Genomic DNA, 50,506 nt, shown 5'->3' on the forward strand with positions numbered 1-50,506 from the left:
GACCCCACGCCGCATGCGGGCATCCGGTATCGCCTGCAGGAAACTGATCAGATCCAGATCAGTTGCGGCAGCGGCGGTTTCGGGCACAGGAAGGAGGCGATACCACCGAGCGAACCCCATGCCGGCAACTCAGGCCAGTGCGCCTGTGACACACTTTGAATCAGCCCTGGGCGAGAATGCGCTTGATGGTGGTGTGAGGAAATCGGTGACTGCCGAAATGGGCTCCAGCAAAACCTGCCGCGACAGCGACAATCGCCAGAGGGATCGCGAAAGTCGGGAAGTTTTTCGTGCTGCTGACATTGCCCAATAAACCAGCCACAGAATTCAGCAAGATGAACAATGCCGACACGGCTGCAGCAGATTTGACTGTTGACCACCGCATCATCAGCAGCAAAGGGGTGAGGAAAATCCCGCCACCCGTGCCCGTAAGCCCTGATAACAATCCGAGCCCAGCACCGATTGGAATTGCGCAGGCAATTGCCGGTGGCGAGCATGCCGTATCAGCACTTTGCCCAACAATGAATCTCACAGCCGACAGAACAAGCACGACTCCGACAATGAGCCTGAATGCGGTTACTGGAAGATTGAGGTAGCCACCAACAAACGCCATGGGCACTGCCAACACAGCAAATGGCCAAAATAGTGACCATGAAAAGTGGCCGCGTCGTGCAAACTGCCATGTGGCAATCGTCGCCACAAGAATATTGAGCATCAGCGCGGTTGGCTTGATGGCACTGGGTGACAACTCGACCAGCGACAAGACGGCGATATAGCCGGAAGCGCCTGCATGACCAACAGATGAGTACAAAAAACGCCACCCCACCGATGGCGATGCACAACAGCAGGACGTGATCAGCATTCATGGGCAGAGGACGCTGCAGATAGCAAACATGGTCCACGACTCACCGCAGGTCACTTTTGCAAGAGGTCAACGCAAACTTGTCAGGCAGCAGATCGCTCTCGCTTAAGCAGCAGGCAAGCGATAACGGCACCAATCATAGCCAGAACTGCCATCGGATAAAAGACAAGATCATAACTTCCGAACAGATCTCGAATATGACCAGCCAATAGAGTTCCAATCAAGGCACCAACTCCATAGGCAGTAAAAACAATTCCATAATTCTGGGCATACTTGTCGGGATTGAAAAAGCGGAGAGTAATGGTTGGAGCCATGGCCAACCACCCGCCAAGACAGAACCAGAACAGGCAAAAGGCAGCCAGATATGTGGCAACCTGGCCAGCTTCAGCATTGATCATCAGCACGCAGGCAATAAGGATCAGCGCATAGGACAATATGGCAACATAGTGGGGCTTGAACCGATCGCTTAACCAGCCAAACAGCGGACGACTGACGCCATTAAACAAAGCGAATAAAGACACGCTCCAGGCTGCCACAGTAGGATTGATATCAATGATTTCCTCCCCGACTGAACTGGAAATACCAATCGCGGTCAAGCCGACCAGGGTTCCGATCGCGTAACAGAGCCATAACCCATAAAACGATCGATTATGGAATAGGTTTCGGGTATTGACCAGGGCTGAGCCAGCAACAGCAACAGCATTGTGCCGAGGCTGCCAGCCCTTAGGTGGCAACTTCATCACCAGAGAAATAGCCAGGATGATGAACGTAAAAGCAATACCAAGTAAGCGCAAGGCGGGGCGAACTGTATAGGCTTCAATCAATTGATTGGCAAGAGGAGCCGTAATCAAGGGCGAAAGCCCAAAACCAATAATCGTCAAGCCCACGGCGAGGCCTTTCTTATCAGGAAACCAGCGAGAAACGACCACTATGGGAACACCATAGACAATACCCACACCTGTTCCAGCGATCATTCCATAGGTGACAACGAGAGCTCCAACGTGAGTGGCAAAACTTGCAAGTATATAGCCCAAGCCTACCACAATACCTCCGATAGCTGTCGTGATACGAGTACCAAAACGAGGAATATAAAAACCTGCAATTGGCATCATGCCAGCATAAAAGACCAAGCCAAATGTAAATGGAAGCAGGCTTTGTGTGGCACTGATTCCAAGCTCACCTTCCAAGGGAGTCCTGAAAATACTCCAGGAATACACACTTCCCAAGCAAAGCAGAATAATGATTCCAAAAGGAATCAGAAGCCATCGACTTTGCTCCGCAGGTTGCCCCAAAAACTTGAGTTGAGGCTGATGGTGAGTTGTATGAAGAGTCACAGGGACCAGCGTGCCAGGCGCACTAACAAAAGCTACATTCGCAATGGCAGACTATCGACTCCGATCACCTTCCTGCCAGAAGATGGCAGCCGTGTCAGCAAGCCAGAGCAGGCGGAACAGGCACATCGACTTGGGGAGCCCGTTCTTCTCATCATGACAGCCCTGCATCAACCAAGCAAGCATCAGGCAGAACTCTGGCAAAGAGACCTCTGGAAACCTGAAAAAGGCTGGCAAATGTCCTCCGTCCTGCCGAGATCAGCCACAAGATCGGCAATGGCGTTCTGGTAACGGAGACGCAGAAACGGGGTGAGCTTGCTCTGAACAAGTTCCTGATCCAGAAAGAACTGCTGCTTGCTGATGAACCTGGAGTGGATGCAAATGCGGGCATGCTCTGCTCGGGAAACTGGGTTGAGGTACGGGCGCAACTCAGCGCCCGGGATGGCGGTTTTAATCTCAGCCGCGATCTAGCCCAGCAGGGCCTGAGTCGCCACGTTGCTGGACTCATCGGAGCAACGGGACATCGATTCAGATTTTGACGGTTCGGCTGAAAAAAACAGGCTCGAGTTGACCTCAAGATGCAATTTCCAGACCTGATGATGCAATTTCTGCACCTGGTGGGGTCACAGGACAATGGCCTACGCAGACTGGCTCTCCCACCGAAATAACTCCATGCGGAAGCAGCCGATTAAGAAAGCTCATATCCGAGCATGCATCATGTCTACACGAAGACAATATCTGCGAAAAGATCATATCCAGATAATGATCCTTTCCGAGCGATAAATACACCCCAAAACCTGATTTGCCGAGCAGGCAGGCAGCACCCTCATCAGCTCGCGGGGGAAAGTCCTGGATGGCTGTGCCCACGGCAAGGTGCGAGCCCTAAGGGATATGACGCAGTGGTTCCGCAGGGCGGTCGTCTGCCTAGGTTCCGAACAGGTGAACTCCTTCCAATACCAACAGGAGACGGACGATGACGGCCATCAGCCAGTGCCCTTTCGCAGGCCGCTCCGGGGCCCCCACCACCGCCGGGGATCAATCCAACCGGCACTGGTGGCCCCACCAGCTCAACCTTTCGATCCTTCACCAGCACGCGCCGGCCTCCAATCCACTCGGGGCTGAGTTCGACTACGCCCAGGCGTTCAACGAACTGGATTTCGCTGCCGTGAAGCGGGATCTGCTCGCGCTGATGACCGACTCCCAGGACTGGTGGCCTGCCGACTGGGGCCACTACGGCGGCCTGTTCATCCGCATGGCCTGGCACAGCGCCGGCACCTACCGCACCGGCGATGGCCGCGGCGGCGGCGGCACCGGCAACCAGCGCTTCGCGCCGATCAACAGCTGGCCCGACAACGGCAACCTCGACAAGGCCCGGCGGCTGCTCTGGCCGATCAAGCAGACCTACGGCAACCGGCTCTCCTGGGCCGATCTGATCATTCTGGCCGGCAACTGCGCCCTCGAATCAATGGGCTTTGCCACCTTCGGCTTCGGCGGCGGCCGCGTCGACATCTGGCAGCCTGAGGAAGACATCTACTGGGGCCAGGAAACAACCTGGCTCGGCGATGAGCGCTACAGCGGCGATCGGGAGCTGGAGAACCCCCTCGCCGCCGTGCAGATGGGCTTGATCTACGTGAATCCGGAAGGCCCGGGCGGCGTTCCCGACCCGGTGGCATCCGGGCGGGACGTGCGCGAAACCTTCGCGCGCATGGCCATGAACGATGAGGAAACGGTGGCTCTGGTGGCCGGCGGCCACACCTTTGGCAAGGCCCACGGGGCCGGCAGTGCGGAGCTGGTGGGAGCCGCACCGGAAGGGGCCAGCCTCGAGCAGCAGGGGCTGGGCTGGCACAACCGTTTCGGCAGCGGCAAGGGCGGCGATGCCACCACCAGCGGCATCGAGGGCGCCTGGAAACCCAACCCCACCACCTGGGACCGGGGCTACTTCGAGATGCTCTTCGGCTACGAGTGGGAACTGGAGAAGAGCCCGGCCGGCGCCTGGCAGTGGCGGGCGAAGGATGTGCGCGAGGAGCACCTGATCCCCGATGCCCACGACCCCACGAGGCGGCACAGGCCGATGATGACCACCGCGGATCTGTCGCTGCGCTTCGATCCGATCTATGAACCGATCGCTCGCCGCTTCCACCAGGATCAGCAGGCCTTCGCCGATGCCTTTGCCCGCGCCTGGTTCAAGCTCACCCACCGCGACATGGGCCCGAAGGTGCTCTACCTCGGCCCCGAAGTACCGGATGAGGATCTGATCTGGCAGGACCCGATCCCCGCCACGGGCCATCCCCTGATCGGCGCCGCTGCCATCGCCGAGCTCAAGGTCCGAGTGCTGGCTTCGGGGTTGACGGTGCCGGAGCTGGTGGCGACGGCCTGGGCATCGGCCTCCACCTATCGCGGCTCCGACAAGCGCGGCGGGGCCAATGGCGCCCGCCTGCGCCTGGCGCCCCAGAAAGACTGGGAAGTGAACCAGCCCGAGCAGCTGGCGCGGGTGCTGGCTGTGCTGGAAGGGATTCAACAGAGCTTCAACGCGGCCCAGGGTGATGGCACCCGGGTGTCGCTGGCGGATCTGATCGTGCTGGCCGGTGGCGCGGCAGTGGAAGCCGCCGCTGCCGCCGCTGGCCACGCCGTGGAGGTGCCCTTCAGCCCAGGCCGCACCGATGCCTCACAGCAGCAGACCGATGCCGCCTCCTTCGCGGTGCTGGAGCCCCAGGCAGACGGCTTCCGCAACTACCAGAAGCGGGCCTTCAAGGTGCGGGCGGAAGAGCTGCTGATCGACCGGGCCCAGCTGCTGGGGCTGAGCGCGCCGGAGCTGACGGTGCTGGTCGGCGGCCTGAGGGTGTTGGGTGCAAACACCGGTGGCTCGGCCCATGGCGTGTTCACCCATCGCGTCGGCACCCTCAGCACCGACTTCTTCGTGAACCTGCTCGACATGGACACGGTGTGGACGCCCAGCACATATGCCGGCGACAGTTTCGAAGGACGCGACCGCCACACGGGAGAGCTGCGCTGGAGCGGCACCCGGGTTGATCTGGTGTTCGGCTCCAACTCCCAGCTGCGGGCCCTCTCGGAGGTGTACGCCCAGAACGACGGACCCGCCAAGTTCGTGGCCGATTTCGTTTCGGCCTGGAACAAGGTGATGACGCTCGATCGCTTCTCCTGAAGCTCCCGCGATTCAATCCGGAACCGGCGGCGAGGAGCGAACGATCGCATCCACCATCCGGGCGGTCTGCGCAATCGGCGCCACATCGTGCACCCGCAGCACATCGGCACCCTGCGTGATCGCCTGGGCGCAGACAGCCGCCGTGCCCCACAGCCGCGCGCGGGGTCTGGGTTCGTTGAGCACCGCGCCGATGAAGCGTTTGCGCGAAGGCCCCACCAGCAGGGGGAAACCTTCGCGGCGCAGGTCCGCCAGCCCCCGCAGCAGCGCCAGGTTGTGCTCGGTGGTTTTGGCGAAGCCCAGGCCCGGGTCCCAGATCAGCTGATCAGTCCGGACCCCCGCCGCCAGAGCCGCCTCGCTGGCGCGCAGCAACTCCTCACGCACCTCGGCCACCACATCGGCGTAGGCGGCCAGCCCATCCATGCTGCGGCTGTCGCCGCGGCTGTGCATCAGCACGTAGGGACAGCCGAACTCCGCCACCACCGAGAGGATCTCGGGGTCGCGGCGACCGCCGCTGACATCGTTGATCCAGTGGGCGCCGGCCGCCAGAGCAGCCGCGGCCACCGGGGCCCGGAAGGTGTCGATCGAGAGCAGAGGACCTCCTGCCTCGGCGCAGGCTGAGCGGATCAGCTCCAGGGCCGGCAGGACCCGCCCAAGTTCCTGCTCGGCGCTGACCTCCACCGCCCCCGGCCGGGTGCTCTGCCCCCCCAGATCGAGCAGTTCCGCCCCCTGGCGCACCATCACCCGGGCCTGACGCAGGGCGGCAGCGGGCCGATCGAAGCGGCCACCATCACTGAAGGAATCGGGGGTGAGATTGATCACCCCCATCACGTAGGTGCGCAAACCCCAGGGGAGAGCGCCCCCCCGCTGACCTGGATCAGACGATGTTCTGCTGGAGGCCATGGTCGGCACTGCCGTCGGCGCGCCCTATCCTGATCCCCCTCCGCCACGTCCCGGGTTCCATGGGAAACTGACCGGGTCATCGGTCCATGGACCGATGGCAGCCCCCTGGAGGGGTGGTCGAGTGGTTGATGGCTCCGGTCTTGAAAACCGGCGAAGGGAAACCTTCCGCGGGTTCGAATCCCGCCCCCTCCGTTGCCTGCACACGCTCTCCTGCCGCGATCGCTGGAGAGCTGCGGAAACTGCCGCTAACGTCGGCCGGCTTGTGATCAGAACGGCGCCATGAGACGAACGCGATGGCTGCTGCCGGTGTTGATGCTCTGCGGACTGCTGCTGGCGATGGTGCCGGCCCTGCCCGCAACCAGTGCCGCCCAGGCCAGCCGCAGCGAGATCCGCGGCGTGTGGATGACCACCAACGACATGAGCACCATGCGCGATCGCACCAAGTTGCGGGCCGCGATGGACCAGCTGAAGGAGATGCATTTCAACACCGTTTATCCGGTGGTCTGGAACTCCGGCTACGCGATTCACACCAGTGAGGTGACCAGGGCGCGAAAGATTCAGTCGTTTTCCTACAAGGGCCTTGAAGGGCAGGACATCCTGGCGGATGTGATCAGTGAGGGCCACGCCAAAGGGATGCTCGTGATCCCCTGGTTCGAATTCGGCTTCATGGCTCCACCATTTTCGGAGCTGGCCCAGCAACACCCCAGCTGGCTCACCCAGCGGCAGGACGGCAGCCGCACATCGATCAGCGCTGCCGGGGAAGTGGTGTGGCTCAACCCCTTCAGGCCGGAGGTACAGCAGTTCATCACCGAGCTGGTGCTGGAAGTGGTGGGCAACTACGACGGCGATGGCATCCAGTTCGATGACCACATGAGCCTGCCCAATGAATTCGGCTACGACAGTTACACCAAAGCGCTCTACACCAAGGAGACCAAGCGTCCGGTACCCAGCAACCCCATGGATCAGGCCTGGATCAAGTGGCGAGCCGACAAGATCACGGCCTTCATAGTCCAGCTGGACAAGGCCGTGAATGCCAAAAAGCCCAAGTCGATCGTCTCCGTTTCCCCCAACTACTACGACTTCGCCTACAAGCTGCAACTGCAGGACTGGCTGGGCTGGGTGCGGCGCAATATCGTCGATGAAGTGATCGTGCAGCTTTACCGCCCCGACGTCGCCAGCTTTGCGGCCGAGGTGGCGCGCCCCGAGCTCGCGGAAACCCGGAAGAAAATCCCCACCGCGATCGGCGTGATGACAGGGCTGCGCACCAAGCCCGCTCCGATGCAGCTGATTAAGGATCAGGTGCAGACGGTCCGCCAGAACGGCATGGGGGTGGCTTTCTTCTATTTCGAATCGCTCTGGACTGCCACCCCCGAAGCGGAAGACCTGCGCCGCGAGGGCTTCCTGTCCCTGTTCCCCAGCCCTGCGCCCCGGACGCCCATCTGAGGCCCCAGGGGAAGCAACGTCTCAGGAGACAAGGCGCCGATCAAAGCCACCGATCAGCTCAGCTGGCTGCGGAAGCGCGAGACACTGATGGCCATCAACAGCGGCGCCATCACCAGCAGGGCCAGGGCATGGGGCCAGAGTGCCTCAAGACCGACACCCTTGAGCAACAGTCCCCGCAGGATGGCGATGTAATGGCGCAGGGGATTTAGCAGGGAGAGGGCCTGAAAGAAGGCCGGCATGCTCTCGATCGGCGCGATCGCGCCGGAGGTCTGCACCATCGGCAAGGTGATGAAGAAGGCCGTGAGCATCACCTGCTGCTGGGAGCGGCAGACCGTGGCCAGCATGATCCCCACGCCGATCCCCACGAACAGATACAGCCCCGAGAGGGCCAGCAGCAATAACGGATCGCCCCGGATGGGCACACCGAACACCAGCCGGCCGAGCAACAGGGCCAGCAGCACATCCCCCATCAGCAACACGACCAGGGGCAGGATCTTGGCCAGCAGGATCTCCCAGGCGCCAGCTGGGGTCATCAGCAGCTGCTCGAGCGTGCCACTGTCCTTCTCGCGCACCAGCGTCACCGCCGACACCAGGGTGGCGATCAGGGTGAGCACCAGACCGATCACCCCGGGCACGAAGAACCAGCTGCTGGTCAGCCCGGGGTTGTAGAGAAAGCGCACCTGGGTGCGCACCGGCGGAGTGGGCGGCAAAACCCCCGCCTCCGGCCGGAACCGGCGCAGGATCTGCTGGATGTAACCGCTGGCGATGCCGGCGCTGTTGGCGTCGACCCCATCGATGAACACCTGCACCCGGGCGGTGTCACCGGTGGCCAGCCGCTTGCTGAAGTTCGGTGGGATCACCAGGCCGGCCGTCAGCTCTCCGCGCTCCACCTGCCGGGCCAGCTCCTGTTCGCTGCGGGGATAGGAGGAGGCCAGGAAGATCCGGTTGGCGGTGAGGGCCGACACCAGCTCCCGACTCGCCGCAACCTGGGCGTAATCGACCACCCCCAGCTTGAGGTTGTGCACCTCTGGGTTGAGGGCGAAGCCGTAGATCAGCAGCTGCAGGGTGGGGGGAATGATCAGCAACTTGATCAGTTGCCGGTCGCGCAGGATCTGCTGGACCTCCTTGCGCAGCAGGGCCCAGAGGCGACTGGCCATCAGCACTCGCCAGCCGTGCCGCAGGATCCTCACGGCCCGCCACCGCCGCCATCGGCCAGCTGCAGGGAGCCCAGGGAGCGCAGCGTGAGCAGATAGAGCAGCGCCGCAAGGGCCAGGATCATCAGCACATCCAGCCAGACACCGGCCCAGCCCGTTCCTCTGACGAAAGCGTCACGGCTGATCACGATGAAGTAACGGGCCGGAATCAGGGCCGACACCAGCGAGAGCGGTGGGGGAATGTTGCTGAGCGGATAGATGAAGCCCGAGAGCAGCAGGGCGGAAAGGAACCCCACCAGCGACACTCCCTGCACAGCCGCATTCTGGTTGGCGCTGCGCACCCCCAGCAGCAGCCCGAAGAGCACGGCGGCGGCCAGATAGAGCGTGGTGCCCACCAGCAGGGGCGTCGGGTCGCCGGCGAAGCCGAGCTGGAAGATCAGCCCCCCCAGCCCCATCACCACAACGGCCATGCTCACCCCCACCAGCAGGTATGCCAGGGCCTTGCCCAGCAGCAGCTCCGGCGCACGGATCCCCGAGGCATAGACCTGCAGGATCGTGCCCTTGTCCTTTTCCTTCACCATCGCGATCGCGGCCAGCAGGGAGGGAAAGATCCAGAGCACCACGGCATAGACCCCCGGCACGATGTACAGCGATTCCTTGCGACCGGGGTTGAACCACAACCGCGTCAGCGCCTGCACCGGCGGCGGGTTCTTGAGCAGCTCCTTCTCGGAGAGAAAGAACGCCGTGGTGCCCTGGATGCTGTTGCGAATCACCCGGGCATTGTTGGTGTCGGTGCCATCCACCAGCACCTGCACCTCCACCGGCTGGCCGGCCTTGAGGCGGCGGCTGAACTCCGGCGGGATGATCACCGCCGCCTTGGCCAGGCCCCGATCGATCGCATCGGCCACCGGGTCGTCGCCCCGCCAGCGGGCGGGCCGGAACTGATCGGTGGCGAAGAGGCGGTCGGTGTAAGCGGCGCTGAGGGGACTGCGGTCGAAGTCCTGCACCACGATCGGAATCACCTTGGTTTCAAGGCGGATGGCGAAACCGAAGATGAGCAGGGTGAGCAGGGGCAGCAGAAAGGCCAGACCCAGCGTCAGCCGGTCGCGGCGGAACTGCAGCAGCTCCTTGCGGCACTGGGCCAGGATTCGCCTCATCTGGGCCCCCCTTCTCGCGCCTGGGCCCGCTGCACGGTGCCGATGAAGGCATCTTCAAGGGAATGGGGCACCCGGCGCAGCCCCTCCAGGCTGAGCTGGGCCTGGCTCAGCAGCAGCTGCAGACCCTCGACCTCCCGCTCGGGATCATCCAGCACCAGATGGAGGCGGTCGCCGAAGCGACTGACCCGCCAGGGCTGCCAGTGCCGCCGCAGCAGAAGGGTGGCGCTCTGGAGCTGATCCTGCGGCAGCACCAGTTCAAGCACCTGGCCCGGCTGGGCAGCCTTGATCGCGCCTGGGCTGCCCTCGATCACTTTTTCGCCGGCCACCATGAAGCAGAGCCGGTTGCACTGCTCCGCTTCCTCCAGGTAGTGGGTGGTCACGAGGATGGCTGTGCCCCGGCGGGCAAAGGCGTTGATCAGGCTCCAGAACTGCCGCCGCGCCAGGGGATCCACCCCTGAGGTGGGCTCATCCAGGAAGAGCACTTCTGGATCGTGCAGCACGGCGGCGCCGAAGGCCACCCGCTGCTTCCAGCCCCCGGGCAACTTCGCGGTGAGCAGCTGCTCCTGCCCCTTCAGCCCACAGCTGGCGATCACCCAGTCGATGCGGGGCTGACGCAGGGGACCCGGGATGCCGTAGACGCCGGCGTAGAACTCCAGGTTTTCCCGGATCGAGAGGTCGTCGTAGAGGGTGAACTTCTGGCTCATGTAGCCGATCCGGCGCAGCAGATCGGGGCCACGCAGCAACTTCGACTCCCCCGCCAGCACGATCTCGCCGGAGCTGGGGGCCAGCAGGCCGCAGAGCATCTTGATCGTGGTGGTCTTGCCGGCACCGTTGGCCCCCAGCAGACCGAAGATCTCGCCGTAGCGGATCTCCAGCGTCAGCTGGCGCACGGCCTCGAAAGCCCCGAAGCGGCGGCTGAGGCCCCGTGCGGCGATGGCGGGATCGGCGCGGCGCCGGCTGCTGCCCTGCACCCCCGGGAAAGGCAGCAGTGGCAGCTCCCCGGAGCGGCGGCGCTGGCTGATCACGACCACGTTCTCCAGGGTGGGGGCGGTGACCAGCAGCTCCTGCAGCGGCAACCCCTGACGGCGGAACAGCTCCCGCACCTGGGCTTCTCCCGTGGCCGCATCGTTCACGAGCAGATCGAGCCGGTCGCCGAAGGTCTGCACATCGACGATCGCTCCACCACTGAGCAGCGGTTCGGCCGCAGCCGACGCGGCCCCCCTCAGTTCCAGCCGGCTCAGCCCCAGCCCCTGCTTCACGGCGGCCGGCGTGTCCAGGCTCTCGATCCTCCCCTGCTGCAGCAGGGCGATGCGGTGGCAGCGCTCGGCTTCCACCAGATCGGGGGTGGCGATCACGATCGTGACCCCCTCCTCCGCCAGGGTGGCGAGCACGTCCCAGAAATCGCGGCGCGAGATCGGGTCCACCCCGGTGGTGGGTTCGTCGAGCAACAGCAGGCGTGGCCTGTCGATCAGGGCGCAGCAGAGGGCCAGCTTCTGCTTCATGCCACCGGAGAGCTGGCTGGCCAGGCGATCGGCGAAGGGCTCCAGACCCAGGCGCCTGAGCAGGGGAGTGCGCCGCTCCCGCCAGAGAGCTGGGGACACCAGCCGCAGGCCGGCCACGTAGCGCAGGTTTTCCTCAACGCTGAGGTCGGGGTACTGGGAGAACTGCTGAGTGAGATAGCCGACCCGCTCGCGGGCCTCGCGGGGAGGGAGGCCAAGCACACGCACCTGGCCGCCGCTGGGCTCGATCACCCCGGCGAGGATGTGGAAGGTGGTTGTCTTGCCGGCGCCATCGGGGCCGATCAGGCCGAAGATCTCGCCTTCGCTCACCCTGAAGTCCAGGCCGGCCACGGCCGGGCGGTTGCCGTAGCACTTGTGCAGATCCTCCACGCTCACCACAACGCCGGCCGCGCTCCGGCTGGCGTTGTGGTGAGCGGGATCAGGGGGTGAGGATCTCGGCATCGGCAGGCATTCCTGGTTTGGCGTATCCGGCCGGATCCTCGATGGCCAGCTTCAGGCCGAACACCTGCCTGACGCGGTCGCGCTGGAAATAGATGGTCTCGGGGGTGAAGGAGGCCTGGGCATCGACTTCCGCCACCCGCGCCGCCAATGGCCGGCGGGGGTCCGAATCCAGGTAGATCCGGGCCTGCTGTCCCAGGCGCACCCGCCCGATCTCCCCCTGGGGAATGAAGCCGCGCAGGTACACCGTGGCGGGATCCAACAGGGTGAGCAGGGTGCGGCCGCTGGCCACCACGGCGCCGGGCTCGACACTGCGGGAGATCACAACGGCAGCCAGGGGCGAGTGAATCCTCAGGTAGGCGGCTTCCGCCTTCACCTGCTGCTCAGCCGCCTGGGCGCTGCGCACATCGCTCTGGGCAGCCCGCACCCCGGCCAGGGCGCGCTGGCGCTGCTCGCTCAGGGCCCGGAGCTGGGCCGAGCGGATCGATGGATTGAGACCCGTCGAAGCCGCCAGGGCCAAGGCGCCGCGGGTCGCCTCCACCTGGCGCTGCTGGGCGGTCACCGCGGCCTCGGATGTTTCGAGGGCAGTGCGGTCCTGATCGAGCGACTGGGGTGAAGCGGCGCCCTGCCGCACCAGCGACTCGGTGCGCCCCAGGGTGACCTTCGCCAGGCGTTGCTGGGCCTGGGTCTGGGCCAGCTGGGCTTCGGCACTCGCCAGGTTGGCCCTGGCCTGATCCACACGTCCCAAGTTGTCCTGCTCGGCCTGAGCCACGGTCAGGCGGGATTCGCGGATCTGGCTGTCGACCACATCGATCTGGAAGCGGCTCTGGTTCAGCTGCTGACGAGCGGAGGCCAGCCTTGCCTGGGCACCACGCAGGCGGGCGAGCACCTCCTCGTCGTCGAGGCGAACCAGCAACTGCCCAGCCTTCACGCGCTCCCCTTCCCGGACCGTGACCTCAGCCACACGGCCGCCGATCCGGGCGCCGAGATCGGTTTCGTAGCCCTCGATCCGCCCGCTCAGCTTCAGGGGGCCGTCGCTGGATCGTCCCAGCCACAGCCAGCCCGCCAGGCCGGCGGCCGCAAGGGCGAGGCCGGCGCCGATCAGCAGCTGCTGCCGCCTGGACAAGGCGAGGGGCTGCAACGTCAGGCGCACCCCGAGTCGCCGGCGGGCAGGCGGCTGCCCTCCAGGCAGGCGCCGCTGAGATCGCTGCCGACCAGCTGGCAGTCGCGCAGATCACAGCCGCTGAGATCGGCACCGGTCAGATCGGCCTCGCGCAGGTTGGTGCCGTAGAGGCAGGCCCCGCGCAGGCTGGCGCCGCGCAGCTGGGCACCCTGGAACTGGGCGTAGCTGAGATCAGCACCCTCGAAGTCGGCGCCGCCCAGATCGGTGTGCTGGTCGAGCCCGGAGCGGAAATCGGCCTCCACCAGCCGAGCCTCGCGCCAGCGGCTGTTGGCGGCCACCACCCCGCGCAGGCAGCAGCGGTGGAGCAGGGCACGGCTGAAATCGGCCCGCTGCAGGCGGGATCCCGAGAGGTCGGCCTCCTGCCAGCTGGAACCAGCTGCCTGCAGACCGGAGAGATCGGCGCCCCAGATCAGGGCCTGCTGAAAGCTGGCGCCCTCCACATGGGCCTCGCGCAGGCAGGCATGGCCGAAGCGCGCCTCGCGGAAGCAGCCCAGGCTCAGATCGCAGCCGGAAAGATCGAGGTGGAGGCCGTCGACATCGGGCAGGCGCAGACCGATGAAACTGCGGCGGCCACTGGCAAGGGCCTGGCGCAGCTCCTCGATTGAAGTGGGCAGCGGCGGCGGGGGGGTGGCTGTTGTGGTCATCAGAAAATCGCCGCCAGATCATCGAGTTGCTGGCGGCGGGCCGCCAGCAGCAGCTTTTCGGCCTGGGCCATCAGCCGGAACACCCCCTTGTCGATCACGTCGTAGAACACGAGGCTGCCTTCGGGCCGGCGACGCACCACACCGGCGATCATCAGCAACTTGAGGTGCTTCGAGACCAGCGCCTGACTGAGGCCGGTCTTCTCCACCACTGCCGTGACATTGAGGGCTCCGGAGCGCAGAGCCTCCAGAACCGTGAGGCGGTTGGGCTCGGAGAACACCTTGAAGTATTCGGCAAGGGCTTCCATGGCGGCGTCACGCGGGAGCACAGGCTGAAACAAACTTTAGCGCGCTGCCGCAGCAACGCTGGAATGCAAAGACGGCTTTTCGTAGTATCATGCTGTCGTTATGCATTTCGCGTCAGAGCGCACCCCCGCCGATGACCACCGCCACTGCAGCCCCGGCCACCACCCCGCACCTGCGCGAGGACCTGCTCACGCCGCGCTTCTACACCACCGAGATCGAGAAGGCGGCCCGCACCGACCTCAATGGCCAGCGGCCGGCCTTCGAGGCGATGCTCAACGAAATGGAGGCCGACTACAACCGCGACCACTTCGATCGCAAGGCACCGCTGGACCGTCTCAAGGACCTCAGCCCCGAGGAGAAGGAGGCCTATGAGAGCTACCTGGTCCGCTCCTGCGTGTCGGAGTTCTCGGGATTCCTGCTGTTCAAGGAACTCTCCAGGCGCCTCTTCCAGGCGGAGCGCCCCGAGCTCGGACGCCTGTTCCAGCTGATGGCGCGGGATGAGGCCCGCCATGCCGGCTTCCTCAACCGGGCGCTGGTCGCCGAGGGCATCACGCTCGATCTGCCCAAGCTCAGCACCAGGCGGCCGATCACCTGGTTCCCGCTCAGCTGGGTGCTCTACAGCGTGTTTCTTTCCGAGAAAATAGGCTACTGGCGTTACATCCTGATCGATCGCCATCTCAAGGCGAGTCCAGATAATAATTTTACGCCGCTGTTTGATTTCTTCGAACCCTGGTGCCAGGACGAGAACCGCCACGGCGACATCTTCAACATGCTGATCCGTTGCTGGCCCGGCCTGCGCCATGGCCTGCGCGGACGGCTGCTCAGCCGCTTCTTCCTCTGGAGTGTGTTCCTCACCCACAGCCTGACGGTGTGCGAGCGGGGCGACTTCTACCGTCTGCTGGGCATGGATCCCGCCGCCTTCGATGCCGAGGTGATGCGCCAGACCAACCGCACCGCCCGCCGCGCCTTTCCCTGGGTGTTCGACCTGGAGGGCAGCCGCTACCTGGAACTGCGCGACCGGATGGTGGCCTGCCACCGCGAGCTGCAGGCCGGCAAGGTCGAGGGCGCCGGCCCCCTGAGCCAACTGGGTCGGCGGCTGCGCTTCGGGCAGCTGCTGCTCCAGCAATTCCTGCAGCCGATGGTTCCGGCTTCAGCGGCATGACCCACGACCTCGAGCGCGCCCCAGTGGCGCGGGTCTTCATCGGCTACGACCGCCGCGAAGAGGTGGCCGTGAACGTGCTCACCGCCTCGTTCCAGGCCCACGCCAGCATCCCGATGCAGATCGGCCAGGTGCGGCTCGATCAGCTCAGGGGCGTGTACACCCGGGAGCGTGACCCGAAGCAGAGCACCGATTTCTCCTTCAGCCGCTTCCTGGTGCCCTGGCTGGCCGGCTACCAGGGCTGGGCCCTGTTCATCGACGCCGACATGCTCTGCCTGGGCGACATCGCCGAACTCTGGGCGCTGCGCGACGAGAGCATGGCGGTTCAGGTGGTGAAGCACCAGCACGAGTGTGAGGAGGGGCTGAAGTTCCAGGGCATGCCGCAGACGCCCTATGGCCGCAAGAACTGGTCGTCGGTGGTGCTGTTCAACTGCGAGCGCTGCAAGGCGCTGACACCGGAGTTCGTGAACACGGCCACGGGGCTGGAGCTGCACCAGTTCCGCTGGCTGGCGGACGGGGAGATCGGCGAACTGCCGCCGGAGTGGAACGTGCTGGTGGGGGTGCAACCGATTCCGGCCGCAGCGAAGGTGCTGCACTACACACTGGGCGGCCCCTGGTTCGATGACTGCCTGGACATGCCCGAATCCCAGCGCTGGCTTGAGGCCCGCGAGGCCATGAACAGTCCCCTGGCGGCACCCCCTTCACCATTCACGTCTCACGCTTCAGCGCCTGATCCCCTTGTCAGCAACAGGAACGGGTGATCTGCCTCAGCCCAGCAGGCCCTTGACGTGGCTGATGATCCCGTCGGGATCGAGGTCCTGGTGGGGGAACTGTTCCCAGAGGCCGCCGCAACCTTCCTTGTGGGTGCCCAGGTGGCCGTAGCGGGGGGTGAAGCCCCGCTCCAGTAACCAGGTGCCGTAGCGGCTGCCGAGGCCGGTGCGGCGGTTGAAGGATTCCACCACCAGCACGAAGGGTGAGGCGCCCGCTTTGGCGAGCATCGCTTCATCCACCACATTGAGGGTGGGTTTGTTGATCAGACCCACATCATGTCCCTCGGCCCGCAGCCGCTCCACGGCATCAAGGGCGCGGTAGAGGCACTCACCGAAGCTCACCACATAGCCGGCGCTGCCCTCCCGCACCAGCTCATCTTTGCCGCTCTCAAAGCTGTAGCCCTCACCGTGCAGTTCGTTGCCGGCGGCATCAAGCAGATTGGGTACCTTTGAGCGGGTGGAGAAGATGAAGCGCAGGCCGGGATCAGCGAACACGGCCTTCACGCAGGCCTTCATCTGGGCCGCATCAGCCGGGAAATAGAGGCGGGTGCTGTCGTTCTCCTCCAGTCCATTGTCGGCAAAGCAGTTGTTGAGGCCGAAATGGCAGGTGTTATCGGCCATGTCGTCGATGCCGGCATGGGAGAAGTGACTCAGCACATTGGCGCCGTTCAGCCGCGCCATGGTGACCTCGGAGATGATCATCTCCAGGAAGGCGCTGAAGGTGGCGAAGATCCCCTGGCGGCCGGCCTCCATACCGAATCCGGCGGCCGCGGAGAAGTTGGCCCGCTCCATGATGCCGCCACTCACGAAGATCTCCGGATGGGCCTTGCGGATCTGGGTCAGGCCGCAGGAGCCCTCCAGGTCGCTGTCCACCACCAGCACGCTGGCTTTGCGGGTTTCAGGCGTCATGGCGCCCAGGATCTCCACCACCGCATCGCCGAACACGTTGCGGTTGGCCTCAAGGCGCTGGCCTGAACCGAGGAAGGTGGCGGGATTGGCGGGTTTGACGATGCCCTTGAGATAGGTGGCGGCCCCGTCCTGGCCGCGCTGCTCCAGGTAAGCGATCGCCAGGTCCACCGGGATCACGTCGTGGCCGTGGGTTGTGCCCTCTAGACCCTTGATCCCCACCGCCATCGGACGCTTGTTGATCACCGCGACGGGGCCGTTCGTGCCCACGGCGCGGCAGAGGCGGCCATGCAGATCGTCAAGGTCCTCGCCGTCGCCGCACAGGGTGGCCAGGCCATGGCCGCCGAGGGTGCGCTCGAGGTCGTAGCCGGGCTGATACTGGGAGGGGTGGCCGGCGATCGTCACGTCGTTGTCATCGATCACCAGCTTCACGTTGAGCCCATGGGCCACCGCGAAGCGGGCCGCCTCGGCGTCATCGCCCTCCTGCTGGGCGCCGTCGGAGCCGAGGCAGAACAGGGTTTTGCCGGGGTGGGCCAGGGCGACGCCGTTCACGAACGGCCAGAGGTGCCCGAGCCGGCCCGAGCTGAACTGCACGCCAGGGGTGAAACCCAGCTCCGGATGGCCCGGCAGCCTGGAGTGGGCGGCGCGGTACTGCAGCAGCGCCTCGGCCGGCAGCTCGCCCCGCAGCACGCTGATCAGGTACTGGGTGGCCACCCGGTGGCCGGCCTCATCGAAGAACACCGGCAGGAACCGGTCCGGCGCGCCGCGGAAAAAGGCATCGAGGATCATCACCTCCGGCACCGTGTCGAAGGGACCGCCGCTGTGACCGCCCACGCCCCGGGCCGCACCGGTGGCGGTGAAGAAGATGATCGCGTCGCGGCAGAGCTGGATGTTGGCTTTCAGCGCCTCCCGCTGGCTGGCGCTCAGGCTGGGCTGATCCGGATCAAGAGCAAGCGGCTGGAAGGCATCCAGATCGATCGGGAATGGGGTGGTGATGGTGGCGGTCATGGCAGCGCTCAGGGAGTGGGCGCATTCCAGCACTTCTGAGCGGGCTCGCCGCTGTCATGAACGAACCCGATATGGGCCGATCACTCTGTTGCGAATCAGCGGCTGGCTCGCCGCTGAGGTCAGAGGATGAAATCGTCACGCACAGGCCGGCGCCTCAGGTCATGGGATCGACGACCATCTGGAACGGCCGCAGTGCGCCCCTCGGCGCCACGGTCTGGGGCGGTGGAGTGAACTTCAGCCTCTACTCCAAATACGCCACCGCCGTCGAGCTGCTGCTGTTCGACCGGGAGGATGGAGCTGAACCTTCCCGGGTGGTGCCTCTTGATCCCGCCCGGCACCGCTCCTACCACTACTGGCACTGCCGGGTCGATGGCATCGGCGCCGGCCAGATCTATGGCTATCGGGTCTCGGGACCCCAGCGGCCGGAGCTGGGTCTTCGTTTCGATGAGCGCAACCTTCTGCTCGATCCCTATGGGCTGGCGGTCGTCACCCCCGCTGGTTACCGGCGCGCCCAGGGCCGCTCCAGCGCCGATGGTCATGCCACCGCGATGAAGAGCGTGGTGGCCGACCCCACCCTCTACGACTGGGAGGGTGACCGGCCGCTGCAGCGCTCCCATGCCGAGACGGTGATCTACGAACTGCATGTGAGGGGCTTCACCCGTCACCCCAGCTCGGGAGTGGCCCCGGAGCGGGCCGGCACCTATGCCGGCCTGGTGGAGAAGATCCCCTACCTGCTGGATCTGGGCATCACGGCGGTGGAGCTGCTGCCGGTGTTTCAGTTCGATCCCCTCGATGCACCCGCTGGGCTCAGCAACTACTGGGGCTATTCACCCGTTTCCTTGCTGGCTCCCCACAGCGGCTACTGCTCCCGCCGGGATCCGCTGGCGCCGCTCGACGAATTCCGCGACATGGTGAAAGCCCTGCACCGCGCCGGCATCGAGGTGATTCTCGACGTGGTGTACAACCACACCGCCGAAGGGGATGAGCGCGGGCCCAGCTTCTGCTTTCGCGGCCTGGCCAACGAGGCCTACTACCACCTGGAGGCCGACCGCAGCCGCTATGCCAACTTCAGCGGCTGCGGCAACACGCTCAACGCAAATCACCCGGTGGTGCGCCGGTTGATTCGCCACAGCCTGCGCCACTGGGTGCAGTGCATGCATGTGGATGGATTCCGCTTCGATCTGGCTTCGGTGCTCTCCCGCGATGAAACCGGCCAGCCGCTGCGGCTGCCGCCGGTGCTGTTCGACATCGAGACCGATCCGGCGCTCGCCGGCACCAAGCTGATTGCCGAGGCCTGGGACGCGGCAGGCCTATATCAGGTGGGCAGCTTCATCGGCGACAGCTGGCAGGAATGGAATGGCCAGTTCCGCGATGATCTGCGCCGCTTCCTCAAGGGGGATGCGGGTCAGGTGCCCAAGGCGGCCATGCGGCTGCTGGGCAGCCCCGACCTCTACGGCCACGAGGAGCGGGAAGCGGAGCAGAGCGTCAACTTCATCACCTGCCACGACGGCTTCACCCTGGCCGATCTGGTGGCTTACAACGACAAGCACAACGAGGCGAATGGCGAGGGGAATCGCGACGGTGCGGCTGATAACGCCAGCTGGAACTGCGGTGCTGAGGGGCCCACCAGCGATCCCGCCGTTCAGGCGCTGCGTCAGCGGCAGATCCGCAACGTTCTGGCGGTGCTGCTGCTGGCGATCGGCTCACCGATGCTGGCGATGGGTGATGAGGTGTGCCGGAGCCAGTCGGGCAACAACAACGCCTACTGCCAGGACAACCCGCTCAGCTGGTTCGACTGGTCGCTGCTGAAGCGTCACGCTGACGTTCATCGCTTCGTGAAACTGCTGATCGCCGCCCGGATGCAGCGGGAGGTGGTGATCGATCAGCGGCGGATGAGCCTCAACGACCTGCTGCGCGAGAGCCGGATCGACTGGCATGGGGTGGCGGTGGGCCAGCCCGACTGGAGTGAGTCATCCCGGTCCCTGGCCGTGACGATCCGCAGCATCGGCAACCGCTTCATGGTGCACCTGATGGTGAATGCGTTCTGGGAGGACCTGTGCTTCGAGCTGCCACCGGCTGATGGCAGCACCACTCCCTGGCGGTGCTGGATCGACACCGCCCGATCGAGCCCTGAGGACATTCACGACTGGGCCTCGGCGCCTGCGCTGACGACGACCCATCAACGGGTCGAACCGCGCTCGCTGGTGGCTGTCTTCGCCCTCCTGGATCAGGCGAAACCGTGATGCGTCGTCATTTGGATGCTTCACCGAATCAGAACCATGATGGGTTCAGGTGAAATGTTCGGCATGGCACTTTTCTTCTGATTGAAGCGCTGCATCGCCAGGGTCTGAGTGGTGATACGTTAAAGTGATAAAAAATCACTGCTTCTTTCACGTTGCATCCAGGAGGGGCGCTTGAGTCCAGCCCTGGAGCAATGTTCTCCGTATAAATGGAACAACTCACTGCCGAAGGCCTGAAGGTCGCAAACGACCTGGCCCAGCGTTATGGCTTCAGCCAGGATGCCGTCAGCCACATGATGTACGCCATGCTCAAGGGCAGAGGCGGCATGGCCCAGTTCAGTCACCCCGAATTCGCCGGGTCAGGGCAATGGATGAAGGGCGGGATGATGATGCTTGGCGATATGTTCAACAACGCGCTCAAGGCGCGGGTGGATGGGCTCTGCCAGGCCATCTCCGATGTGCTGTCAACCCAGAGCGAGCTGTTTCCACTCGGAAGTTTTCAGTCGCAGTCCCAGAGCGGCAGCGGCCACCAGCAGCAGATCAACGGCGGCGGTCAGCAGATGAGCTTCAGTGGCCATGCGGGTGGCCCCAGTCTGTTCAGGCCAGATCCCCGGGACACCTGGTGGCCTCCCGAATTGGGCACCCCCAATGCCACCGGTGCCCAGAACAATGTCCGCTATGCCTATTTCTCCGATTCCGGCCGCGTCGCCGTCGACGTGAACGGCAAGGTCGATGTCTATGAAACGGGAGATCACCAGATCGGCGGGTTCTCCCAGCAACAAGGGAGCGGCGGAGTGGTGTTCAGCACACCGTCGGGCAGCGTCAGCCTGACGTCCCTCTCGACGATGTCCGCTGGATCGCATCAGGCCCAGAGTTCGGGAACGGGAAGCCAGCAGCAGAGCAGCGTGGCGGGCCAGCAGGCGTTTCAGGCCATGCAGCCGATCCAGCCGACACCATGCTGGTGGCCGGCGGAACTGGGGACACCGAATGCCTCGGGATCCCAGGATGAAGTTCGCTACGCCTATTTCTCCGAGCCGGGCCGTCTCGCCGTTGACCTGAATGGCACGGTCAACCTCTATGACGTTCAGGACCAACCGATCACCGGGCTGGCCCAGGGCTCATCAAAGGGGGATCCTGTGTTCGTCACTCCGGAAGGTCTGCTCAGCCTCTCGAGCCTGCGGCCCGTGGCTGCCACGCCCGAGCGTCCCGGCGGAACTGCAGTGTCCGGCGAAGCAGATGTGCTGAGCGCCCTTGAGCGCCTCGGTGAACTCAAGCAAAAGGGAATCCTCACCGATGAAGAGTTCACGGCCAAGAAGACCGAACTGCTCAGCCGGTTGTAGATCCAGAGAACTTCAAAGTATTCACCGGCCCGGCAGTCATGGTGCTCCGAACCGTTCTCTTCCTGATCACGAACCTGGCGGTCGTCGCCACGATCTCGTTGTTGCTCTGGCTGGGGGTGGCCACGGGCTGGCTGCCTCCTGATCTTCCTCTGATACCCCTTCTGATCGGCAGCTTCGGCTGGGGTGTCGTTGGCTCCTGGATCTCACTTCAGGTCTCAAGGCAATCGGCCATTCAGGCGATGGGGGTGCAACTGGTCGATGGCAGAGAGGGCGCCAGTGCCCTCTGGCTGGTCGAGACGGTGGCCCGCCTGGCGAACAAGGCCGAGTTGCCCATGCCCGAGGTGGGGGTCTACGCCTCGCCGGAGTGGAATGCTTTCGCCACCGGCGCCTCGCCTGAAGGCGCCCTGGTGGCTGTTTCCAGCGGGATTCTCGAAGGCATGCCGCAGGCGGAGCTCGAAGCGGTGCTGGCCCATGAGATGAGCCACGTCGGCAACGGCGACATGGTGACCATGGCCCTGCTGCAGGGGGTGATCAATGCCTTCGTGATGTTCCTGGCCCGGGCCATCGCCCTGCTGCTGCCCCGCCGCTCCGACGACCAGGGTCGCCAGCCGCCACCGATCTCCGCGCTGATCTGGCCTCTGGAGCTGTTGCTGGGGATAGCCGGTTCCCTCGTCACCGCCTGGTTCTCGCGGCACCGGGAGTTCCGCGCCGATGCCGGTGCTGCCCGCCTCACCGCGGCCGGCGCCATGGTGGGAGCTCTCCAGTTGCTGGGCCAGACCCAGGACCTCCTTGAACCCCGTGACGGGACGGCGCTGGCCTCGTTCAAGATCGCGGGGCCGCCCAGCCTGCTGGGGCTGTTCGCCTCCCATCCGCCGCTGGAGCAACGCATCGCTGCGTTGCAGGAGCTTCAATCAGCCAATCCATCGACACCCTGAGCTGTCGGGAACCAGACCTGAATCCGCCGTCAGGCCGGCGCCTGCACCGGTGTCTGCCGCGGCAGGCTGTCTGCAGTGATCTTTCCATCCTGGATCCGGATGATCCGGCCGCTGTTGTGCGCCACCGAGGGGTCGTGCGTTACCAGCACGATCGTGAGGCCGCCGGCGTGGAGCTCGGAAATCAGCTCGATCACTTCTTCGCCGGTGCGTGAATCCAGGGCGCCGGTTGGTTCATCGGCCAGCAGCAACTCGGGCTGGTTCACCAGGGCGCGGGCAATCGCGACCCGTTGCTGCTGGCCGCCTGATAGCTGGTTAGGACGATTGGCCATCCGATCGGCCAGCCCCACCTGCTCCAGCATCGCCATGGCCCGCTCGCGCCGCTCCGCCCGGTCGTAGCCCGCATAGACCATCGGCAACATCACGTTCTGCAGCGCCGTGAGGCGCGGCAGGAGGTTGAATTGCTGGAAAACGAAGCCGATCTGGAAGTTACGGATATCGGTACGTTCGTTGTCGCTCAGCAAGGTGATGTCGCGGGCATCGAAGTAGTAATGGCCGCTGCTCGGCTGCTCCAGGCATCCGAGGATGTTCATCAAGGTGGACTTCCCCGATCCAGAAGTTCCAACGATCGCTGTGTATTCGCCCCGCAGGATCGTCAGATCGATGCCGTGCAGGATCGGAACATCGACCTCGCCCATTCGGTAGGCCTTGGTGATCCGGCGCAGTTGCAGCATGGTTCAGTCGCTTCGCAGGGCTGTCATCGGATCGAGCTGGGCTGCCTTGTTGGCGGGATAGGCGCCGAAGAACACACCGATCACCAGGCAGAAGGCCAGTGACCAGCCCACCGCATCGAGGGCGATCCCGGCGCTCCAGCCGAAGGCCGCGTTGATCGCCAGCGACGCCACCACCCCGAGCAGAACTCCCAGCAGCCCGCCCGCCAGGGAGAGCACCGTCGATTCGATCAGGAACTGGCGCAGGATGTCGCTGCAGCGGGCGCCGATGGCGCGGCGGATGCCGATTTCCCGCGTCCGCTCTGTGACCGACACCAGCATGATGTTCATGATTCCGATTCCTCCCACCAGCAGGGAGATGGCGGCCGATCCGCCCAGCAGCGCGGTGAAAACGTTGGCGACGGCATTGGAGGCGTTGACCAGGTCGGCCTGGTTGCGGATCACGAAGTCGTCCTCCCGGGGGGGCACGATCCGGTGGCGCAGGCGCAGCAGATTAGTGATCTGATAATCGGCCGCTTCCATGCTGGCGGCCGAACGCGCCGACACCGCGATGCTCTCCACCGACACGCCGGCTGTCGTGTTCACCCCAACGATCCTCGAGGCCATCGTCGTGAGTGGGATCAGCACCTGATCGTCCTGGTCGCGGAAGCCGGTGCTGCCCTTGAACTCCAGGGTGCCGATCACCGTGAACGTCTCACCGCGGATGCGGATCGTCCGGTCGAGTGCGCTGCTGGCCGTGAGCCCCAGGCTGTCGACCACGGTCTGCCCCAGCACCGCCACCCGTGCGGACTGATCGAGTTCGGCCTCGTTGAAAAACCGCCCGCTCAGTGGCAGGAAGTCGCGCACCACCACGTAGGCCGGCGTGCTGCCCACCACGGTGGTGTTGGTGTTGCGATCGGCCAGCACCACCTGCGTGCGCTGGCTCAGGTTCGGGGCCACATCCGCCACGGCCGGAATGGAGGCGGCGATCGCCTTGGCGTCCTCCCAGATCAAGGTGGTGGCCGAGCCTGCTCCGCGTGAGGCGGGCCCGCCACCGGCCGCCACGCCGCTCTGCACGAAAATCAGGTTCGAACCCAGTGATTTCAACTGGTTTTCCGTCTGCAGCTGGGCGCCACGGCCGATCGTCACCATGCTGATCACGGCGCCGATGCCGATGATCACCCCCAGCATCGTCAGGGCGGAGCGCATCCGGTTGGCCAGCAGTGACGACCAGGCCAGAGCGATCGTCTCAGCAAGGTCAGCTCCGCCGCGCTCACGCCGACGGCGTGTCCCTGACATCGCCTTAGCCATCAGCGCGGCATCCTGCCCTGGCCGCGTGGTTGCTGGAAGGGCGAGGAGCCGGTCACCGGGCGGCTGTTCGGACGGCGCCCACCGGGCGCGGAAAGGTACACCCGATCGCCTTGCTTCAGGCCGCTCACCACTTCGGTGCGGGTGCCGATCGTGGCGCCCACCTGCACCCGGCGGAACATGGGTTTGCCATCGGCGCCGGGCACCAGCACCCCGGTGCCTCCCCGTTCACTCACGATGGCGGGTGTGGGGATCAGCAGGGCATCGGGCCGCCGGCCCACCAGCACGTTCGCGGTGAGATTCATGCCGGAGCGCAGCTTGCCTGGCCCGTCGCCTGGCAGGGCGATCCTCACCTGAAAGCTGGTCACGTTCTGCTCCACCACCGCTTCCGGCGCCACCAGCCGCACCGTTCCACGGAACACCTGGCGAGGGAAGGCATCCACCTGCAGGTCCACCGGCTGGCCGGGCCGGATCGCCCCCACATCAACTTCCGCCACGTTGGCCACCGCCTCCAGCGTGCTGGCCAGGGCCAGGATCGACGAGGAGGTGGCCGAACTGGTGGCGCTGGCCGAGGTGGTGGGCGTCACGAAGGCTCCGACATCGGCATATTTCTGGGTGATCACCCCAGCGAAGGGAGCGCGGATCACCGTGTCCTCCAGCTGGGCCTCGATCGAGGCGAGATCACCCCGCGCCTGCTGCAGCTGGCCGCGGGCAGCGGCGATGTCTTCGGCGCGGCTGCCGGAACGGGCCAGATCCAGCTGGGCCCGCAAGGCACTCACCCGGGCCTCGCTGGCCAGGAACGCCGATCGGCTGGCGTCGAAGTTCACCCGGGCGATCGCGCCGGATCCATACAGCTGCTGATTACTGATGAAGACGGAGCGCACGGCGATCTGATCGGCCTCGGCCGCCTGCAGATTGCGCCGGGCCGCCTCGATCTCCTGGGGCCGGTTGCCGGCCTGCAGCTTGCTGAGGTTCGCTGCCGCCGCCGCCAGCGTTCCCTGGGCTTTAAGCAGGGTGCCACGCAGGTTGCTGTCATCCATTCGCGCCAGCACCTGGCCGGCGCTGACGCGATCCCCCTGATCGACAAGCAATGCCGTGACACGGCCCTGCTGCTTGGGGCTGATGTTGACAGGCGTGGTGGGGCGGATCGAGCCGGCAGCCGTCACCTTGAGGATCACGTTGCTGCGCTCCACGGGCGCGGTCTGGGCGGCCAGCGCGGCCTGCCGGGCACGGGTCTGGCCCTGCTGCCAGAGCAGCCAGCCGCCGCCGGCCAGGCACAGGGTCAGCGCACCGGCGGCGATCAGCCACAGGGGCGGAGCCACCAGTCGCGGGCGAGGCCGGGCCGGATCAGCACCGGGCTCAGCGGAGGAAGGAGGAACGGGGATCCGGCGCAGGACGGTCTGCAGCATTCAAGGTGGCTTCGCGGCGAGGACGACCGGCTGTCCCCACACCATCGCTGCTGCCTGTGTCTGCGGCATGACGCGGCCACGATCAGCTGTGAGCAGGTGTGACTAAGCAACCGCAGCCGAGGCTCGACGGGGTTCAACAGCCGCCTGTGGCGCCTTCGGCGGCAATCCCCCCGCCCGCTCGTGCAGCAGCGTCGGCGACAGGACAATCGTCCCGGTGCTCCCACCGAAGCGCAGCTGCAGCCAGGTGATCACCGCTGAGTCGCCGGCCACGATCGCTTCGATCGGCTGTGCGGTCAGCTCGCCTGGCTGGCCGGTTGGGCGCCCTTGCTCTGGCGGGTTGCTGAGCGCCTGCCGCAGGTTGAGCTCGTCCACCAGCGCCGGCTCCAGGTACCAGAGCTCAACGTCAGGCCCCTTGCGGTCGCGGCGCTCCTCGATCAGTTCGCGCAGCTGACCATCGCCGCTGAGTTGGCCCAGCGGTGCCAGCAGGAGCGGCAGGCTTCTGGCCGAAACAGGAGCGGCCGGGCTGAAGGGGGCGGCAGTCATGGCGGGTGAGGGGTGGCGAGCGCGTTGCAACGAAAACGCAACGACAGGACAGCATGACAACAGTAACGTTATACCGTTTGCCGCAGGGCGCCCTCCCGGGGTGCCGCTCTCATTTCGGCACCTTTTCGGCACCCTTCGTCATGACCAGCACCCTCCCTGAAGCTGTTTCCGGCGCCATTTCCGACCACGCCAGGCCAGCGGATGTCGCCGCCCGCAAGGGTTTCGGACCCCGGGTGCGGCGTCTGCACGCCCGCATCGGCGCCGCCCACCACAAAGCGGAGGGCATGGACTTCTCCCGTGCACTCCTGGCGGGTCAGGCCAGCCCGCTGCAGCTGGCGGGCCTGATCCGCGCGCTCGGCCCCGCCTACGCGCTGATCGAGCAAACCGGCCCCGAACTGGCAGCAGCCCTTGGCGCCCCCGACCTTCCCTGGAGTGCCCTCAGCCGCAGCGAGGCCCTGCGCCACGACGTGGCCCTGCTGGCCGGCATCGAAGCCAGCGGACCCTCAGCCGCGGCCCAGGCCTGGCTGGGTCACCTCGGCAAACTCGCCCAGCAGGCACCGCACCGCTTCCTTGCCCATGTGTATGTGCGCTACGGCGGCGATCTCTCCGGCGGGCAGCAGCTGGCCCAGCAGGCCAACGCGATCCTGGCCGCCCATGGTCTGCCCTCCCTGCGCTTCTGGCAGTTCGAGCGGCCGATCCCAGACCTGAAGCAGGCCCTCCACGACGCCTTCGAGCAGCTCGAGCTCAGCGAAGCCGAGGAAGCGGAGCTCCTGGAGGAAGCGGTGACCGCCTTCCTCGACACCCAGAGCCTGCTGGCCGAGCTGGGCGAACTCACCACGCCCCGAGCGGATCCGCTCCCCCTGCTGCTCAAGTACGACAAGCCCGTTCCCCGCTACACCAGCTACCCCACCGCCGCGGCGTTTCACGACGGCGTGGGTCCTGCCGACCTGGTGAACCAGCTGGGGCAGGCGAGCACGGCCGATCTCTCGCTCTACGTGCACGTGCCCTTCTGCCGCCATGCCTGCTGGTACTGCGGCTGCAACCGAATCACCACCCAGGCCGGCTCGGCCGTGGTGGGGCCCTATCTCGAGGCTCTGGCCAAAGAGCTGACGCTGGTGTCCCAGGCCTCGGGCCGGCGCAGGCGGCTGGGGCAGTTGCACTGGGGTGGCGGCACGCCCAACTACCTCAACTCCCAGGAGCAGGGCCAACTCTGGGATCTGATCGGGGAGCAGCTGGACCTGGCGCCCGACCTGGAGGCCTCGATCGAGGTGAATCCGGAGTTCCTCAGCCGTGATCAGGTGCTGGAGCTGCGCCGTCTGGGCTTCAACCGGATCAGCTTCGGAATCCAGGATGCCGACCCGAACGTGCAGGCGGCCGTGAACCGGATCGTGCCGGTGGAGCAGCTCCGGCGGGCGATGGAGTGGATGCGGGAGGCGGCCTTCGAGAGCGTGAATGTCGATCTGATCTGCGGGCTGCCTCTGCAGACCCCCGAGCGGTTCGCCCGCACCATCGCCCTGGTGCGGGAGCTGCGGCCCGACCGGGTGTCGCTGTTCAGCTTCGCCTACCTGCCCGAGCAGCTGCCCATGCAGCGCAAGATCGCCGCCGACGATCTCCCCAGCCAGCGGGAGCGGATCCGGATGTTGCAGCACGCCTTCACCGCCTTCACAGGCGATGGCTACGACGCCATCGGCATGGACCACTTCGCCCTTTCAAGCGACAGCCTGGCGGTGGCGGCGCGGCAGGAGCGGCTGCACCGCAATTTCCAGGGGTACACCACCGGCGGCGAGCGCGACCTGCTCGGCATCGGCGTGACGGCGATCAGCCAGTTCCAGAATCTGTTCAGCCAGAACCAGCGCTCACTCAAGGCCTATGTCCAGGCCCTCGACGAGGGACATCTGCCCGTGGAGCGGGGCCTGGTGGTGCGGGATCCCGAGGTGCTGCTGCGGCGCTCGATCATTCAGAGCCTGATGTGCCACTTCGCGGTGGATTTCGACACCATCGCCCTGGGGCAACCCCTTGAGGCGAAGCGCCAGTTCGCCAGCGAGTGGGCCGAGCTGCAGATCCTCGAAGCCGACGGACTGGTGCGGCTGGGGGCCAACAGCCTGGAGGTGACGGAAGTGGGCCGCTGGTTGATCCGCACGATCGCGGCGGTGTTCGACCCCAGCCAGCGCCGCCAGGCCAGTGGGTCGCGACTGATCTGAGTCGTGGTCTGGTCAGACCACCACCTGCAACCGGGCCCGGTTGTTCTCCTGCTGGGCGAGGGGTTCGAGCACCTGGCGCTCCGGATCCGCCAGCACCAGGAGTTCATGGGCACCGGGCGCCAGCTCGAGCGTCAGGGCAAAAGGTTCCTCGGCGCCGGCGGCCAGCCAGGGCAGGCGCAGGTAGTGGTGGCCGGAGTAGCGGTCGTCGATCACCACCGCCACTCCCACATCGCTCACATCGAGCGTGCCCCGGTTGGTGATGGCAAACCGCAGCACGCCAGCGTCGTAGCTGGCCCGCTCCACCGCCAGGTCGGAGCCCAGGTGGCGCAGCTCCCGAAGCGGATAGAGGGCCAATGACTCCAGTCGCAGCAGCTGGGTGCCGGGGTGCTCATGGTGCAGATGGCCGCCGTGGCGCAGGTCGCTGCTACAGCCGTGCACATGCAGATGGGCGCCCGCCTGAGGCACCGTGACGCGCCCGCTCTCGGGCCGGGTGTCCCAGAAGCCGCAGCAGTCCCACTCCAGGCTGCGGCCCAGATAATGGATCGGATCGGCGGGGTTGCCTGGATCCCGCGGGGCCAGGCGGTAGTGCTGAAGGCTGGCGTAAAGACTTGCCCCCGCGTCTGGATCCACGGAGTCCGTGTTGCGGCGGCGCTGGCCCATGCAGAGCTTGGAGGCCACGGTGATCACCAGGCTGCTCCAGGTCGCCCGCAGGCGTACCCCCACGATCGGAGCTGGCTTGATCCGGCCCGACGCGATCGAGTCCGCGATCGCCTGCCCCACCAGCTCCTGCAGCGGCACCCCGGCGCTGGGGCCCAGCCCGCCGAGATCCACCGGCTGGCGCAGGGCGCTGGCGTCACCGCTGAAGCACACATAGGGGAAGTGGGAGGACCCGTCGCCGGGGCGCAGCCGCCGGATGCCGCCATCGAGGGCCTGGCATTTGTAGAGGTGGGTGCTGGCAGCACCGGGCTGGTGCAGGAAGGTGAGCTCGCCGTTATCGAGGCTGGTGGTGGTGCCAAGGCCGAGCACATCGCCCTCGAGCGGAATGCGCTCCAGGGGCAGATGCTCGCTCACGTCCCCCTGGATCAGATCGCTGACCGTGTTGGCGATCGACAGGATCACCATGGGGCAGGAGCCTGAGGCGAAGCAGCCGCCGGGATCGCACCCGCCACCACCCGCCACTCGTGCAGCACCCAGCTGACGCAACCTGAGCGGATCAGGGGATCGCTCAAGACGATGGCCTCGGCCTCCTGCCAGTCGCTGGCGTGGAACAGCAACATGCCACCGGCACCTTCACCGTTCATGCCCTTGCGCTCGCGCCAGTAGCCACTGCTGGCCTGGTGGCCGCGCCGCTGGAGCTCGGCAACCCAGTCGAGGTGTTCACGCAGGTGCTGATCAAAATGGGCACGGTCGACCAGACCCTGCTCCAGCTTCACGAACCAGGGCAAGGCGAGCCCCCGAAGCAACCGCCCCAACCTAGACCTGAAGCCCGGTGCCGCAGCCTGAGTGGGGGCGCGCTGCTTGGCAAGGCCAGAAAAGTTGAGTAGAAATCCCCATAGGGAAATCCACGCTGGACCCGCAGGAGACGTTACATTTTGTAAGACGTTCCTAGGGGCGGGCCTGGCTTGGGTCCACCTCTTTTTTTTTGGGCGGTGGCAGGGCCCGCAGGACCGGAACCAGATCGCTCCCCTTGCCCTGACACGACTGCCTTCAGAGCGGGTCACCGGGCAGGAAACGCCGGATGAACAGGTCAAGGGCCATCGGTCCGCAGCGGTGTTGCCAGCAGGTGTCACCCGGCAACCGCCGCCAGCACTCCACCTGGTTGTGGGGTTCAGCGCCGCCGACCAGATGCACCCCATAGCGATACTCGGCGTCCGCAGCCTGCTCCGCTCGGGCCAGGGCCTCCGCCCTGGGCTGGCTGCTCAGGAAGGAGGCCAGAAAGTCGGCGGCGTCACCACCCAGGCGCAGGGCGGACGCGAACCGCCAGGCGGCGCCGGTTGGGTAGCCGTCGTGGTGGAGGTAGAGATGGCGCACGGCAGCGCCGGGAAAGCCGGTGAAGGAGTAAACGGCGCGGGTGGCCAAGGGGGAGAGAGCAGCTGCAAAGATCAGTGCCACCGGCGTCTCAGCCGCTGATCCGGCCAGCTGGTCGGCCGATGGCCTTGTCGGGGCGGCTGCGCTGGTTCTGTGCAACTCTCGTCAGCGCTGTTCTGAACCTGCACCTCCTCTACGGCGATGCCACCTGCTCGGTGTGGTGCCTGTTCAGTGCGCTGGTCTCCGACTGCCGATACAGGATCCTTAGGGATCCCGAAGCCCTGAGCCCGCCGGCAGGATCCCGATGGATTCCACTGATCCCGCCCAGCTCCGCCGCGACTATCGCCGGGAGGACCTGCGACGGGCCGATCTGGCGGCCGATCCGGTGGCGCAGTTCCGCCGCTGGTTCGACCAGGCCGTGGCCGCCCAGCTGGATGAGCCCAACGCCATGGTGCTGGGCACCAGCAACGGCCAGCGCCCCAGCGCCCGCACGGTGCTGCTCAAGGCGTTCGACGCTCGGGGATTCGTGTTCTTCACCCACTACGAGAGCCGCAAGGCCACCGAGATCGCCGCCCACCAGGAGGTGAGCCTGTTGTTTCCCTGGTACGGGCTGGAGCGCCAGGTGGCGATCCTGGGGCGGGCCGAACGGATCAGCGCCGCCGAATCGCTCGCCTATTTCCTCTCGCGCCCGATCGGCAGCCGGCTGGGGGCCTGGGTGTCTCAGCAGAGCGCCGTGATCGGCTCCCGCTCGATCCTGGAGATGCAGTGGGAGGCGATGAAGCGCCGCTTCGCCGATGGCGAGGTGCCGCTGCCGCCGTCCTGGGGCGGCCTGCGGGTGGTGCCGTTCGAGTTCGAATTCTGGCAGGGCCGCACCAACCGCCTCCACGATCGCTTCCGCTACAGGCCCGCTGACCCGCAGGCGGGCGGGAGCAGCGGCGGGGCCTGGAGCATCGAGCGACTGGCCCCCTGACCTACGTCCTGCTATGCGGCTATGCTCATATCAGTTGTCGATCGAGCCCACCCATGGCCGTCGCTCCCGCCAGTTCCTTTTCCCTCGCTGCCGCAGCTGGAGGCAACCCCCTGCTGTTCCGCCAGCTCTTCGATGCCGACACCGGCACCTTCACTTACCTGATCGCCGAGGTGGCCAGCGGCCAGGCCCTGCTGATCGATTCGGTCTTCGAGCAGCACGACCGTGATCTCGCCCTGATCCAGGAGCTGGGCCTGCAGCTGGTGGCCTGCCTCGACACCCACGCCCACGCCGACCACGTGACCGGCAGCTGGCTGATGCACGCCGCCACCGGCAGCGCCATTGGCCTGGCCGCCACTGTCGGCGCCGAGAACGTGACCCTGCCCCTGCGACACGGTGATCGGGTGGCCTTCGGCGGCCGCACGCTGGAGGTACGCGCCACCCCCGGCCACACCGACGGCTGCCTCACCTTCGTGCTCGACGACCACAGCCTGGCCTTCACCGGTGATGCCCTGCTGGTGCGGGGCTGCGGCCGCTGCGACTTCCAGCAGGGCAATCCTCACACCCTGTTCCGCTCGATCACCGAGCAGATCTTCTCGCTGAGCGAGCACTGTCTGCTCTACCCCGGCCATGACTACATCGGCCGCAGCGTCACCTCCGTGACCGAGGAGAAGGCCTACAACGCCCGCCTCGGCGGAGAGGCCGATGAGCGCGACTTCGTCGGCTACATGGAGAACCTGGAGCTGCCCCATCCGCGCCGGCTTGCGGAAGCCCTGCCCGCCAATCTGCGCAGCGGCCGGCCCCTGGCCAGCACTCCCGATGCCGATGACTGGGCTCCGATCCAGCGCAGCTATGCCGGCCTGCCCCAGCTGAGACCCCGATGGGTGCAGAAGCACCACGACGACCTCTGCCTCGTGGACGTGCGCTCAGCCGAGGAATTCAACGGCCCCGATGGTCGGATCTCAGGAAGTCTGTTGATTCCGTTGCCGGAGCTGGAGCGGCGGCTGGGCGAGATCCCAGCAGAGCTCCCGGTGGTCGTGCTCTGCCATTCCGGCAGCCGTTCGGCCCTGGCCACCCAGGAGCTGATCAAGGCTGGCCGACCACAGGTGGCCAACCTGCGCGGTGGCCTGCGTGCCTGGCAGCGGGAAGGTCTTCCCTTGGAGCACAACAGCCCCAACCCTTTCTGAGCCAGCACCATGACCTCCCCGACCTCAGCTCAGCTCAGCCCCGTTCGGTTGAGCCCCCTCGACCTCAGCCGCCAGCACGGTGAACACAGGGTCACGGTGATCGACGTGCGCGAGCCGATGGAATACGTGGGCGGCCATATTCCCGGCAGCCACAACATCCCGCTCTCCCGCCTCGGCAGCGCCACCCTCCCCTCAGGGCCGCTGGTGCTGGTCTGCCAGAGCGGCACTCGCAGCGAGAAGGGCCTTGCCCAACTGCTGCGCGCGGGCCATCCTTATCCTCTCGCCGACCTCGAAGGCGGCATGAGTGCCTGGCAGCAGGCAGGCCTGCCGATGAAGCGACGCCAGGGCGCGCCCCTGCCGCTGATGCGCCAGGTGCAGATCGCCGCCGGCAGCCTGGTGCTGCTTGGAGTGATCCTCAGCCAGACCGTGTCCCCGGGCTGGATCTGGCTGTCGGGCTTCGTTGGGGCTGGCCTCACCTTTGCCGGCATCAGCGGCTTCTGCGGCATGGCCCGTCTGCTGGCCGCCATGCCCTGGAACCGGGTGCGGGCGTGATCATCGGCATCGGCATCAGCACGCTGCTGCTGCTGCTCAGCGGCGGACTCGTGATCGGTGTTCTGCTCGCCGTGCTGGGGGCCGGTGGCTCAATCCTGCTGCTGCCCCTGCTGGTGAGCGGAGCGGGCCTGTCCGCCAAGGAGGCCGTTCCGCTCTCGCTCCTGGTGGTGACCCTGCTGGCCCTGGGCAATGTGGGGCCCTACATCCGCCGCGGCCAGGTGGCTGTGCGGCCAGCGTTGATCCTGGGGGTGCCGGCCCTGGCAGGTGCCTGGATCGGCGGCAGCCTGGTGAAGGCCGGGCTGATCCCCGAGGCGGTTCAACTGGGGGTGTTCACCGTGGCGGCCCTGGTGGCCTCCTGGCTGCTGACGCGGCCGAGCAGGCCCGCCCAGAGCGGATCACCCCAGGCCCTCGCGGCCCAGGGGGTGCTGGTGGGTCTGCTCACCGGCATCGCCGGCGTGGGCGGCGGCTTCGCGATCGTGCCCGCCCTGGTGCTGCTGGCCGGCCTGCCGATGCATCTGGCCAGCGGCACCAGCCTGCTGCTGATCAGCACCAACAGCCTGGTGGCCCTGCTGGCGCTGGGCCACTGGCCCGCCGCCAGCCTGGCTCTGATGCTGCCCCTGCTGGCCGGCGGCGCCCTGGGTGCCGTGCTGGGCCAGCGGCTGGCCCAGCACCTGAGTGAGCGCCGACTGCGGGTCGGCTTCGCCGGCCTGTTGATCGGCTCGGCCCTGCTCACCGGCTTCGAGGCGCTGCACCGCCAGAACTACGGGCCTGTGGGGCCAAGCACAACCATCCACCGCTCAGCTCAGCCCGTCGCTGGGGCGGTGGGACCTGTGCGCCAGTCGAGCCAGGGCAGGCGGGGCACGATCGCCGGCGTTGCAGTTCGATAGGCGGCGTAATCCGCATGGACGGCACAGAGGCGCAGCTCTTCGCGGCGGGCCTTAAAGCCCAGCACCAGCGCCAGAGTGAGCAACAGAGCCAGGTGCAGCAGGCTTCCCCTGGCCAGCGTCACCCCAAGGGAGCAGACCAGCAGGGCCTGGTAGAGGGGATGGCGGCAGCGGCCGTAGGCCCCGGCCGTCACCAGGGGCGCGCCGGCCATGGGCTCAGGCAGGGGGGTGAGGCTGTCGCCCAGGTTCAGCGCTCCCTGGCCGGCCAGCAGCAGGCCGGCGGCAAACAGGCTGAGACCCAGCACCCGCAACACGGGCGGCCAGCTCAAGCCGAGGGCGGCGGGGCTGGGTAATGCCGGCAGCAGGTGGGCCGTGATCAGGGCCATCTGGGCGATCAGCCACCATTCGCCGTGGCGGTTGTCGAGCAGCCCTCCCCAGCTGAAACCCCAGGCCTGGAGTCGTTGCGGCAGCGACCTGCCCATGCGTGCAGTGCGGTGAATGGCTTCAGTCTGGCCACGAACGGCGCAGGAAGCCGCCGGCTCAGGCCGCCTGCAGCTGCAGTAGCTGGGCCTCAAGCCGCTGCCTGAGGCGTCCCTGCACCAGAGTGCAGAGTTCCTCCACCAGCTCGTCATCGGCGGAGTAGATCAGGCGGGAGCCGTCACGTTCGCAGCGCACCAGGCCAGCGCGCTGAAGCTGCCCCAGCTGGCGGCTGATGTGCGACTGACTGAACCCGGTGGTCTTGATCAGGCTGGAGACATCCGTGGGCTCAGAGCGCAGCAGGCAGAGCAGCTGCAGGCGAGCCGGCTCACTCAGCAGCCGGAAAAAGCGGCTGATTTCCTCCATCAGCTCTGGGCTGGGCCTGGCTACATCCGCGAAAGCGCCCATTGTGACTGGGTGACACTCGATTAATTATGCCGGGTCACGCATGACATGGGTACGCCCATGGCGACTCGCCTACAGCAGCGGGCCGCCCCCGCTGCGTCGGATCGCCACGACGGCCGGGCGGGGGCTGCGCCCCGGCACCCCCGAGGGCCAGTTGGAGCCCAGGGGCACCCAGCGCAGCTGCTCGAACTCCTGGTCATCGCGGTCACGCAGGCGGATGGCCTGCCATTCACCGGCCCCGCTGGAGCGGGTGCCGTTGCTCTCTCCTGGGTGCTGCACCGAGAGAAACAAGGTGGCCTCCGACGCATCGAAGCAGGGGCCGGTGAGCTCGCACTCCATCGGCCCGGTGGCGAAGCAGAAAGCCTTTCCCGCCGCGGGCCCCTTGCTGGGCAGCACCCAGCAGGAGTTGTTGCCGAACAGATCCAGCTCGGCCGTGCCACCACCGCGATCGGTCACCAGCCAAACGGAGCCGGTGCGATCGACGGCGAGGTTGTCGGGGCTGGAGAACCCCAGCCCCCCCTGCCAGGGGGCGCCGCCGGTGGCCAGCATGCGCCAGCGGAACCGGCCCGCCTCGGCGAAGCCTTGATCCTGCAGGCGCATGATCCAGCCATGGGGCCAGCGGTTCTCCCCGCCGGGACCATGAAAAATCGCCGGATCGGCGCTGCCGCCAGCATCGGAGCCTCCGGCGGTGAAGGCCACCAGCAGATCACCGCTGCTGGGATCAATCACCGTGTCTTCCGGCCTGGCGGCGGCGGTGGCGCCAACCGCATTGGCCGCCAGGTGAGCATCGATCAGGATGGCGCCGAGGCGCTCCTCGCTGCGGCCGGGATAGAGATCGGCGAGGGTTGCATAGCTCTTGAGGTAGGTCTCCACCGCCACGTCGCTGGCCAGGGCCTCTGCCCCTGGCTGGCTGCGGTCGCTGTGGGGCACCAGGGTGGGCTGATTGAGGCCGAAACCCTCATAGTGGCTGGGCCGCTGGGGGTTGAGCGGGGTGGCGGGATCGAGCGGAATCCAGCGGCCGCTCCCATCGGGCTCAAAGCGAGCCACCTCCAGCCGGCCGGCCTCCAGCAGCGCTGAATTGGCCGGAACACTCGGATCCTTGATCCGCCCCTCGCTCACGAAGCGGTAGAGATGGCCGCCGTGGCGGTCGCAGCCGGAGTACACCAGCAGCGGCTCGGTGGCCCGGGCCTGCACCGCCACGGCCTCATGGCGGTAGCGCCCCAGCCAGCTGTGCTTGACCGCCGGCCGCTGGGGCTGACGCGGATCGATCTCCACCATCCAGCCGTACTTGTTCCCGGCCAGGCCAAAGGGATTGCCGAGGCCATCGAACTTGCGGCCATCGCAGCGCAGTGGCAACACGGCGGGTGCCGGCGAGGAACCATCGGCGTGGACCGCTTCCACAACCTGGCTCTGGAAGTTCTCCTCGGCCGAGAGCACCGTTCCCCAAGGGGTTTCGCCGCCGGCGCAGTTGGCGAAGGTGCCGATCACCCGGTCCTGGAGGCCATCGTTGTAGCCGAGGCGCTGCGGGCTTCTGAAAACGGCGGCCGCCGGACCACTCACCCGCAGGCGCCTGGCGGGATCGTCGAGGCCTTCAAGGCCACTGAGGCGCCGATCGAAACGACCGCTCCGGCGACGCCATTGCCCCGAGGGCTCCCGGCGGATCTCGATCACACCGATGCCCTGATCGCGCAGGGCGGCGCCCGCAACGGTGCGGGCCAACTGGCGCAGGGGATCGTCGGCCCTCAGAGCCGTGACATCCACCACACCATCGAAAGGTCTGAGTGCCTCAATCAGCTCAAGCCAAGGCAATGATTCGCCGGTGGCGTCGGCGTAGCCCTCGCTCCATGGCTTCGGGCTGATGTATTCAAAGTTGACCGTGAGCAGGGCCCGGTCTTCACCCAGATCCGTGAAGGAGAGGTGGTCGTTGTTGAAGCCAAAACGGCCATCCGCCAAGGGCTCCCCCCAGGCGGCGAGCAGATCGGCCCGGTAGCCCGCGGGCACCACCAGCCTGTCGACGAGGGAGACCCGGCGCTGTGTGCGCTGCTGCTCAGTGGCGCTCAGCCCATCGCCCGGGAGTGGCAGCGGCAGCGGCACAGGAGTGAAAGGCCCGCCGGCAGATGGCACTGGCAGGGCCTTCAGGGGCAAGCCAGAGGCGAGGGCCGCTGATCCCCCAAGGCCGAACAGGGCAAAGAGATCGCGGCGTTGCATCGCTCAGGCCAGGCCCGCGGCAGTCAACCACGCCAGGTGGGCAGGCCGTGGCGTCCGCGGTTACGCCAGAGGGCTTCCGAGCTCACATGCAGGCCATGGCGACGAGCCAGGCTGGCTGCGGCATGGGTGGAGCCGGTCTGCTTCAGCGCCTGGGCAAAGGATGGATCCTGGCTGGCCAGTTGCTGCAGGGCATGGAGCGCGTCCATCGCTTCGTGCACCGTCCCGGACAAGGCCGCCACGCTGGCGGCCCCGGGAGCAATCATGGGGGTGGCATTCATCATTGCGACCTCAACCTGTTGTTGCCTCAAGCTTAACCAGAAAAGAGTGCAGTCAGTCCGGTATTTATACTTAATCACGTGCGAGACGATGGCCCTCTGGCCACCATCATGGCCAGCCCGGAGCGCCACATCAAGAGATCGCTGGATCGGGTCCCGTTCAACTCAGGACAAATGGACAAGATCCATGATGAAAGGTTAATCGAAGCCGCCTCGATCACTCCCTAAAAGCACTTGATTCTTGACCTCCAGGGCCTTCAGCCTGGCAGCAGCCCCTGCAATGGAGCAAGCTGGGTCTCACTGGATCAGCCGCCAGCTATGACCCGCGAACGCGACCCCTTCCGCATCCCCCGCGCCGGCTGGGAAGCTGCTCCCCTGGCGGGTCTGGCCTCGATCGATCTGAACCAGAACGGCGGGGCCTTCACGGGCAAGGAATTCTTCTCTGAATCCACCGTGGGCGGGGTCGTCTGTTTTGCCGCCTACCAGGCGCTGCTCACGGCCCTGCGCACCGAGGCCCTGCGTAAGCGCGGCGAACTCGATCGGGCCACCCAGGTGCGGCTGGTGCTCAGCACCACTTTCGAATCAGCCAAGGCAGGCGTGGCTGTCGGGGCCGTGCTCTCGGTGCTGCTGCTGGTGTTCCCCTGGCTCACGCTTCCCCTCTCCCTGATGGGTGTGGTGGGCACCGCCAAAGCATCCCTTGATCTCTTCCACGCCTTCTGGGATGGCCTCGACGACGAGCAGAAGCTGCAGGTCACCGTGGCGGCCCATGAAGCCGGTGTGAACCTCAGCTCCTTCTTCCGCAACGACGGCGAGGGCCTGGGCCGCTCCGCGCTGGATTGAGTCGCTGAGCCAGTGGTTTCGGCGATCCGCCTGATCGGCCCCTTATTGCGGCGCCCGGCCCATCAGGATCCCCATGCCGCTGAGAACCACAACGGAGCCCAGCAGGTCGCGGCCGGTGAAGGGTGAGCCATCCACCATGCGCAGCCAGATCAACGCCACTGCCACATAAACCGCTCCATAAGCGGCATATACCCGTCCAGAAGCCGTGGGGTGAAAGGTGAGCAACCAGGCGAACAGCGCCAGCGACAGAGCGGCAGGTACCAGCAACCACAGAGGCCTTTGCTGCTTGACCAACACATCCGTGAGGTAGCAGCCCAGAATCTCGGCGACGGCTGTGATCAAAAACAGGCCAGTCGTTCTGAGCACAGCAATGCGTTGGCGCACGTCCTTCATCCCCCGCCAGATCGACGGCGCCGATGGCACTGCCACGCCGCCGACAATGGGGGAATGGACCTGCACGCCGACCTCGACCAGCGCGTGGTGCTCGACACCACCGCCCTGCCCTGGACACCCTCACCCATGGCGGGCGTTGAGCGGCGCATGCTCGATCGCCGCGGCGGGGAATTGGCCCGGGCCACCTCGATCGTGCGCTATGCCCCCGGCAGCCACTTTGATCGCCATACCCATGGCGGCGGCGAAGAGATCCTGGTGCTTGAGGGCACCTTCTCCGATGAACGGGGCGACTACCCGGCCGGCACCTACCTGCGCAATCCGTTAGGCACCAGCCACGCTCCCTTCAGCGAGCCGGGCTGCACGATTCTGGTGAAACTGCACCAGATGCACCCTGCCGACCAGCAGCAGCTGGTGATCGACACCCACAGCGCTGAGTGGCTGCCAGGCCTGGTGGCGGGCCTGGAGGTGATGCCGCTGCACGCCTTCGGTTCCGAGCATGGGGCCCTGGTGCGCTGGGCACCGGGCACGTTGTTTCAACCCCACAGCCATCCCGGCGGCGAGGAGATCCTGGTGCTGGAGGGCGTGTTTCAGGACGAACAGGGCACCTATCCCGCCGGCAGCTGGCTGCGCAATCCACCCGGCAGCGTCCACCGGCCCTGGAGCGAGGAGGGCTGCACGATCTGGGTCAAGACCGGCCACCTGCCTGCCACGCTTGGGCCGGATGGATCAGAGGGCCTGTTGCAGACGTGAGCTCGCGGTCTGTGTTCAGTTCATCGGCTCAGTTTCTTTGTTTCCGCCAATGACCTGCTCCACCAGCAGCTTCAACAGCAGGGAAACCAGGCCCACACCCCCCAGCACCAGCGCGGCGCCATAGGCCAGTTCGGTGTCGTACTGCTTGTAGGCGTCCTCCACAAACAGGGGCAGTGTCTGGGTCTGGCCGGCGATGTTGCCACTCACGACGGCGACAGCTCCGAACTCACCCAGGGCCCGGGCCGTGGTGAGGATCAACCCGTAGAGAACGGCCCAACGCACGGAGGGCAGGGTGACCTTCCAGAAAACCTGCCAGCTGCTGGCACCAAGCGTGCGGGCCGCCTCCTCCTGGTCCCAACCCTCCTCCTCAAGCAGGGGGATCACTTCCCGGGCCATGAAGGGGAAGGTCACGATGATCGTGGCCAGCGTCATCCCGGGCCAGGAGAAGATGATTTTCCAGCCCAGGCTGGTCACGATCCCGCCCAGCAGTCCGTTGGTGGGGCTGTAGAGCAAGACCAGCATCAGGCCGACTACCACTGGCGAGATCGAGAACGGCAGATCAATCACGCTCAGCAGAAAGGCCTTGCCGGGGAACTGGCGACGGGCGATAGCCGTGGCTGCTGACAGGCCAAAGATGGTGTTGGCAGGCACGGCGATAGCCGTCATCATCAGCGTCATCCGCACCGCCGAGTGCAGCTCTTCCGATTCAAAGTTATCCAGAAAGGGCTGCAGGCCCTTGGCAAAGGCACCCGATACCACTTCCAGAGCTGGCAGCAGAATGATCACTGCAACATAGAGGCCAGCAATCAGCGGGATCAGCACCGAGGCGGATGGGCGGATCTTGCCACTACGCAGGAAACGCAACAGGGAACGCATGGGAGAAACGGCAGGTGGATTTCAACAGAATTAGACGGGATTGCCTTCCCAGTGCCGGCCCCACACCTGCAGCCCGTTGATCACCAGCAGGCTCACAAGAGAGAACATCAACATCACCATGCCGATCACCGTTGCCGAGGAAAAGTCATATTCCTCGAGCTTCTGGATGATCAAGGTGGGAGTGATGAGATCCCTGAAGGGCACATTGGAGGAAATCATCACCACCGAGCCGTACTCGCCTACAGCGCGGCTGTAGCCCTGGGCCACGCCGGCCAGGATCGCTGGCATCAGCTGGGGCAGCACCACTTTCAGCAGGGTCTGGCGAGGGCTGGCGCCGAGGCACCAGGCCGCTTCCTCCTGCTCCCGCTCAAGGGCTTCCAGCACCGGCTCCACACTGCGCACCACAAACGGCAGCGAGATGAACATCATCGCGATGCCCACCCCCAGCCAGGTGAAGGACACTTTCAGTCCGAAGAGGGCATCGAGCGGGGCCCCGAGCCAGCCATTGGAGCTGTAGATCGACGCCAGCGCCAGACCCGCCACGGCGGTAGGCAGCGCGAAGGGAAGATCGATCAGTGAATCGAGCAACCGCCTGCCGAAGAAGGAGCAGCGCACCAGGGCCCAGGCGATCACCACGCCGAACACACCATTGACAAGGGCAGCCACCAGCGCCAACCCGAAGCTGATTCGGTAGGTAGCCAGCGCTTCAGCGGTGGTGGCCAGCTGCCAGAACTGGACCGGGCCGACTGCAGCGGCCTTCAGGGTCATGGCCCCCAGGGGCAGGAACAGCACCAGGGCCAGATAGAGCCAGGTGATTCGCCAGGACCAACTGAGCTGCAACCAGCTGGGAAGCGCCGGGCGCCTGAGGCGGGCCGGAGAGGCAGGAGCCATGGACGAGGACATGGGAACAGATCCGCGGAAACGTATCACCATCTGCCGATTTATACAACGGTTAGCCGGTGGGGAAATGTATGTTTGCTATAGGATCGTGCCATCGAATCCGTTTTTCCCCTGCCATGGGCATCCGCGTCGCTGGTGTGAGCAAGGAGTTCGGCTCGTTCCGGGCGGTCGACAACGTCAGCCTTGATGTCGAGACCGGCTCCCTGGTGGCACTGCTCGGCCCCTCCGGTTCTGGTAAGAGCACTCTTTTACGCCTGATCGCAGGCCTGGAGGAGATCGATACCGGCCGCATCTGGATCACCGGGGAAGAAACCACCAGCCGTTCGGTGCAGGAGCGCCAGGTGGGATTTGTGTTCCAGCACTTCGCACTCTTCAAGCACCGCACGGTGCGTCAGAACGTGGGCTTCGGTCTTGAGCTGCGTGGCTGGAAGCACGAGGCGATCCGCCGGCGCGTGGATGAGCTGCTGGAGCTGGTGCAGCTGCAGGGCTTTGGCAACCGCTACCCGTCCCAGCTCTCCGGCGGTCAGCGCCAACGGGTTGCCCTGGCCCGGGCCATGGCGGTGAAGCCACGGGTCCTGCTGCTCGATGAACCGTTCAGCGCCCTCGATGCCAAGGTGCGCAAGGAGCTGCGCGGCTGGCTGCGCAACCTCCACGACGAGATGCACGTCACCACGGTGATCGTCACCCACGACCAGGAAGAAGCCATGGAGGTGGCCGATCGGATCGTGGTGATGAACCACGGCAAGATCGAGCAGATCGGCAGCCCGGCTGAGATTTACGACCAGCCAGCCAGCCCCTTTGTCATGAGCTTTGTGGGTGCGGTGAACGTGCTTCCTCCGCACGTGCCCCTTGCCCTTGCCGCTGCTGAACGCTCAGGAGACGAAGGTCAAGGCGGCGATATCTTCATCCGCCCCCACGATCTGGAGCTGCACCGCAGCCCCCAGAGCGGCAGTGTGCCCGCTGTGTTGTGCCGGCTCACCCACATGGGCCGTGACATCCAGGCAGAACTCACCCTCGCAAGTGGAGAGGTTGTGGTGGCCCAACTCCCTCGCGAGCGGATCGATTACCGCGAGCTCAAGGCCGGTGATGCCCTGCACATCACCAGCCGTGAAACACGCACCTTTGTGCCGGACTTTGTGATCTGAGCTTCAGGGCCGAGAGCCCATGGGCAGGCCCTGTTCGTTGAAAACGCTTATGAATTCGGGCCCTGAGGGGATTCCTCCTGGCGTCATTCCATGCTCACGAACGACAAGCGTGATCAAGAGATCCTGGCGATCGCCTGCCGCCAACTCGCCGTCACGGTCCCAGTGCAGGCACCAGGGAGGAGTGTGGATGGTCATGGCTGGAGGGGGATCAACAGGTCGCTGTCGCCCACTGCCAACAACCGGCCCTCAGCGCGAAAGCGGCAGAGCAGTTTGGTCACTGTGACCCGGGTCAAGCCGCACAGATCGGCCAGGGCCTGGTGGGTGAGGTTGAGCTCACTGAGCGAGAGGCGGCAGCCGTGACGGTTGACCTGGCCATGGGACCCGCCAATCCAGCTGAGCAGGGTGAGTAGACGGCGCTCCCCGGAGCGGATGCGCTGGATGGTGAGGAGCTCCGCCAGCATCTGGCGCTCGCGCTGCAGGTGTTGGTGCTGATCGCGGGGATCGAGCTCGATGTGCTCCACCACCACGGTGGTGAGGCACTGCAACTCCAACGGCTGGACCACAGGATTCTCAGAGGTGATCACGTCACCAGGGCCCCATAGGCCCAGGGCGATGCACTCGCCTTCGAGATCCCAGCTCGCAGACCGTACATAGCCCTCATGCAGGCGCCAGCCCATCCCTTCAGGGAGGACGTCCTTGGGATGGAGCGTGAACTGCAAGGGCTGCTTGAGCAAAGAAGACGTCACCGGTTTGGTGGGCGATGGGGCGGTTGTTCGATCAACGACAGGCGGACAAGCAGGGGCATTCGCAGACAACAGGCCATGACAGGCAAGCAACTTGCCTGAAGTATGCCCTAATTCCGATAGGTGTACCGGTATTTCCAGGCACACGAACAGGGACGCCTTGGTCTCAGATGTAGAACATCGGCGCCGGTTGCTGCAGGCTGTCCCGCTCCAGCAGCAGCTGGGCCAGGGTGGTGGACTGCAGCACGGCGGCCCGGGCCTGCTCGGCTCGCTTAGCCAGACCCTGGAGTACGCGGAACTCGGCGTCCTGGCGATCACCCTGGCGCTCCGAGCGGGCCTCGCCTTCCAGGCACTCCTCCACCTCCGCGATGGTGATCTGCTCCGGCGGCCTGCTCAGCTGAAAGCCGCCGCGGGGCCCGCGGATGCTGTTGAGGTACCCTCCCTTGCGCAGTGCCGTGAGCATCTGCTCGAGATAACGCTCGGGCAGGCCATGGCGGCGGCTGACCTCACCCACCTGGACCAGCTCTCCAGAGGAAAAAGCCGCAGCCAGATCGATCAAAGCCACTAGTCCGTATTCCGTTTTGGCGCTGAAGGCCATGACTGGCTCGAGGTCGCTCGGCAAGCCTAACAGAAAGAACGGTTAGCAGATAGGGAATACACCTACATGCCTCTGTGCCCCGAGCCACTCAGGCCCAGGCGGCAACGAGCCTACTTTGCACAAGTTCCCTATCGATAAACCGTGGATACGATTTCTTTCCCCGAGCCCCTGCGTCGCCGGCAGCTGCTGCTGACAGGGCTCGCTGCCCTGCCCCTGGCCGTGGCGGCTGCCACCACCTTTGACGCATCTCAAGCTGAGGCCCAACAAGCACCAAAGCCGCTGACCCTCACTGTTGTGTCCTACGCCGTCACCAAGAACGCCTACGACAGAATCTTCAAGCTGTTCTCTGATGATTGGAAGAAAAAATCAGGGCAGACCGTCACCTTCAGGGGCAGTTACGGCGGCTCCGGCTCCCAGACCCGCGCTGTGATTGATGGACTGGAAGCCGATGTGGTCAGCCTGGCCATGGCCGCTGACGTGAACAAGATCCAGCAAGCAGGCCTGATCAAACCAGGCTGGGAAAAGGAAAACCCGAACAACTCCACACCCATCAACTCCACCGTGGTGGCCTTCGTGCGTCCCGGCAATCCCAAGAAAATCAATAGCTGGCGAGACCTCGACAACAAAAACGTGGACGTGGTCACGGCCAACCCGAAGACCTCCGGCGGAGCCCGCTGGAACTTCCTGGCCCTCTGGGGCGCCATCACCCGCTCGGGTGGCTCGGAAGCCCAGGCCCGCAGCTTCATCACCGGTGTCTACAAGAATGCCGATGTGCTGCCCAAGGACGCCCGCGAAGCCACCGATCTGTTCATCAAGCGCAAGCAGGGCGATGTGCTGCTGAACTGGGAAACAGAAGCGATTCTGGCCAAGCAGAAAGGGGAATGGTCAGCCCCGTACAAACTGTTCAGCCCCAACGTATTAACGGAGCAGCCCGTCACCGTGGTTGACAAAGTGGTGGATAGCCGTGGCAGCCGCAAGGTGGCGGAGGCCTTCGTGAAGTTCCTCTATACGCCCCAGGCCCAGAAGATCTTCGTGGACAACGGCTTCCGCCCCGTGACACCTCAGGGCAAGGCCTATGCCAAGGGCAAATTCCAGAACGCGAGCTTCTTCAGGGTGAGTGATTTCGGTGGCTGGGCCGGCGTCGACAAAAAGTTCTTCGGCAAAGGCGGGATCTGGGATCAGATCTTCGCCAGGACCCGCTGAAACAGGACGTCCACCAGAGCGCCAGATGCAGGACAGGCAGGATTGACGGATCCCCGGTCGGACAACCGTGGTATTCTGTACCTCGAATTTCCGACCGGAAAACGTGACCAATGCTCCCCAGCACCTCTCCGCCCTGCTTGCGGCTGGCTCTCTGGTCCTCCTGCCCGCCTGCGGTGGGCCACCGCAAAGCTCCGGCAATGGCGACCCGGACGGCCAGAAACAGCTACTGCTTGTGAGTTACGCCGTCACCAAGGGGGCTTACGACCGGATCGTTCCCAAGTTCATCTCGGAATGGAAAGCCAAAACGGGCCAGGAGCTGGAGATCAAAACCAGCTACGGCGGCTCAGGCACCCAGACCAGGGCGGTGATCGATGGCCTCGATGCCGATGTGGTGACCCTGGCCCTCTCGGCTGACGTACTCAAGCTCGAGGAATCGGGACTGGTGGATGCCGGCTGGGAGAAGGAGTTGCCCAACAACAGCATCATCACCAACTCAACGGTGGCTTTCCTGACCCGTCCGGGTAACCCCAAGCAGATCACCTCCTGGGCCGATCTGATCAAGCCAGGCATCACGGTGGTGACAGCCAATCCCAAAACTTCAGGCGGTGCCCGCTGGAACTTCCTGGGCCTCTGGGGCTCTGTGACCCAGACGGGAGGCAACCAACAGCAGGCCGAGGCCTATGTGAGCAGCGTGTACAAAAACGTTGACAACCTGCCTAAGGATGCGCGAGAAGCCTCCGACGTGTTCCTCAAGAAAGATCAGGGTGATGTGCTTCTGAACTACGAAAACGAGGCCATCCTTGCCACCAGGACCGGTGATCTAAAAGATCCGTTCCTGGTGCCAGAAGTGAACATCCGCATCGAGGGTCCGGTTGCCGTGGTAGACAAGAATGTGGAGCGAAAGGGCACCCGTAAGGCGGCAGAAGCCCTTGCCAAGTATCTGTTCTCAGAAGAAGCACAGGCCATCTTTGCCGAGGAGGGATTCCGCCCCACCAACCCCACGATCTGGTCACAAGTCAAAGATCGCTTTGCCCCCGTCAAGCAGTACTTCACTGTGCAGGACTTCGGAGGCTGGGGCCTGGTGAACAAGGAGTTCTTCGGTAAAGACGGACTCTGGGATCGTCTCTTCGCCAAAACCCGCTGATCCGGCCATGTGCGAGCTGCTGGCCCTCAACGCCAACACCCCCACCGACATGGGCTTTTCCTTTCGGGGACTCAGTCGCCGCGGTGGTGTCACCGGCGAGCACGCCGATGGCTGGGGGCTGGCCAGTTTCAGCCCCACTGGCCATGGCCTCACCCTGCTGCGGGAGGACGCCCCGGCCGCCTTCTCCGCCCTGGCGAATCAACTGTCTGAAAGCTCTGCCAAGGCTCTGGTGAGCATCGCCCACATCCGTCAGGCGACCCGCGGGGTGGTGGCGCTGGAGAACTGCCATCCCTTCGCGCGCACCTGGCAGGGCCAGAGCTGGGTGCTGGCCCACAACGGCGACCTGAAGGGCGAGATCCCCCTGGGCGTTCGCTATCGCCCGTTCGGCACAACCGACAGCGAGGCCGCCTTCTGCTGGATCCTCGAGCAGCTCGATCTAGCCCGGGTTGATCCGGAGGATGCCGGTGCCCTGTTTGCCCTCCTGCATAACTGCGCCTCGCAGCTGGCCCAGCGAGGCACCTTCAATGCCCTGATCAGCAATGGCCAGTGGCTGTTTGCCACCGCCACCACCCGGTTGCACTGGCTCAGCCGCCGGGCCCCCTTTCGCACTGCCACCCTGGCCGATGCGCCCCTTCAGGTGGATTTCTCCGCCCTCACCACAGCCCATGATGTGGTGACGATCCTGAGCACGGAGCCCCTCACCACCGATGAGTTGTGGCACCCCTTTCAGAAGGGTGAGTCGATGCTGCTGATCAACGGCGAGATCCGTCAGCGCAGCAACGCAGCAGCGCCGCAGCAAGAGCCCCATCCGGTTGGAGTGGGGTTGTGATCGCCCCGAACCGGATCGGCCTGGCATGACCAGCTCCCCAACACCAGCTCTATCCATGCCGGCGGCTTCTCAGGCCTCAGCCGTGAGCCTGAGCGAGGCGTCACGTTTCTGGCTGAAGCTCGGGCTGGTGAGCTTCGGTGGGCCGGCAGGGCAGATCGCCCTGTTGCACCGGGAGCTGGTGGAGCGGCGGCGCTGGTTGAGCGAGCGGCGCTTCCTGCATGCCCTCAACTACTGCATGCTTCTGCCCGGTCCGGAGGCCACCCAGCTGGCCACCTATCTGGGCTGGCTGATGCATGGGGTGTCTGGTGGCCTGATCGCCGGTGGGCTGTTTCTGGCCCCCTCGGTGCTGGTGCTCACGGCCCTGGCCACGGTCTATGCCCTCTGGGGCCAGCTGCCCCTGCTCGTTTCGGTGTTTGCCGTTCTCAAGCCGACCGTGCTGGCGATCGTGCTGGTGGCGGCCTGGCGGCTGGGCCTGCGGACCCTGCGCACCCCCGTGCTGCTCGGCATTGCCGTCGCGGCGTTTCTGGCTCTGGCGGTGTTGCAGCTTCCCTATCCACTGGTGGTGGTGGGCGCAGCCCTCTGCGGCCTGGTGGTGGGCCGCTGGCGATCGGGGCTGTTGCTGGTGCCAGGTCATTCAGCCCCACCGGCTCAGCAGACCAAAAGCACCACAGCATCAAACGCCGGCATGTCCGAGGTGGAGCCCATCCACGGAGACCAAACGTCGACGCCGGAGCACGCCCGCTTCTGCCGCCGCCGCCTGGCACTCACCCTGCTGGCCTGGGGATTGGCCCTGCTCATTCCCCTGGCGCTGCTCACCGCTGCCGGCGGCTGGAACGGCAACCTCGCGCTGATGGCCCGCTTTTTCTCCCGGGTGGCGCTGCTGAGCTTCGGTGGGGCCTATGCCGTGCTGCCCTATGTGGCCCAGGGGGCGGTTGAGCAGTTCGGCTGGCTCTCAGCCGGCCAGATGGTCGATGGCCTGGCCCTGGGGGAAACCACCCCGGGCCCGCTGATCATGGTGGTGGCCTTCGTGGGGTTCATGGGCGGCTGGAACAGCACCCAGGGCAGCTGGCCCGCCGCCGCCGCCGCCACCCTGGTCACGGTGTGGTTCACCTTTCTTCCCTCCTTCGGATTCATCCTGGCCGGGGCGCCGCTCGTGGAGGCCAGCCGCGGCGACCTGCGCCTGGGCGCACCGCTCACAGCGATCACCGCCGCAGTGGTGGGGGTGATCGCCAGCCTGGCGGTGTTCTTCGCCGGACCGGTGCTCTGGCCCAACGGACGCCTTAATCCCGCAGCAGCACTGGTGGTGGCCCTCGCCCTGCTGGTCCTGGTGAAACTGCGCTGGAGTGTGCTGCAGGTGATTGGCGCAGCTGCAGCCATCGGTGCCGGAACCCAACTGCTGACGCAGCTGGTGGAGTGAGCGCTGTCGCCATTCAGGTGGTCAGTGGCCTGTGAATCGGCCTGGACAGCGCTTTCCCGGTAGCTCGGAGGCCATTCATGAAACGCTTTAATTGTATGAACGGCTACAAAACTGATGGCCTGGCGCCGGATTCAGGAGCAGCGGCTGCGCGGCCGGGCCTTTCAGCCCCGCTTTGAGCTCCATGAGGTCGTGGCGTCATGGCTGGGCGGTCTGCTGGCGATCACAGCTCTGAGTCTGATCAGTTCCTGGAGCCACTACCCCCTGGTCGTCGCACCCTTCGGAGCCTCCACCGTGCTGTTGTTCGGCCATCCCAGCAGCCCCCTGGCCCAGCCGCGCAACATCGTGTTGGGCAACACGGTGGCGGCCGCCGTGAGTGTGGTATGTGTGGCAAGCCTGGGCCGTACTCCCTGGGCGATGGGCCTGGCGGTTGGGGTCACGATCGCCCTGGGACAGCTGCTGCGCTGCCTGCATCCGCCTGCCGGTGCCGTCGCCCTGCTGGGCGTGCTGCTCAAGGTCCAGCCCGGATTCGTGGTGATGCCGATGCTGACGGGTTCCCTGCTGCTGACGCTGATGGCGGTGCTGTTCAGCCGTCTGCGGCCCAGGGATGACCCCTATCCCCACCACTGGTTCTGATCAGGCGGCTCAGGCCTGAACCAGCAACAGCAGGCGGTTGCCCTCGGGATCCAGCAGCCAGGCTTCCACCCCGAACGGTTCCTGCCGCGGGGGGGTGAGCAGCGATGCCCCCTGGGCTGTTGCCTGCCCAATCCAGCTGTGCAGCACCTGGGTGGAAGCGCCGCCATCGGCGTGGCGTTGCAGGCACAGCGCCAGACGGCCCAGTTGCCGGGGCTGGGGCCGGCTGCTCGACGGGGCATAGATCTCCAGGAACCCGCCGGCAGGCCAGGTCACCCGCCAGTGGGAGGCGCTCAGGCCCTGCTGCGGCTCCACCCCAAGCAGGCAGCCATAGAAGCAGGCCAGTGCCGCTGGATCGTCGGCGGCCAGCACGATCGAGCCCTTCATCTCCACCAGCTCCAACACGGCTTTGCGGCCGCTCGACCATGGCTGCCGTCGCAGAGGGGATAGCGGCGGGAGCGGCCGCAACCGCACATCAGCACGGTGCCCGCCTCCTCCAGCTGAACCTCACGGGCAATCAGCCCACTGCCCAGATGGGCGCCATCGCAGAACCAGCCCTGGCGGCTGCGGCGGCAGCTGCAGAGGTAGGAGCGGCCGGCGGGCAGATCAAGCGGCTGGGGGCCGTCAACTGGGGGAACGGGCCCTGACATCAGCGCACAATCCCCCGAATCAACGCCTGTCCCCAGTCTGAGCTGGCACACAGACGTTCGCGAGGGAAGGGCGCCGCAACAGCCTGATCGCGCTGGCTTTTGGACGGCGATCCCCGGATCCGCACCCGGTAGGCGCAGTGGACCGGTCCGAGCTGCTCCTTGAGCATCAGGGTGAGCATCGTTGTCATCTCAATGGCGCCCACGACGCCACCAGCAGGCCCGCGAGGGCCACGTGGTGCGCCTGGGCATTCGCAGCATCGTGGTGTTCCCCTGCTTCCTGTTCTCCGGGGTGCTGGTAAGCCGCATCTATCATCACAGCGACCGGGTGGCGGCCGACCACCCCGAGCTGGAGTTCCTCAAAGCTGCTTATCTCAGCGACCATCCCCTGGTGATCGACACCTTCCGCGAGCGCCTGGAGGAGGTTGTGCGCGGGGACACGCAGATGAACTGTTCCCTCTGCAAGCAACGCGCCTAGGTGCTCGGCTTCGAGACCGAAGTGGGGCGCCCAAGCACAGCCATCACCACCATGTAGAAGGGCTGGGCGAACCCTGCCAGCTCTGTGAGCGGAAATGCACTGGGGCCTGCCAGCCCACTGGAGTGCATCTGCAGGCGCAGAGCCACGAACATATCCACACCCCCTACCCCCATGCCGACCACCCAGGGCTGCCTAAAAGTGTGATCAAGCCGTGCCTGGGGCCAGGCTGCCCTCTCCCAGCGCCAGCATCCGGCTGATGTCATGGGCCACCTCCTGCTGGCCGGCATGGATCGATCGAAAACCGCTCCC

General features: G+C 65.6%; 48 protein-coding genes, 1 tRNA gene and 1 pseudogene. 22 read left to right on the top strand and 28 right to left on the bottom strand.

The features are described 5' to 3' along the window. Positions 1–160: 160 nt before the first annotated feature. Positions 161–859, bottom strand: coding sequence for a sulfite exporter TauE/SafE family protein (locus KBY93_RS10750; RefSeq protein ID WP_255094386.1), 699 nt, complete (start codon positions 857–859; stop codon positions 161–163). A gap of 83 nt (positions 860–942) precedes the next feature. Next, complete coding sequence (locus KBY93_RS10755) at positions 943–2,046, bottom strand: OFA family MFS transporter (protein WP_399223019.1); 1,104 nt, start codon at positions 2,044–2,046, stop codon at positions 943–945. Between the two features lie 1,117 nt (positions 2,047–3,163). On the opposite strand from KBY93_RS10755, the gene katG reads away from it, so the two are divergent. Then, the gene (gene katG / locus KBY93_RS10760; protein WP_255094388.1) at positions 3,164–5,353 is read left to right on the top strand and encodes a catalase/peroxidase HPI; all 2,190 of its coding nucleotides are present in this window, start codon (positions 3,164–3,166) and stop codon (positions 5,351–5,353) included. A 12-nt stretch (positions 5,354–5,365) separates the two neighbouring features. Here katG and folP read toward each other — a convergent pair whose 3' ends face one another. Continuing rightward, positions 5,366–6,253, bottom strand: a complete 888-nt coding sequence (folP, locus tag KBY93_RS10765) for a dihydropteroate synthase (protein WP_255094389.1) — start codon at positions 6,251–6,253, stop codon at positions 5,366–5,368. A 107-nt stretch (positions 6,254–6,360) separates the two neighbouring features. Here folP and KBY93_RS10770 point away from each other — a divergent pair. Together KBY93_RS10770 and KBY93_RS10775 are read left to right on the top strand one after the other, a co-directional pair. Beyond that, positions 6,361–6,445, top strand: a tRNA-Ser gene (locus tag KBY93_RS10770). Positions 6,446–6,532: 87 nt separating this feature from the next. Continuing rightward, the gene (locus tag KBY93_RS10775) at positions 6,533–7,696 is read left to right on the top strand and encodes a glycoside hydrolase family 10 protein (protein WP_255094390.1); all 1,164 of its coding nucleotides are present in this window, start codon (positions 6,533–6,535) and stop codon (positions 7,694–7,696) included. A 53-nt stretch (positions 7,697–7,749) separates the two neighbouring features. Here the strand turns inward: KBY93_RS10775 and KBY93_RS10780 are convergent, their stop codons facing one another. The 6 genes from KBY93_RS10780 to KBY93_RS10805 are packed head-to-tail and all read right to left on the bottom strand — an operon-like array spanning position 7,750 to position 14,097. Continuing rightward, complete coding sequence (locus KBY93_RS10780; protein ID WP_255094392.1) at positions 7,750–8,886, bottom strand: ABC transporter permease; 1,137 nt, start codon at positions 8,884–8,886, stop codon at positions 7,750–7,752. Further along, positions 8,883–10,007: an ABC transporter permease gene (locus tag KBY93_RS10785; protein ID WP_255094393.1), complete on the bottom strand. Its 1,125-nt coding sequence runs from the start codon at positions 10,005–10,007 to the stop codon at positions 8,883–8,885. The genes KBY93_RS10780 and KBY93_RS10785 overlap by 4 nt, the downstream gene beginning before the upstream one ends. Continuing rightward, the gene (locus KBY93_RS10790) at positions 10,004–11,968 is read right to left on the bottom strand and encodes an ATP-binding cassette domain-containing protein (RefSeq protein ID WP_255094394.1); all 1,965 of its coding nucleotides are present in this window, start codon (positions 11,966–11,968) and stop codon (positions 10,004–10,006) included. Before KBY93_RS10790 ends, KBY93_RS10785 begins: the two co-directional genes overlap by 4 nt. Further along, positions 11,946–13,091, bottom strand: a complete 1,146-nt coding sequence (locus KBY93_RS10795) for an HlyD family secretion protein (protein WP_255094395.1) — start codon at positions 13,089–13,091, stop codon at positions 11,946–11,948. Before KBY93_RS10795 ends, KBY93_RS10790 begins: the two co-directional genes overlap by 23 nt. A 17-nt stretch (positions 13,092–13,108) precedes the next feature. Next, on the bottom strand, positions 13,109–13,792 hold the full coding sequence (locus KBY93_RS10800) for a pentapeptide repeat-containing protein (protein WP_255094396.1): 684 nt from the start codon (positions 13,790–13,792) through the stop codon (positions 13,109–13,111). Further along, positions 13,792–14,097: a helix-turn-helix transcriptional regulator gene (locus KBY93_RS10805; RefSeq protein WP_255094397.1), complete on the bottom strand. Its 306-nt coding sequence runs from the start codon at positions 14,095–14,097 to the stop codon at positions 13,792–13,794. Before KBY93_RS10805 ends, KBY93_RS10800 begins: the two co-directional genes overlap by 1 nt. A gap of 131 nt (positions 14,098–14,228) precedes the next feature. On the opposite strand from KBY93_RS10805, the gene acsF reads away from it, so the two are divergent. Continuing rightward, the gene (acsF, locus tag KBY93_RS10810; RefSeq protein ID WP_255094399.1) at positions 14,229–15,257 is read left to right on the top strand and encodes a magnesium-protoporphyrin IX monomethyl ester (oxidative) cyclase; all 1,029 of its coding nucleotides are present in this window, start codon (positions 14,229–14,231) and stop codon (positions 15,255–15,257) included. After that, complete coding sequence (locus tag KBY93_RS10815) at positions 15,254–16,015, top strand: glycosyltransferase (RefSeq protein WP_255094401.1); 762 nt, start codon at positions 15,254–15,256, stop codon at positions 16,013–16,015. Before acsF ends, KBY93_RS10815 begins: the two co-directional genes overlap by 4 nt. 6 nt (positions 16,016–16,021) lie before the next feature. Here KBY93_RS10815 and KBY93_RS10820 read toward each other — a convergent pair whose 3' ends face one another. After that, positions 16,022–17,938, bottom strand: a complete 1,917-nt coding sequence (locus tag KBY93_RS10820; protein WP_255094402.1) for a transketolase C-terminal domain-containing protein — start codon at positions 17,936–17,938, stop codon at positions 16,022–16,024. A gap of 161 nt (positions 17,939–18,099) precedes the next feature. Here KBY93_RS10820 and glgX point away from each other — a divergent pair, with 161 nt between their 5' ends. From glgX to htpX, 3 genes are all read left to right on the top strand, one after another. Continuing rightward, complete coding sequence (gene glgX / locus KBY93_RS10825; RefSeq protein ID WP_255094404.1) at positions 18,100–20,181, top strand: glycogen debranching protein GlgX; 2,082 nt, start codon at positions 18,100–18,102, stop codon at positions 20,179–20,181. 206 nt (positions 20,182–20,387) lie between these two features. Continuing rightward, entirely contained in the window at positions 20,388–21,518 is a 1,131-nt protein-coding gene (locus tag KBY93_RS10830) for an SHOCT domain-containing protein (protein ID WP_255094406.1), read from the top strand. A gap of 38 nt (positions 21,519–21,556) precedes the next feature. After that, entirely contained in the window at positions 21,557–22,453 is an 897-nt protein-coding gene (htpX, locus tag KBY93_RS10835) for a protease HtpX (protein ID WP_255094407.1), read from the top strand. Between the two features lie 29 nt (positions 22,454–22,482). Here htpX and KBY93_RS10840 read toward each other — a convergent pair whose 3' ends face one another. From KBY93_RS10840 to KBY93_RS10855, 4 genes are all read right to left on the bottom strand, one after another. Then, the gene (locus KBY93_RS10840; RefSeq protein ID WP_255094409.1) at positions 22,483–23,184 is read right to left on the bottom strand and encodes an ABC transporter ATP-binding protein; all 702 of its coding nucleotides are present in this window, start codon (positions 23,182–23,184) and stop codon (positions 22,483–22,485) included. Between the two features lie 3 nt (positions 23,185–23,187). Next, positions 23,188–24,459: an ABC transporter permease gene (locus tag KBY93_RS10845; RefSeq protein WP_255094410.1), complete on the bottom strand. Its 1,272-nt coding sequence runs from the start codon at positions 24,457–24,459 to the stop codon at positions 23,188–23,190. Positions 24,460–24,470: 11 nt separating this feature from the next. Further along, positions 24,471–25,877 (bottom strand): efflux RND transporter periplasmic adaptor subunit, encoded by a 1,407-nt coding sequence (locus KBY93_RS10850; protein ID WP_255094411.1) that lies wholly within the window; start codon positions 25,875–25,877, stop codon positions 24,471–24,473. Between the two features lie 102 nt (positions 25,878–25,979). Beyond that, the gene (locus KBY93_RS10855; protein WP_255094412.1) at positions 25,980–26,420 is read right to left on the bottom strand and encodes a hypothetical protein; all 441 of its coding nucleotides are present in this window, start codon (positions 26,418–26,420) and stop codon (positions 25,980–25,982) included. A 140-nt stretch (positions 26,421–26,560) separates the two neighbouring features. Between KBY93_RS10855 and hemN the strand changes: the two genes are divergently transcribed. Beyond that, positions 26,561–28,621, top strand: coding sequence for an oxygen-independent coproporphyrinogen III oxidase (gene hemN, locus KBY93_RS10860; protein ID WP_255094413.1), 2,061 nt, complete (start codon positions 26,561–26,563; stop codon positions 28,619–28,621). A 12-nt stretch (positions 28,622–28,633) separates the two neighbouring features. Here the strand turns inward: hemN and KBY93_RS10865 are convergent, their stop codons facing one another. From KBY93_RS10865 to KBY93_RS10875, 3 genes are all read right to left on the bottom strand, one after another. Further along, entirely contained in the window at positions 28,634–29,743 is a 1,110-nt protein-coding gene (locus tag KBY93_RS10865) for a CARDB domain-containing protein (RefSeq protein ID WP_255094414.1), read from the bottom strand. Next, positions 29,737–30,066: a YciI family protein gene (locus KBY93_RS10870; protein WP_255094415.1), complete on the bottom strand. Its 330-nt coding sequence runs from the start codon at positions 30,064–30,066 to the stop codon at positions 29,737–29,739. The genes KBY93_RS10865 and KBY93_RS10870 overlap by 7 nt, the downstream gene beginning before the upstream one ends. A 262-nt stretch (positions 30,067–30,328) precedes the next feature. Further along, positions 30,329–30,733 carry a hypothetical protein gene (locus tag KBY93_RS10875; protein ID WP_255094417.1) on the bottom strand — a complete coding sequence of 135 codons (405 nt, stop codon included), beginning with the start codon at positions 30,731–30,733 and terminating at the stop codon, positions 30,329–30,331. Positions 30,734–30,953: 220 nt separating this feature from the next. Between KBY93_RS10875 and pdxH the strand changes: the two genes are divergently transcribed. Genes pdxH through KBY93_RS10895 form a run of 4 tightly spaced genes read left to right on the top strand, consistent with a single transcriptional unit; the run spans position 30,954 to position 34,242 of the window. Then, positions 30,954–31,619, top strand: coding sequence for a pyridoxamine 5'-phosphate oxidase (gene pdxH / locus KBY93_RS10880; RefSeq protein WP_255094418.1), 666 nt, complete (start codon positions 30,954–30,956; stop codon positions 31,617–31,619). Between the two features lie 53 nt (positions 31,620–31,672). Then, a complete protein-coding gene (locus KBY93_RS10885; protein WP_255094420.1) occupies positions 31,673–32,803 on the top strand; it encodes an MBL fold metallo-hydrolase in 1,131 nt (376 codons plus the stop codon). Positions 32,804–32,812: 9 nt separating this feature from the next. After that, the gene (locus tag KBY93_RS10890) at positions 32,813–33,355 is read left to right on the top strand and encodes a rhodanese-like domain-containing protein (protein ID WP_255094421.1); all 543 of its coding nucleotides are present in this window, start codon (positions 32,813–32,815) and stop codon (positions 33,353–33,355) included. Between the two features lie 14 nt (positions 33,356–33,369). Beyond that, complete coding sequence (locus tag KBY93_RS10895) at positions 33,370–34,242, top strand: sulfite exporter TauE/SafE family protein (protein WP_399223041.1); 873 nt, start codon at positions 33,370–33,372, stop codon at positions 34,240–34,242. Here the strand turns inward: KBY93_RS10895 and KBY93_RS10900 are convergent. The 4 genes from KBY93_RS10900 to KBY93_RS10915 form a co-directional block, all read right to left on the bottom strand. After that, positions 34,158–34,721 (bottom strand): isoprenylcysteine carboxylmethyltransferase family protein, encoded by a 564-nt coding sequence (locus KBY93_RS10900; protein ID WP_255094423.1) that lies wholly within the window; start codon positions 34,719–34,721, stop codon positions 34,158–34,160. The two genes, KBY93_RS10895 and KBY93_RS10900, sit on opposite strands and share 85 nt — an antisense overlap. A 58-nt stretch (positions 34,722–34,779) precedes the next feature. Continuing rightward, a complete protein-coding gene (locus tag KBY93_RS10905; protein WP_255094425.1) occupies positions 34,780–35,082 on the bottom strand; it encodes a metalloregulator ArsR/SmtB family transcription factor in 303 nt (100 codons plus the stop codon). Between the two features lie 111 nt (positions 35,083–35,193). Continuing rightward, a complete protein-coding gene (locus KBY93_RS10910; protein WP_255094426.1) occupies positions 35,194–37,329 on the bottom strand; it encodes a PhoX family phosphatase in 2,136 nt (711 codons plus the stop codon). Positions 37,330–37,352: 23 nt separating this feature from the next. Continuing rightward, positions 37,353–37,592, bottom strand: a complete 240-nt coding sequence (locus KBY93_RS10915) for a Nif11-like leader peptide family natural product precursor (RefSeq protein WP_255094427.1) — start codon at positions 37,590–37,592, stop codon at positions 37,353–37,355. 330 nt (positions 37,593–37,922) lie between these two features. Between KBY93_RS10915 and KBY93_RS10920 the strand changes: the two genes are divergently transcribed. Beyond that, the gene (locus tag KBY93_RS10920; RefSeq protein ID WP_255094428.1) at positions 37,923–38,444 is read left to right on the top strand and encodes a hypothetical protein; all 522 of its coding nucleotides are present in this window, start codon (positions 37,923–37,925) and stop codon (positions 38,442–38,444) included. Between the two features lie 42 nt (positions 38,445–38,486). Here the strand turns inward: KBY93_RS10920 and KBY93_RS10925 are convergent, their stop codons facing one another. Further along, entirely contained in the window at positions 38,487–38,837 is a 351-nt protein-coding gene (locus KBY93_RS10925; RefSeq protein WP_261355421.1) for a YnfA family protein, read from the bottom strand. Positions 38,838–38,891: 54 nt separating this feature from the next. Between KBY93_RS10925 and KBY93_RS10930 the strand changes: the two genes are divergently transcribed. After that, positions 38,892–39,587 carry a cupin domain-containing protein gene (locus KBY93_RS10930; RefSeq protein WP_255094430.1) on the top strand — a complete coding sequence of 232 codons (696 nt, stop codon included), beginning with the start codon at positions 38,892–38,894 and terminating at the stop codon, positions 39,585–39,587. A gap of 15 nt (positions 39,588–39,602) precedes the next feature. Here the strand turns inward: KBY93_RS10930 and cysW are convergent, their stop codons facing one another. Both cysW and cysT read right to left on the bottom strand, forming a co-directional pair. Beyond that, positions 39,603–40,463, bottom strand: coding sequence for a sulfate ABC transporter permease subunit CysW (gene cysW, locus KBY93_RS10935; protein ID WP_399223034.1), 861 nt, complete (start codon positions 40,461–40,463; stop codon positions 39,603–39,605). Between the two features lie 30 nt (positions 40,464–40,493). Beyond that, on the bottom strand, positions 40,494–41,366 hold the full coding sequence (cysT, locus tag KBY93_RS10940) for a sulfate ABC transporter permease subunit CysT (RefSeq protein ID WP_255094432.1): 873 nt from the start codon (positions 41,364–41,366) through the stop codon (positions 40,494–40,496). A gap of 113 nt (positions 41,367–41,479) precedes the next feature. On the opposite strand from cysT, the gene KBY93_RS10945 reads away from it, so the two are divergent. Continuing rightward, on the top strand, positions 41,480–42,508 hold the full coding sequence (locus KBY93_RS10945) for a sulfate/molybdate ABC transporter ATP-binding protein (RefSeq protein ID WP_094554197.1): 1,029 nt from the start codon (positions 41,480–41,482) through the stop codon (positions 42,506–42,508). Between the two features lie 191 nt (positions 42,509–42,699). On the opposite strand, the gene KBY93_RS10950 is transcribed toward KBY93_RS10945, so the two are convergent. Next, complete coding sequence (locus tag KBY93_RS10950; protein ID WP_255094433.1) at positions 42,700–43,227, bottom strand: Crp/Fnr family transcriptional regulator; 528 nt, start codon at positions 43,225–43,227, stop codon at positions 42,700–42,702. A gap of 190 nt (positions 43,228–43,417) precedes the next feature. Then, positions 43,418–43,849 carry an Rrf2 family transcriptional regulator gene (locus KBY93_RS10955; protein WP_255094435.1) on the bottom strand — a complete coding sequence of 144 codons (432 nt, stop codon included), beginning with the start codon at positions 43,847–43,849 and terminating at the stop codon, positions 43,418–43,420. A 141-nt stretch (positions 43,850–43,990) separates the two neighbouring features. Here KBY93_RS10955 and KBY93_RS10960 point away from each other — a divergent pair, with 141 nt between their 5' ends. The 5 genes from KBY93_RS10960 (at position 43,991) to KBY93_RS10980 (ending at position 49,075) form a co-directional block, all read left to right on the top strand. After that, positions 43,991–45,052, top strand: a complete 1,062-nt coding sequence (locus KBY93_RS10960; RefSeq protein WP_255094437.1) for a sulfate ABC transporter substrate-binding protein — start codon at positions 43,991–43,993, stop codon at positions 45,050–45,052. A gap of 103 nt (positions 45,053–45,155) precedes the next feature. After that, entirely contained in the window at positions 45,156–46,196 is a 1,041-nt protein-coding gene (locus KBY93_RS10965) for a sulfate ABC transporter substrate-binding protein (protein WP_255094439.1), read from the top strand. A gap of 7 nt (positions 46,197–46,203) precedes the next feature. Then, positions 46,204–47,025, top strand: coding sequence for a class II glutamine amidotransferase (locus tag KBY93_RS10970; protein ID WP_255094440.1), 822 nt, complete (start codon positions 46,204–46,206; stop codon positions 47,023–47,025). 55 nt (positions 47,026–47,080) lie between these two features. Beyond that, complete coding sequence (gene chrA / locus KBY93_RS10975; RefSeq protein ID WP_255094442.1) at positions 47,081–48,442, top strand: chromate efflux transporter; 1,362 nt, start codon at positions 47,081–47,083, stop codon at positions 48,440–48,442. A gap of 114 nt (positions 48,443–48,556) precedes the next feature. Then, positions 48,557–49,075, top strand: coding sequence for an HPP family protein (locus KBY93_RS10980; protein ID WP_255094443.1), 519 nt, complete (start codon positions 48,557–48,559; stop codon positions 49,073–49,075). 9 nt (positions 49,076–49,084) lie between these two features. Here KBY93_RS10980 and KBY93_RS10985 read toward each other — a convergent pair whose 3' ends face one another. Together KBY93_RS10985 and KBY93_RS10990 are read right to left on the bottom strand one after the other, a co-directional pair. Beyond that, entirely contained in the window at positions 49,085–49,477 is a 393-nt protein-coding gene (locus tag KBY93_RS10985; protein ID WP_315856405.1) for a VOC family protein, read from the bottom strand. Next, complete coding sequence (locus KBY93_RS10990) at positions 49,456–49,722, bottom strand: CDGSH iron-sulfur domain-containing protein (RefSeq protein ID WP_255094444.1); 267 nt, start codon at positions 49,720–49,722, stop codon at positions 49,456–49,458. The genes KBY93_RS10985 and KBY93_RS10990 overlap by 22 nt, the downstream gene beginning before the upstream one ends. 229 nt (positions 49,723–49,951) lie before the next feature. On the opposite strand from KBY93_RS10990, the pseudogene KBY93_RS10995 reads away from it, so the two are divergent. Continuing rightward, positions 49,952–50,454 (top strand): annotated as a pseudogene (locus KBY93_RS10995) (CbiX/SirB N-terminal domain-containing protein); the annotation flags it as partial. Between the last annotated feature and the right edge of the window lie 52 nt (positions 50,455–50,506).

The organism is Synechococcus sp. J7-Johnson (assembly GCF_024345795.1).
Classification (GTDB): Bacteria; Cyanobacteriota; Cyanobacteriia; order PCC-6307; family Cyanobiaceae; genus Regnicoccus_A.

Excerpts from the sequence above, each read along its gene's own strand:
- KBY93_RS10785 (WP_255094393.1), bottom strand. The coding sequence starts at position 10,007 with ATGAGGCGAATCCTGGCCCAGTGCCGCAAGGAGCTGCTGCAGTTCCGC.
- KBY93_RS10920 (WP_255094428.1), top strand. The coding sequence starts at position 37,923 with ATGACCCGCGAACGCGACCCCTTCCGCATCCCCCGCGCCGGCTGGGAA.
- KBY93_RS10900 (WP_255094423.1), bottom strand. The coding sequence starts at position 34,721 with ATGGGCAGGTCGCTGCCGCAACGACTCCAGGCCTGGGGTTTCAGCTGG.
- katG (WP_255094388.1), top strand. The coding sequence starts at position 3,164 with ATGACGGCCATCAGCCAGTGCCCTTTCGCAGGCCGCTCCGGGGCCCCC.
- KBY93_RS10830 (WP_255094406.1), top strand. The coding sequence starts at position 20,388 with ATGGAACAACTCACTGCCGAAGGCCTGAAGGTCGCAAACGACCTGGCC.
- KBY93_RS10915 (WP_255094427.1), bottom strand. The coding sequence starts at position 37,592 with ATGATTGCTCCCGGGGCCGCCAGCGTGGCGGCCTTGTCCGGGACGGTG.
- KBY93_RS10800 (WP_255094396.1), bottom strand. The coding sequence starts at position 13,792 with ATGACCACAACAGCCACCCCCCCGCCGCCGCTGCCCACTTCAATCGAG.
- KBY93_RS10845 (WP_255094410.1), bottom strand. The coding sequence starts at position 24,459 with ATGTCAGGGACACGCCGTCGGCGTGAGCGCGGCGGAGCTGACCTTGCT.
- KBY93_RS10865 (WP_255094414.1), bottom strand. The coding sequence starts at position 29,743 with ATGGTGATCCTGTCGATCGCCAACACGGTCAGCGATCTGATCCAGGGG.
- acsF (WP_255094399.1), top strand. The coding sequence starts at position 14,229 with ATGACCACCGCCACTGCAGCCCCGGCCACCACCCCGCACCTGCGCGAG.
- KBY93_RS10850 (WP_255094411.1), bottom strand. The coding sequence starts at position 25,877 with ATGCTGCAGACCGTCCTGCGCCGGATCCCCGTTCCTCCTTCCTCCGCT.
- KBY93_RS10775 (WP_255094390.1), top strand. The coding sequence starts at position 6,533 with ATGAGACGAACGCGATGGCTGCTGCCGGTGTTGATGCTCTGCGGACTG.
- folP (WP_255094389.1), bottom strand. The coding sequence starts at position 6,253 with ATGGCCTCCAGCAGAACATCGTCTGATCCAGGTCAGCGGGGGGGCGCT.
- chrA (WP_255094442.1), top strand. The coding sequence starts at position 47,081 with ATGCCGGCGGCTTCTCAGGCCTCAGCCGTGAGCCTGAGCGAGGCGTCA.
- KBY93_RS10790 (WP_255094394.1), bottom strand. The coding sequence starts at position 11,968 with ATGCCGAGATCCTCACCCCCTGATCCCGCTCACCACAACGCCAGCCGG.
- KBY93_RS10890 (WP_255094421.1), top strand. The coding sequence starts at position 32,813 with ATGACCTCCCCGACCTCAGCTCAGCTCAGCCCCGTTCGGTTGAGCCCC.
- KBY93_RS10905 (WP_255094425.1), bottom strand. The coding sequence starts at position 35,082 with ATGGAGGAAATCAGCCGCTTTTTCCGGCTGCTGAGTGAGCCGGCTCGC.
- pdxH (WP_255094418.1), top strand. The coding sequence starts at position 30,954 with ATGGATTCCACTGATCCCGCCCAGCTCCGCCGCGACTATCGCCGGGAG.
- KBY93_RS10990 (WP_255094444.1), bottom strand. The coding sequence starts at position 49,722 with ATGTCAGGGCCCGTTCCCCCAGTTGACGGCCCCCAGCCGCTTGATCTG.
- htpX (WP_255094407.1), top strand. The coding sequence starts at position 21,557 with ATGGTGCTCCGAACCGTTCTCTTCCTGATCACGAACCTGGCGGTCGTC.
- KBY93_RS10885 (WP_255094420.1), top strand. The coding sequence starts at position 31,673 with ATGGCCGTCGCTCCCGCCAGTTCCTTTTCCCTCGCTGCCGCAGCTGGA.
- KBY93_RS10815 (WP_255094401.1), top strand. The coding sequence starts at position 15,254 with ATGACCCACGACCTCGAGCGCGCCCCAGTGGCGCGGGTCTTCATCGGC.
- glgX (WP_255094404.1), top strand. The coding sequence starts at position 18,100 with ATGGGATCGACGACCATCTGGAACGGCCGCAGTGCGCCCCTCGGCGCC.
- KBY93_RS10805 (WP_255094397.1), bottom strand. The coding sequence starts at position 14,097 with ATGGAAGCCCTTGCCGAATACTTCAAGGTGTTCTCCGAGCCCAACCGC.
- KBY93_RS10945 (WP_094554197.1), top strand. The coding sequence starts at position 41,480 with ATGGGCATCCGCGTCGCTGGTGTGAGCAAGGAGTTCGGCTCGTTCCGG.
- KBY93_RS10955 (WP_255094435.1), bottom strand. The coding sequence starts at position 43,849 with ATGGCCTTCAGCGCCAAAACGGAATACGGACTAGTGGCTTTGATCGAT.
- KBY93_RS10970 (WP_255094440.1), top strand. The coding sequence starts at position 46,204 with ATGTGCGAGCTGCTGGCCCTCAACGCCAACACCCCCACCGACATGGGC.
- hemN (WP_255094413.1), top strand. The coding sequence starts at position 26,561 with ATGACCAGCACCCTCCCTGAAGCTGTTTCCGGCGCCATTTCCGACCAC.
- KBY93_RS10910 (WP_255094426.1), bottom strand. The coding sequence starts at position 37,329 with ATGCAACGCCGCGATCTCTTTGCCCTGTTCGGCCTTGGGGGATCAGCG.
- KBY93_RS10925 (WP_261355421.1), bottom strand. The coding sequence starts at position 38,837 with ATGAAGGACGTGCGCCAACGCATTGCTGTGCTCAGAACGACTGGCCTG.
- KBY93_RS10930 (WP_255094430.1), top strand. The coding sequence starts at position 38,892 with ATGGACCTGCACGCCGACCTCGACCAGCGCGTGGTGCTCGACACCACC.
- cysW (WP_399223034.1), bottom strand. The coding sequence starts at position 40,463 with ATGCGTTCCCTGTTGCGTTTCCTGCGTAGTGGCAAGATCCGCCCATCC.
- cysT (WP_255094432.1), bottom strand. The coding sequence starts at position 41,366 with ATGTCCTCGTCCATGGCTCCTGCCTCTCCGGCCCGCCTCAGGCGCCCG.
- KBY93_RS10840 (WP_255094409.1), bottom strand. The coding sequence starts at position 23,184 with ATGCTGCAACTGCGCCGGATCACCAAGGCCTACCGAATGGGCGAGGTC.
- KBY93_RS10980 (WP_255094443.1), top strand. The coding sequence starts at position 48,557 with ATGGCCTGGCGCCGGATTCAGGAGCAGCGGCTGCGCGGCCGGGCCTTT.
- KBY93_RS10855 (WP_255094412.1), bottom strand. The coding sequence starts at position 26,420 with ATGACTGCCGCCCCCTTCAGCCCGGCCGCTCCTGTTTCGGCCAGAAGC.
- KBY93_RS10820 (WP_255094402.1), bottom strand. The coding sequence starts at position 17,938 with ATGACCGCCACCATCACCACCCCATTCCCGATCGATCTGGATGCCTTC.
- KBY93_RS10750 (WP_255094386.1), bottom strand. The coding sequence starts at position 859 with ATGCTGATCACGTCCTGCTGTTGTGCATCGCCATCGGTGGGGTGGCGT.